Source organism: Methylobacterium pseudosasicola (assembly GCF_900114535.1).
In the GTDB taxonomy this organism is placed as follows: Bacteria; Pseudomonadota; Alphaproteobacteria; order Rhizobiales; family Beijerinckiaceae; genus Methylobacterium; species Methylobacterium pseudosasicola.
Window position 1 is genome coordinate 57672 of sequence record NZ_FOTK01000010.1, and the last position, 55159, is coordinate 112830.

The following is a 55159-nucleotide window of genomic DNA, read 5'->3' on the forward strand; positions in this document are numbered from 1 at the left end:
TGCTCGCCGTGCTGGAGCCGCCGCCGCGGGCGGTCTGAGTTTCTCAGGCGAGGCTCAAGGTCCGGACAGTCGCAAAAATCTCCGCCCGGATCTCCGGCGCCAGCGGCAGGATCGGCCGCGGCGGCTCGGCCCGGCAGAGGCCGAGATGGTCAGCCAGCGCGTACACGACCCGCAGGCTCGAATGCGCCTTGAACAGGATCCAGAGGGGCGCGAGTTCGGCGTTCAGCGCCCGGGCCTGCGCCGCGTCGCCCGCCTGGACGGCACGGGTGATCGCCAGGCAGGTTCTCGGAAACAGGCCGCCCGCGACGCTGAACCAGGCCGCGCCGCCGGCGATCAGCGCCTCGGTCACATTCCAGTCGCCGCTGAACCCCACGGACACATCCGCCGGGACCGCCGCTCGGAGCGTCGCCACTCCGGCCGCGGCGGCTTCGGGCTCCGGCGCCGGGCACTTGGCTGCCACCACGCCGGGCAGGCGGGCGATCCGGCCGATCAGGGCCGGTGAGAAGCGGAAATGCGTGGTCGAGGGGTTGTCGTAGATCACCAGCGGCAGACCGCCCTCGCCGGCCACCGCCTCGAAATGCCGAAATACCTCGTCGTCGGTGAGCGGCGTGTAGGAGACCGGCGCGAGCAGGCCGGCATCGGCGCCGGCCGCCCGGGCGTCCTGGGCCAGCCGGATCGCCTCGTCGGTGCGCAGCGCCCCGATCCCGACGAGGATCGGCACCCGGCCGCCCAAGGTCTCGGCGGCGATGGTCACGGCGCGGCGGCGCTCCTCCCGGGACAGGTAGGCGTAGGTCCCGGTGCTCCCGAGCAGGCCGATCGAATCGACCTCCGCCTCCGCAAGACGCGCCAGCAGTCGGCGCAGGCCTGTCTCATCGACGCTGCCCTCGGCATCGCTCGGAGTGATCGGGAAGGCGGACAGGCCGGAGATTTTGTCGAGCATGGCGGCACGATAGCGCGCGGAGGCCGTCGATACAGGCAAAAAGAAACCCCGGCGGTTTCCCGCCGGGGTTTCCTCAAGTCCGGGTTCGTCCAAAGCCTAGCGGCGGTCGCCAATCAGGCTCAGCAGGAACTGGAACATGTTGATGAAGTCGAGATAGAGGGTCAGGGCGCCGTTCACCGACATCTTGGCCGCCGCCTCACCGTCGAAGCCGCCGTAGAGATACATCTCCTTGAGCTTCTGGGTGTCGTAGGCTGTCAGGCCCGCGAAGATCAGCACGCCGAGCACCGAGATGGCGAACTGCAGGGCCGACGACGCGAAGAAGATGTTCACGAGCGACGCCAGGATGATGCCGATCAGGCCCATCATCAGGAACGAGCCCATGCCCGAGAGGCTACGCTGGGTGGTGTAGCCGTACAGGCTCAGCGAGCCGAAGGCAGCCGCCGTGATGAAGAACACCTGGATCACGCTCGCCCCGGTGAAGACCAGGAGGAGCGAGGACATCGAGGCGCCCATCACCGCCGCGAAGGCCCAGAACATCGTCCGGGCCGACGAGGCCGACATCCGGTCCATCCGCATCGAGAAGACGAAGATGAACGCGAGCGGGGCAAGCATCAGCACCCACTTGAGCGGGCTGTTGTAAAGGGTCTGACCGAAGGGGGTCAGGATCGGGCGCGAGCCCTGGTAGGCCGCGACCGACGCCATGTTCAGACCGAGGGCGACGAGACCGGAGATGCCGAGCCCGACGACCATGTTGTTGTAGACGCCGAGCATGAAAGTGCGCAGGCCCTGATCGACCTGAACCTGGCTGCCGGCGTAACCGGACGGCTGCTGGGCGCCGTACCGGAAGGGTGAGTTCTCGAATGCCATGGGAGTTTCCTTGCGGAGGCTCTCTCAGCGTGGTGTTCGGGCGAGGCCCACGCAGGACCTCTGGCGCCAGGCTGGCGCCTCGGACCGGAATATGTTGCGCCGCCGCCGCCTGCACAAGTCCCCGGCCACGGTTGCGAGGCCGGTTTTACGGGGGACGCGGATGTATTTTTGTCCATGAAGTCAGGGATTAAAATGGATTCCCGCGATCCCGACGGCCGGTTCGACTGACGGTTGCCAGCGTCGCAGCGCTTCGATGTCTCGGGGCGAAGTCTTAACCATCCCTCCAACCGTCGTCAGGCGAGCGAAAACCCGTCCCTAGATCTGCCGGAGATACGGCGCGGGCTTCTGCCCCAGGATCCGCCAGGTCCCAGCCAGCCCGAGCAGGATCGCCAGGGCCACCGCGGCCATGGCCGCGACCAGCGCGCCCGACAGGTCAAGGCGGAAGTCGAGATGCATGACCTTCGCGACGATCACCCAGCCGGCGACGCTGCCGGCGGCGAGGCCGAACAGGGCGGTGGCGAGGCCCAATGCCGCGTACTCGATGGCGTAGGCCGAGAGCAGCCGCGCCCGGCTGGCGCCCAGCACCTTGAGCACCACCGCGTCGTAGAGGCGCGCCCGGTGGCCCGCCGCGATGGCGCCTGCCAGCACGAACAGGCTCGCCAGCACGGCCACGGCGCTCGCCCCGCGGATCGCCAGGACGAGGCGGCCGACGAGGTCGCCGATCGCGTCGAGGGCGTCCTTGACCCGCACGGCGCTCACCGACGGGAAGGTCTTCGCGACGTCGCGCAGGATGCGGTTCTCGGCGCCGGCATCGGTGCCGCCCGGGAGCGACAGGGTGGCGAGGTCCGAGTGCGGTGCGCCGCGGAAGGTGCCGGGTGAGAACACCATCACGAAGTTGATGCCGAGGTTGCGCCATTCCACCCGGCGCAGGTTGAAGATCGTGGCCCTGAGATCGCGCCCGAGTACGTTGACGGTGACGCTGTCGCCGACCTTCAGACCGAGCTGGCGCGCGAGCTCGGCCTCGAACGAGACCAGGGGCTTGGCCCCCTGCTCGGCGCTCCACCACGCGCCCTCCGTGAGGGTCGAGCCCTCCGGCACCGTATCGGCGTAGGTGATGCCCCGGTCGCCGTCGAGGACCCAGGCGGCGTCCTCCGGAGGGCGGATCTTGTTGGCCGGTACGCCGTTCAGGGCGACGATCCGGCCGCGCATCATCGGCACGTCCTCGATCTTGCCGTTGGGCGCCGAGCGCGCCAGGAACGCCCGGAACTCGGCGGCGTCCCGGGACGGGATGTCGAGGAAGAACAGATTCGGCGCCCGCGCCGGCAGTGTCGCGCTGATCGTGCGGCGAACATTGGCGTCGATCAGGCTGAGGGTGACCAGCAGCGTCACCCCGAGGCCCAGGGACAGGACGATGGCGGGCGTCAGCGCCCCCGGCCGGTGGAGATTCGCCAGCGCCATCCGAGGCGCCGGCCAGCGCGGATGCGACAGGCGGCGGGCGAGCGCCATCAGGCCGAGCGCGACCCCGTGCAACAGCGCGAAGGCGATCGCCGCAGCCGCGATGAAGATCAGCGCCACCCGCCGGTCGAAGGCTGTGCCGACCGACAGGCCAACGAGCGCCGCCAGGCTCAGGGCGAGCCAGAACCGATAGCGCCAGCGCGGGCTGACCCGGGCCGGATCGACCGTGTCGCGGAACAGGCCCGAGACCGGCACGTCGTGGGCGCGCCCGAGCGGCGTGATCGCAAACGCGAAGGCGGTGAGCAGCCCGTAGGCGGCAGCGAGCGCCAATTCGCCCGGGGCGAGGGTCGGGTTCAGCGGCAGGGGCAGATCGGCGGAGAACAGCGCGTCCAGCGCGAACGGCAGGCTCGCCCCGATCAAGAGCCCGATCAGCGTCCCGATCCCGGCGATCAGCATCACCTGCGTGAGATAGAGGGCGACCACCTGCGAGCCCGGCGCGCCAACGCTCTTCAGCGTCGCGATCGAGGGGCGCTTGCGCTCCACGAAGGCGTGGACGGCGTTGCCGACGCCGACGCCGCCGACGATCAGCGCGGTCAGGCCCACCAGGGTCAGGAACTGAGTGAAACGCTCGATGCTCTTGGCGAAGCGCGGATCGGCGTTGCTGCGCGACCGGATCTCCCAGCCGGCCTCCGGGGTCGCGGCGCGGATCCGCGCTTGCGCGGCGTCGAGATCGGAATCCCCGGCCGCGTCCTTGGGCAGGACGATGCGGTAGCTCCAGCGGTTGAGGCTGCCGGGCTGGACCAGGCCGGTGGCCCGCAGGGTCGGCTCCGAGATCATCAGCCGCGGGCCGAAGCCGATGCCGCCGGCGATCTTGTCGGGCTCGGAGGTGAGCGTGCCGCGGATCGCGATCGCGTGGCCGGCCAGCGCGATGCGGTCGCCGACTTTCACGTCGAGACGGGTGAGCAGGGCCGGGTCCGCAAGCGCACCCGGCACCCCGTCCCGCGCCACCAGCAAATCGGCGAGCCGGCCCGGCGGCTCGGTGACAAGCTCGCCCGCCGCCGGGTAGGTGGCGGGGTCGACGGCTTTCAGCTCGACCAACGCGGCGTCGCCGCTGCCCGCCACCGCCATGGCCCGCAGGGATGCCACGGCATCGACCTTTCCTTCACGCGACAGGGCCTGCCGCTCGGCCTCGGTCGCCTCGCGGTTGATTAGGTTGTAGGCGAGATCGCCCCCGAGTATGCGCCGCCCCTCCCGGCCGAGGCCGTCGGAGAGCGAGCGCGAGATCGACGCCACCCCGGCGATCGCCGCGACGCCGAGCGCGATGCAGGCGAGGAACACCCCGAAGCCGGACAGGCCGGCGCGCAATTCGCGAACCGCCAGGCGCAGAGTGAGCGGGATACGGCGGGGGGAAGGTTCGGGGCGGGTGACCGTGCCGTGCATCAGGCGCTCACCGCCTCCTCGATCCGGCCCGAGCGCAGGCGCACGGTGCGGTCGCACAGGCGGGCGAGGCCGTTGTCGTGGGTGACCAGCACCAAGGTCGCGCCGCGGTCGCGCTTCAGCCGGAACAGCAGGTCTACGATCTGCCGGCCGGTGGCTTCGTCGAGATTGCCGGTGGGCTCGTCGGCCACCAGGATCGCTGGATCCGGGGCGACCGCCCGGGCGATGGCGACGCGCTGCTGCTCGCCCCCCGAGAGCTGCGCCGGATAATGGTGTAGCCGGTGCCCGAGGCCGACCGCCTCCAGCTCGGCGCGGGCCCGCTCCAGGGCGCCGGGCCGGTCGGCGAGTTCCAGCGGCAGCGCGACGTTTTCCAGCGCCGTCATGGTCGGGACCAGGTGGAAGGCCTGGAACACGATGCCGATGCGCCGGCCCCGGAAGCGGGCGAGCGCGTCCTCGTCGAGGCGTGCGAGGTCGGTATCCTCGATCACGACGCCGCCGGAATCCGGCCGCTCCAGACCGGCCATCACCATTAGCAGGGTCGATTTGCCCGAGCCCGAGGGGCCGACCAGCCCCACCGCCTCGCCACGATCGACGCTGAGCGAAATGCCGCGCAGGACGTGCACCCTTGCGGCGCCGCGGCCGAGGCTGAGATCGATGTCGGACAACGCGATCGCCGGCTCGCGCAGCACCTTGCCGTGGCTCACGAGGCGGCCGATCTGTGGGCGATGACGAGCATGGCGCGCGAGGTCCTGACTTGGCTTCGAACTTGGCTGCACGGGCCGTTAGTGCACCGCGATATGGGGGGCGCATTGGGGCCGCGCCATGACGGCGCCCGCCGCGCCCGGCGGGTCGCCCTGTTTGTCGCAGCGCTAGCGGGTCTGGTGTTCCCTTTCATGACAGTTAGTCACGCGGCGCCCGGCGGGCCGATCAAGCTCGTCGCGCTGGGCGACAGCCTCACGGCGGGCTACCGCCTGCCGTCGGATGCGGCCTTCCCGACCGTGCTGGAGCGCCTGCTCAAGGCCAAGGGCGCGGACGTGACGGTGGCCAATGCCGGGGTTTCCGGCGACACCGCCACGGGCGGGCTCGACCGGGTCGACTGGTCGGTGCCGGATGGGACCGCTGGGGTCATCCTCGAACTCGGCGCCAACGACATGCTGCGCGGCACCGACCCGAAGGTCACCGAAGGGGCGCTCGCGGCGATCATCGAGCGGCTCAAGGCCCGCGGCATCCCGGTGCTGCTCGCCGGCATGCAGGCCGCCCCCAATCTCGGGCCGGACTACAAGGCGCGGTTCGACGCGATCTTCCCGAATCTCGCCAAGCGCTACGACCTGATCCTCTACCCGTTCTTCCTCGACGGGATCATCGGCGACCGGGCCCAGCATCTCGATGACGGGCTGCACCCAAACGCCCGGGGGGTCGAGACCATCGCGACCCAGATCCTCCCCACGGTCGAGACGTTTTTGGGGGGCCTCCGGCAGGGGGCGTCGCGCTGATGCCGCGGCTGTTCACCGGGCTCGCCGTGCCGGCCGAGGTCGCGGACGCGCTGCGGATCTACAGGGGCGGCCTGCCGGGGGCGCGCTGGATCGAGCCCGGCGACTATCACGTCACCCTGCGATTCCTCGGCGATGTCGCGGTGCCGGTCGCGGAGGACGTGCTGGAGGCGATGGCCGAGATGCGCGCGCGCGCCGCCCTCACGGTGACGCTCGACGGGCTCGGCATCTTCGGCGGCGACCGGCCGCGGGCGCTCTACGCCTCGGTGGTGCCGAGCCCGGAGCTGATCGATCTCCAGGCCGAGCAGGAGCGGCTGGTGCGCCGGGCGGGCGTCGAGCCGGAGCGCCGAAAATTCACCCCGCACGTCACTTTGGCCCGCCTCAAGCGCGAGGCCAGCCCGGAGGCGGTGGCGATGTACCTCTCGCAAGGGCCGGCCTTCGCGCCACTTTCTTTCGTGGTCGATCGGGTGACGATGTTCTCGGCGAAGGAGTCCACCGGCGGCGGGCCGTATGTGGCGGAGGCGGAGTTGCCGTTCGTGTGAGGTGTTACAGCCGCCGCAGCGCCACGCTCTCGATCCTGTGGCTCGCGCCTTTGGTGAGGATCAAGCTCGCCCGCTGGCGGGTGGGCAGAATATTCTCGCGCAGGTTCGGCAGGTTGATCGTCGTCCAGAGCCGGTCGGCGATGTCCAGGGCCTCGCGCTCGGGCACCTCGGCGTATTTCCGGAAGTAGGAGCGCGGGTCGCGGAATGCGGTCTGGCGCAGGCGCATGAACCGGGTGACGTACCAGCGGTGCAGGTCGTCCTCGTGGCCGTCGAGATAGATCGAGAAGTCGAAGAAGTCGGAGACGAACGGGATCGCGGTGCCGTCCCGCGGCAGGCGGGCGGGCTGGAGCACGTTCAGGCCCTCGACGATCAGGATGTCGGGGCTCTCCACCACCCGTTCCTCCCCGGGCACCCGGTCGTAGACGAGGTGCGAGTAGAGCGGCGCGGTCACCCGCTTGTGGCCGGCCTTCACGTCGTGGAGGAAGCGCAGCAGCGCGGCGGTGTCGTAGCTCTCCGGAAAACCCTTGCGCTCCATGATGCCGTTGGCGGTCAGCTCGGCATTGGGCAGCAGGAACCCGTCGGTGGTGACGAGGTCGACCTTCGGGGTATTGGGCCAGCGGGCCAGCAGGGCGGCCAGGATCCGGGCGGTGGTCGACTTGCCCACCGCCACCGAGCCGGCCAGCCCGATGATATAGGGGGCCTTGGTCTCGCGCTCGGCCAGCAGGAAGCGCTGCGTCGCCTTGAACAGGCCTTGCGTCGCCGCGACGTAGAGCGACAGCAACCGCGACAGCGGCAGGTAGATCGCCACCACTTCCTCGACCGAGATCGGGTCGTTGATCGATTGCAGCCGCTCGATATCCTCGGCTTTGAGCGTCAGCGGCGTGTCGGCGCGCAGCTGCGCCCATTCCTCGCGGCTGAAGCGGCGATAGGGCGAGAGCCGATCCGATGCGTCGAGGATCGCCTCGACCGAGCCCGGCAGCGCGGCCGCGTTCACGCGTGGCGCCTCGCGGCCTTCTCGGCGATCCCGCTCTGCGCGGTGCGGCGCTCCAGCTCCGCCATGACGGCATCGAGCTCGACGCCTCCGGCCCGGAGCAGCACCACGAGGTGGTAGAGCACGTCCGCGGCCTCGTTGCGCAGGCCGGTCTTGTCGCCCTGCACCGCCGCGATGGCGGCTTCCACGGCCTCCTCGCCGAGCTTCTTTGCCGCTTCGGCGGGGCCTTTGGACAGGAGCTTGGCCGTGTAGGAGGTCTCCGGATCGGTTCCGGCGCGGCTCGCGACGAGCTTGGCGAGGTCGGCGAGCGTGTAGGCGGTCATGAAGCGATCTGCATGTGAGGTCGGCCTTAAGGGTTCGGCCGAGGCCGTATTCGGCAGGAAACTGCGCTACGGCCGCCCCGCGGGCAAGCCGCCGGGATGAAAGCATCCCCGCTTTGTCCGACTTAAGCTTGAATTCAATCGGTTCGGATGGCGGTCTCAGCCGTTCGGCAGGTGCCGGGCCAGCGCTTCGAGCACGGCCATGCGCACGGCCACCCCCATCTCGACCTGCTCGCGGATCAGCGATTGCGCGCCGTCGGCGATCTCGGAAGAAATCTCGACGCCGCGATTCATCGGGCCGGGATGCATCACCAGGGCGTCGGGCTTGGCCAGCGCCAGCTTTTCACCATCGAGGCCGAAATACCGAAAATACTCCTTCACAGAGGGCACGAACGAGCCGTTCATGCGCTCGCGCTGGAGGCGCAGCATCATCACGATATCGCAGCCGTCCAGGCCCTTGCGCATGTCCGTAAAGGTCTCGACGCCGAAGCGCCCGATCCCGGCGGGCAGCAGGGTCGAGGGCGCGATCAGGCGCACCCGCGCGCCCATCGCCTGCAGCAGAATGATGTTCGAGCGTGCCACCCGCGAATGCAGGACGTCGCCGCAGATCGCGACCTGAAGCCCTTCGATCCGGCCTTTGTTGCGGCGGATCGTCAGCGCGTCGAGGAGCGCCTGGGTCGGGTGCTCGTGGGCGCCGTCGCCGGCATTGACCACGGCGCAATCGACCTTGCGAGCCAGCAGATGCACCGCGCCGGCCGATTCGTGGCGCACCACGATGATGTCCGGCCGCATCGCGTTGAGCGTCGCGGCGGTGTCGATCAGGGTCTCGCCCTTTTTCACCGAGGAGGACGCCACCGACATGTTCATCACGTCGGCGCCGAGTCGCTTGCCGGCGAGCTCGAAGGAGGATTGCGTCCGGGTCGAGGGCTCGAAGAACAGGTTGATCTGGGTGCGGCCCCGGAGCGTCGTGCGCTTCTTCTCGACCTGCCGGGAGATGTCGACGGCGGCATCGGCCGCGTCGAGCAGCACCTCGATGTCGGGCCGGGTCAGCCCCTCGATGCCGAGGAGGTGCCGGTGCGGGAAGGCCGGGGGCGCGGGGCTCGTCATGATGAGACCGGGGTGTAGGTCCGGCTCGCCGTCCCGGCAAGGCGCGGGCGCCCCTGCGGCCTTTTTTCATCGGTTGGTAACTTGCGCGGCTGCGCCACGTATCAGCCGGATCCGCACAGCCACGACCCTTGCGAGACGCACGCTTGAGTACCGAAAGCTTGAGAGACGAAGCCTTGGACGCGACCCCCGCGCGCGAAGCGCCCGAGACCGTCGACGCCACGGGGCGCCGCTGGTTCTACCGCCACCCGGCGGTGATCCGGCTGGCCCATTGGATCAACGCCGCGGTGCTGCTGGTGCTGCTGATGAGCGGCCTGCAGATCTTCAACGCTCACCCGGCTCTCTACTGGGGGGCGGTCTCGACCTTCGACGATCCGGCTCTGGCGATCACCAGCGAGCAGGGGCGCGACGGCACCAATCGCGGCGTCGTGACAATCGGGTCGCACAGCTTCGACACCACCGGGGTGCTGGGCCTGTCCCGGGAGGGCAACACCGCCGTGGACCGAGCCTTCCCGTCCTGGGCGACCCTCCCGGCGGATCAGGACCTCACGACGGGGCGGCGCTGGCATTTTCTGTTCGCGTGGTTCCTCGTGCTGAACGGCGCGGTCTATCTCCTCTACGGGCTGTTCAGCGGCCAGCTGCGCCGGCGCCTGATCCCGGACGGGGACCAGATCCGCGACTTCGGCGGCTCCGTGAAGGAGCACCTGCTGCTGCGCTTCCCCGAGGGCGAGGAGGCCAAGCGCTATAACGTCATCCAGAAGCTCACCTATTTCGTGGTGGTGCTGGTCCTGCTGCCAGCGATGGTCCTGGCCGGGCTCGCCATGTCCCCCGGGGTCGATGCGGCCTGGCACTGGCTGCCGGAGCTGTTCGGCGGCCGGCAATCGGCCCGCACCATCCACTTCATCGCCGCCGGGCTGCTGGTGCTGTTCGTGGTCGTCCACGTGGTGCTCGTGCTGGTCTCCGGCTTCGTCAACAACATGCGCGGAATGCTCACCGGCTGGTTCAGCCTCGGCCGTCCCGAGAAGGAGACCGCGCGATGATCCTGCACCGCCGCAAGCTGCTCACCGCCGGCGCCGGCCTCGCCGGAACCGCCCTGCTCGGCGGTTGCGACCGCTTCGCCGGGACGGAGACCGGGCGCCGGACCCTCAAGGTCGGCGAGGACGCGAACCTGTTCGTCCAGCGCCTGCTGATGTCGCCCGCGACCCTGGCCCGGGAATATCCGGCCGCGATGATCTCACCCTGGTTCAAGCCGAACGGCACCATCGACCCGCCGGACCGCGATTTCCGCGCCCTGGCGGCGAAGAAGTTTTCGGAGTTCAAGCTGACGATCGACGGGCTGGTGCAGAAGCCTCTGTCCCTCAGCCTGGCTGATCTGCGGGCTTTGCCCGGTCGCACCCAGGTGACCCGCCACGATTGCGTCGAGGGCTGGAGCTGCATCGGGCAATGGTCCGGCGTCCCGCTCGCCGAGCTCTTGACCCGGGCCGGGCTGAAGCCGCAGGCGCGCTACGCCGTGTTCCACTGCGCCGACACGCTGGAATATGCCGGCGGCGGCCTCGAAGGCGGCGACGGCGCCTCCTTGTGGCGGCCCGAACATCCGGGCTCGGTCCGCGACGGCTATATCCAGCTCGCCGCCGCCGAGGATTGGGGCGGCGCGCCGACCGCCACCGACGCGCCCAAGGACGATTGGGGCCAGGGCGCACCGGAGCCGGAGGCGCCCGAGGATAAGCGCACGCCGATCCGCTATTACGAGAGCATCGACCTGTTCGACGCCTTCAACCCGCAGACGATCCTCGCCTACGACCTCAACGGCAAGCCGCTGCCGGTCTCGAACGGCGCCCCCCTGCGCCTGCGCGTGGAGCGCCAGCTCGGCTACAAGCAGGCCAAATACGTGATGCGGGTCGAACTGGTGGAGTCGCTGTCGGGCTTCGGACAGGGCGGCGGCGGCTACTGGGAAGATCGCGGCTACGAGTGGTACGCGGGGATCTGATCCGGTCCAAAGACACACCACCGTCATTGCGAGCGCAGCGAAGCAACCCAGCGTAGCGCGCGGTTGCAGAACGTAGCGTTTCCCTAGGTTGCTTCGCTGCGCTCGCAATGACGGCTTGGGGCGATCCGCCCAACCGTATGGGCCTGTGCTCAAACGTCCCGCCCGGCCTAGGTTGTGTGGCGGTTGGCCGGAACGCAACCGATCTCTATCGATTGGCTGTCATACGGATTCGCGCGTCGCATCCGAGGAGCCCCGAGCGACCTGGCCGGGACCTCCGCCATTTGACAACCCGCCGCCCGTAACCCACTTGTCCCCGGCGCGCGGCCCCGGCCCGACGGCGGGCACTCGTCCCACGCGAATTTCGAACAGAATTCGTCCGTCGCGCCCAGGCTCCGTCGAGGGGCAGAGGTCTGAATGAAAGTCGTTGTCGTCGAGTCGCCGGCTAAAGCCAAGACGATCAACAAATATCTCGGCCGCGACTATGAGGTGATCGCCTCCTTCGGGCATATCCGCGACCTGCCGGCCAAGGACGGCTCGGTCGATCCCGAGCAGGATTTCCACATGGTCTGGGAGCTCGCGGACCGGGGCGCCAGCCGCGTCAGCGAGATCGCCAAGGCGGTCAAGGGCGCGGACAAGCTGATTCTGGCGACCGACCCGGATCGCGAGGGCGAGGCGATCTCCTGGCACGTTCTGGAGGCGCTGAACGCCCGCAAGGTGCTCAAGGGCATCCCGGTCGAGCGCGTGACCTTCAACGCCATCACCAAGGCCTCGGTCGAGGCGGCGATGCGCAAGCCCCGGGAGATCGACCAGGCCCTGGTCGATGCCTACCTGGCGCGCCGGGCGCTGGACTATCTCGTCGGCTTCAACCTCTCGCCGGTGCTGTGGCGCAAGCTCCCCGGCGCCCGTTCGGCCGGTCGCGTGCAGTCGGTGGCGCTGCGGCTCGTGGTCGAGCGCGAGATGGAGATCGAGAGTTTCAAGCCGCGCGAGTACTGGTCGATCGTCGCGACCCTGACCACCACGGATGGTGCGACCTTCGAGGCCCGCCTCGTCGGCGCCGACGGCAAGCGGATCCAGCGCCTCGATGTCGGCACCGGCGACGAAGCGGCCGCGTTCAAGCGCGACCTCGAACTCGCGACTTTCAAGGTGGCGAGCGTCGAGGCGAAGCCGGCCAAGCGCCACCCGCAGCCGCCCTTCACCACGTCGACCCTCCAGCAGGAGGCCTCGCGAAAACTCGGGATGGCGCCGGCGCAGACCATGCGGGTCGCCCAGCGGCTCTACGAAGGTGTCGATGTCGGCGGCGAGACGGTCGGCATCATCACCTACATGCGGACTGACGGCGTCGACATGGCGCCGGAGGCGATCCAGGACACCCGCAAGGTGATCGGCAAGGAGTTCGGCGACCGCTACGTCCCGGACGTGCCGCGCAAGTACAGCGTCAAGGCCAAGAACGCGCAGGAGGCCCACGAGGCCGTGCGCCCGACCGACATGAGCCGCCTGCCCAAGATGGTGGCGCGTCATCTCGAGCCGGAGCAGGCCAAGCTCTACGACCTGATCTGGACCCGCACCATGGCGAGCCAGATGGAATCGGCCGAGCTTGAGCGGACCACCGTCGACGTCACGGCGAGTGTCGGCCCGCGGCGGATCGACCTGCGTGCCACCGGCCAGGTCGTGAAGTTCGACGGCTTCCTGGCGCTCTATCAGGAGGGCAAGGACGACGAGGAGGACGAGGAGAGCAAGCGCCTGCCGCCCATGAAGGCCGGCGATCCGCTCACCCGTGAGCGCATCACCTCGACCCAGCACTTCACCGAGCCGCCGCCGCGCTATTCCGAGGCGAGCCTGGTCAAGCGCATGGAGGAGCTCGGCATCGGCCGGCCCTCGACCTACGCGGCCGTTCTTCAGACGCTGCGCGACCGTGAATACGTCAAGATCGAGAAAAAGCGGCTTCAGCCGGAGGACAAGGGGCGTCTCGTTACCGGCTTCCTGGAGAGCTTCTTCCGGCGCTACGTCGAGTACGATTTCACCGCCGACCTCGAAGGCCAGCTCGACCGCGTCTCCAATGCCGAGATCGACTGGCGGGCGGTGCTGCGCGATTTCTGGAAGGACTTTTCCGCGGCGATCGGCGAGACCAAGGAGCTGCGCGTCACCGACGTGCTGGAGGCCCTCAACGGCCTGCTCGGCCCGCACATCTTCCCCGACAAGGGCGATGGCTCGAACCCGCGCACCTGCACGGTCTGCGGCACCGGCCAGCTCTCGCTGAAGCTCGGCAAGTTCGGCGCCTTCATCGGCTGCTCGAACTATCCGGAGTGCAAGTACACCCGCCAGCTCTCGGCCTCCGGGGTCGACGGCGACGGTGACGGGTCCTCGGCCGAGGGCGGCCAGCCGGGCGTCCGGGTGCTGGGCAACGATCCGGTGTCCGGGATGCCGGTGACGATCCGCGACGGGCGGTTCGGGCCCTTCGTGCAGCTCGGGGAAGCCTCCACCGAGAAGGACGCGGCGAAGCCGAAGCGCTCATCCCTGCCGAAGGGGCTCTCACCGTCTTCGGTCGATCTGGACAAGGCGCTGGCCCTGCTGTCGCTGCCGCGCGAGGTGGCGCGCCACCCCGAGACCGGGGAGCCGATCCTGGCCAATCTCGGCCGGTTCGGACCCTACGTGCAGCACGGGAAGACCTACGCCAATCTCGGCAAGGACGACGACGTGCTGGAGGTCGGGGCGAACCGCGCCATCGACCTGATCGTGGCCAAGGAGCAGGGCGGCGGGCGCGGCCGGCCGGCGGCCGATCCGGGGCGGCCCCTGGGTAAGGACGAGACGAGCGGGCGCGACCTCGTGGTCAAGGCCGGCAAGTACGGCCCCTATGTCACCGATGGCGAGGTCAACGCGACGCTGCCGAAGACGATGAATGCCGAGGCCCTGACCCTCGACGAGGCGATCGCGCTGGTGAATGCCAAGCGGGCGTCGGGCGGCGGCAAGCCGGTCAAGCGGGGTTCGGCCCGGAAGGCGCCGGCGCGGGCTGCGGCTTCCGATAAGAAGCCGGCAGCCAAGAAGGCGCCTGCGAAGAAACCGGCGGCGAAAAAGGCTCCTTCGAAGAAAACCGGCGCCGGCTGACGGCCGCGCCCTGTCTCTTCGAAGAATTGGCCCGAACTCTTCGCGTTGATCAGGCCGGGTCGTTGATCAGGCGAGGTAGGTGATCGTCGCCGCCAGCGCGGTGGCGGCGGTCGCCAGCGCGACGGTGACGGCGTTCACAAGGAAGCGGGTCGGCCGCACGGTGGCCGGCGCGTCGTCATCACACCCGAAGGCGGTGCCGGCGGCGTGCTCGAAACGGATCAGGGTGAGGCGGCGGGCCTCGATCGCGGCGTTGCTCATCGACGGCGGCTCCCGGACCACGCCCAAGCTCTTTCCCGACCAAACGCGGACGGGGCCGCCCGGTTCCGTTCCGGAACGGCGGCGACGAAGCGTTAACTCACCGTTGTGCAACGTCGTGATGACGGCAGCCGCAGCGAGACGACCGTCGGCCCAGGCTGCGCCCCTCGCTCGCGGCGGCGCAGCATGCGATGGTGGAGCGGTTCGGCGACGCACCGAACGCTCTGGATGTTTATGTTTTGTTCCGCTATGATGCGGGGATGAAGGCGCATGCTGCACGATTCGAGGCCCGTCTGCCCAACACCGAGCCGGCCGATGCGCCGCGCTCGCGGAGGCCGCGCGTGAGCGACCCGGCGCGCGACCTGTTCGGGCCCGGCAGCAAGCCCCCTGCCCCGCGTCCGGCGGAGCCGCGGCGGCGGCTGGCGGAATCTGCCTCGGTCCCGACGATCGCGGCGGCCGAGCCTGAGGCCGGCTACACCGCCTCCGACATCGAGGTGCTGGAGGGGCTGGAGCCGGTCCGGCGCCGGCCCGGCATGTATATCGGCGGCACCGACGAGCGGGCGCTGCACCACCTCTTCGCCGAGGTGATCGACAATTCCATGGACGAGGCGGTGGCCGGCCATGCCAGCTTCATCGAGGTCGAGCTGGAGGAATCCGGCTCCCTGGTGATCACCGACAATGGCCGCGGCATCCCGGTGGACCCGCACCCGAAATTCCCCGGCAAGTCGGCGCTCGAAGTCATCATGACGACGCTGCATGCCGGCGGGAAGTTCGACTCGAAGGTCTACGAGACCTCCGGCGGCCTGCACGGCGTCGGCATCTCGGTGGTCAATGCCCTGTCCGACATCCTCGAGGTCGAGGTCGCTCGCAACCAGACCCTGTATCGACAGACGTTTTCGCGCGGCCACGCGCAGGGGGCGCTGGAGCTGGTCGGCCGGGTGCAGAATCGCCGCGGCACGCGGGTGCGGTTCCATCCCGATGCCGAGATCTTCGGCTCGCTGAAGTTCGACCCGCGCCGCCTGTTCAAGATGGCGCGGTCCAAGGCCTACCTGTTCGGCGGCGTCGAGATCCGCTGGCGCTGCGCCCCTGCCTTGCTCGAAGGCCTGGAGGGCGTGCCGGCCGAGGCGGTGCACCGCTTCCCCGACGGGCTGCGCGACTACCTCGCCCGGGACATCGAGGGCAAGGATCTGGTCACCGAGGCGATGTTCACCGGCAAGGTGACCAGGCCCGGCTCGCACGGCTCGCTCGAATGGGCGGTGGCCTGGATGGTCGCTGAGGACGGCTTCTCGCATTCCTACTGCAACACGATTCCCACCCCCGAGGGCGGCACCCACGAGGCGGGCTTAAGGGTCGCGCTGCTGCGGGCCTTGCGCGAGCATGCCGAGCGCGTGAACCAAGCCAAGCGCATGACCGCGGTGACCACCGACGACGTCATGGCGACCTGCGCGTCCATGCTCTCGGTGTTCATCCGCGAGCCGGAATTCCAGGGCCAGACCAAGGACAAGCTCGCCACCGTGGAGGCCCAGCGCATCGTCGAGACGGCGGTGCGCGACGCCTTCGACCATTGGCTGGCCGCCTCCCCGGCCCAGGCCAACAAGCTGCTCGACTGGGTGATCGACCGGGCCGAGGAGCGGCTGCGCCGGCGCCAGGAGAAAGAGGTCGCCCGCAAGAGCGCGACCCGCAAGCTGCGCCTGCCCGGCAAGCTGGCGGATTGCTCGGCCGCCGGCACGGCGGGCTCCGAGATCTTCATCGTCGAGGGTGATTCCGCCGGCGGCTCGGCCAAGCAGGCCCGCGACCGGACCACCCAGGCGATCCTGCCCCTGCGCGGCAAGATCCTCAACGTCGCCTCGGCCTCCCGAGACAAGCTCGGCGCCAACCAGCTGATCTCGGACCTGACCTTGGCGCTCGGCTGCGGCACCGGCTCGGCCTTCCGCGAGACGGATCTGCGCTACGACAAGGTGATCATCATGACGGACGCCGACGTGGACGGCGCCCACATCGCCTCGCTGCTGATCACGTTCTTCTACCGGCAGATGCCGAAGCTGATCGACCGCGGCCACCTCTACCTGGCGATCCCGCCGCTCTACCGGCTGCAGCAGGGCTCGAAGGTCGCCTATGCCCGGGACGACGCCGACCGGGAGCGGATCACCAAGACGGTGTTCAAGGGCGGCAAGGTCGAGATCGGGCGCTTCAAGGGCCTGGGCGAGATGATGCCGGCCCAGCTCAAGGAGACCACCATGGACCCGAAGAAGCGCACTCTGCTCCGGGTCGCGATCCTCGACGAGGCGCGGGAATCCACCGGCGACACGGTGGAGCGCCTGATGGGCAACAAACCGGAAGCTCGCTTCGCCTTCATCAGCGAGCGCGCCGCCTTCGCCGACGGGGTCGATCTGGACATCTGAGGCGGCAGCGCGCCGACAGGACTGCGTCCCGTCATTGCGGGCGCAGCGAAGCAACCCAGGGCAGCGTAACCTGAAAAAATGTGGCGCCGCACTGGGTTGCTTCGCTGCGCTCGCAATGACGACGAGGGAATCGCAGACGGACGTTGGAGCGGCGCGCCTGGAGCGCAACCGCATCCAGTCTGGTGCCGGTCAGGCTAATCCGCCGCCATCGCCTTGGCCGGATCGAAGGGCTGGGCGGCCGCGACCGTGTCTGTGCTCATGTTGAGCACGGCGGAGAACCGGTCCCCGCCCGGCCGCAGCACCAGGGCGCCGGGCTCCACGGCGATGCGCTTGCTGCCGAGGAGGCCGCCGACATCCAGCACCACCGCTTTCACGGAGCCGCCCTCGGCGATCAGCAGGTCGTCGACCGTGCCGACCTTGTCGCCGGCGGCGTTGCGCACCGCGACGCCGATCATCGTCGAGGCCAGGAAGGCGACGGGCTTGAGGTCTTGCCGTTTGGCCGCAGCCGCGGCGCTTGTCGCCGCCATCAACCGGCCGCCGTCGCTGCCCCCGGTCGTCGTGCCCGGCCCGGTGCCGGGCAGCACCGTCTTGTTGCCGACCACACTGGCATCCTGAGCTCCGGCCGGGGACTCGGCCAGGGCGATGAGGGCCAGCGGCAGAAGAAGCAGTGCGGTTCGCATCGGGATTCGCTCCGGAGCATCCGAGCAATCCGGGCGCCACCATTCCCAATCGCCTGTGGCGACGGCCGTTCCTGTCGTCCCTGTCGCACCGGGTATCCCGAAACGACGAAGGGCCCGACCTTGCGGTCGAGCCCCCGTTGACGACGGCGCCGGTCGAACCGGCGCCGAGGTGCGATCTTAGTACGAGCCGAACTTGTAGTTCAGGCCGGCGCGGACGACGGCGAACTCGGTGTTGGCAGCGGCGCCGTTGAGGTAGGCGGTGCCGTTCGGGGCAAGGATGTTGCTGTAGTACACGCCGCCGGCGGTGTTCTTCTGGCGGTCGAGGTTCACGTACAGACCTTCGACCTTCAGCGTCACGGCCGAGGACTTGAAGAAGTTCAGGAACGAGTCGGTGGGCAGGGCGTACTCGAGACCGCCGCCGACGGCGTAGCCGGAGCGGAAGCTGTCGCGGAAGCGGTTGCCAGCGAAGTTCTGGTCGTCCTGGCCCGAGCCGTAGGCGTAACCGCCGGTGGCGTACACGAGGGTCCGGTCGAAGGCGTAGCCGAGACGGCCGCGCACGGTGCCGAAGTAGTCGAGGCCGTTGCCGCTGGTGGCGACGTAGGCGCGCGAGCCCGAGAACGCAGTACCGGGAGCGCCGGTGAAGGCGTAATTCTGGGTGGCGTTGGCGCGACGGGCGAAGTCGACGTACTGGGCGTCAGCCTCGATACCGACCACGATGCCGGAGCCCGGCGTGAACTGGTAGTTGTAGCCGATCTGCGCGCCGCCGGTGAAGCCGTCGTTGTTGTTGCGGTTGTTGACGCTGACCACGGCGTTCGTGTTGGCCGAGTTGACCAGCGAGCCGGTCGGCAGGGCGTAGTTGGTGGTGTTGCGGCTGCTGGCGTCGAAGCCGTAGCCCGCGTTCACGCCGACGTAGAAACCGGTCCAGGTGAACACCGGCACCGGCGTGAACACCGGCGGCGGCGCAGCGCGACGCGGCAGATCGGCCGCGGAAGCGGCGACGGTCATGCCGGCGAGAACGGTCGATGCAAGAAGAACTTTTTTCATGGTGCCATAGGTCCTGGGGTTGGCTTGAGCCGGCTGCCTTCTAGGCGCTCTCGGTCGGCGGGTCTGTCGCTTTCCTGCAACAAGCTCGACCAGACTAGCCCGATCTCGTCAACGAAAGGTGAAGGTTACACGCACACATTCCCATCATCGGCATGCAGTAGGGTATCAGAAGCTGCATCGGCGCTCTGACAAAACCTGAACACTAGTCAGTAAGCGTCATGGCGACGCGGTAGAATCTAGCTGAGTCGGGACGGGCATTGTTGCGGATCTGCCCAGCGGCGTGCAGCGGCGGCGTTTTATTTCGATACGTTCCGCGGGTCGGTGGCCGGTCTTGCGTAAGGCGGCGATTAACCCTGTTCCGTTAAGAGGTCCGCCATCGCCCGCTGCCGGATCCGCGGTTGCCTGAGAGGAAAGCCCATGCTCGGTCCCGCCGAACGGACGACGAGACCGTTCGGGACGCGCCGGCCCGGCGTCGAGGCGGAGACGGGTGCGCCGTCGAAGCCCGGCGCCAGCGCGCCGGCCCGGCCCGCGGGTTCCCTGGCCTGGGCGTTGCGCATCTCGGCCTTCGTCGGCCTGCTCGCGATCTTCGCGACGCATCAGCTCGCCCGGCTGAGCCAGGCCGATCCGGCCCCGGCCCAGCTCGCCCTGGGCGGCCGGGCGCTCCCGATCGATCCGGAGACGACCGGCTCGGTCACGCCGGCCGGCTCTGCGCGGGCGACCCGCCTCGATCCCTGCCTGCTACCGGCCCTGGACCGTCAGCACCCCTGATCGCCTGTGCGTGAGACTCGGGTTTGCGCATTGCGTGATTGACAAGCCGCGCCAAGCCCCTAACTGACTGCCCCATGCGCCCCGCGGCCACGGGAGCGTCATTGCGCCCTACGAGAGCCATCCCGAGCCGTTGCCGCGACGGTGTCCATCGCGCCGGCCGGGCGCGCAACGGTTCCTGAACGCAGATGCCTTTTTCCGACCTGGGACTGAGCGAGAAAGTCCTGAACGCCGTCGAGACGGCGGGTTACACCGAGCCGACGCCGATCCAGGCCCAGGCCATCCCCCACGTGCTCGCTCGCCGGGACGTCCTCGGCATCGCCCAGACCGGCACCGGCAAGACCGCGGCGTTCACGCTGCCGATGCTGACGCTGCTCGAGAACGGCCGCGCCCGCGCCCGGATGCCGCGCACGCTGATCCTGGAGCCGACCCGCGAACTGGCGGCCCAGGTGGTCGAGAACTTCGATCGCTACGGCACCAACCACAAGCTCAACGTGGCTTTGATCATCGGCGGCGTGTCCTTCGCCGACCAGGATGCCAAGCTCACCCGCGGCACGGACGTGCTGATCGCCACGCCGGGCCGGCTCCTCGACCATTTCGAGCGCGGCAAGCTGCTGCTCACCGGGGTCGAGCTGCTGGTCATCGACGAGGCCGACCGCATGCTCGACATGGGGTTCATCCCCGATATCGAGCGCATCGTGAAGATGGTGCCGTTCACCCGGCAGACCCTGTTCTTCTCGGCCACCATGCCGCCGGAGATCGAGCGGCTGGCCGACATGTTCCTGCACAACCCGCAGCGGATCGAGGTGGCCCGGCCGGCTTCCACCGCCTCGACCATCACGCAGCGGCTGGTCGCGGTCGGCTCCGAAGGCCATGCCAAGCGCGAGCGCCTGCGCAGCCTGATCCGCGGCGAGGCCGAGCTCAACAACGGCATCATCTTCTGCAACCGCAAGCGCGACGTCGCGCTGCTGCAGAAGTCGCTGGTCAGCCACGGCTTCGACGCCGCGGCGCTGCACGGCGACATGGACCAGCGCGCCCGCACCACGGCGCTCGACGCCTTCCGCAACGGCGAGACCGCCCTCTTGGTCGCCAGCGACGTGGCGGCCCGCGGCCTCGACATCCCGGCGGTCAGCCACGTCTTCAACTTCGACATCCCGCACCATCCGGAAGACTACGTCCACCGGATCGGCCGCACCGGCCGGGCGGGCCGCAGCGGCAAAGCCTACACCCTGGTCGCCCCCGGGGACGACCGCTCCCTCGGCGCCATCGAGGCGCTGATCGGACAGCCGATCCCCTGGCTCGACGGCGACCTGTCCACGGTCTCCGGCGACGCCTCCGCCGATACCGGCACGCGCCATCGTGGGCGGTCCGGCGAAGGCCGCGGCGGCCGGCGCTCGGGCAAGTCGGAGGGACGGTCTTCCGAGGGTCGCTCCTCCGAGAAGCGCGCCTCCGAGGGCCGCTCGTCGGAGAAGGTGGCCGAAGGTAAGTCCGAGGCCAGGACTTCTGAAGCTCGGTCCTCCGAGGCTCGGGCCGAGGGCCGGTCCAGCAGTCGCGGTGCCGGTGAGGCCGGTGGCCGTCGGTCCCGCGGCGGTTCCTCCGCCGGGCCGCGAGCCGAGAGCCGTCCGGCTCCCCGCCCCGAGCCCGTCGAGCGGGTGCGCGAGGAGCGCGGGCGCCGTGTCGAGGCCGACGGCGATACGCCGATCGGTCTCGGGTCACATGTTCCGGCCTTCTTGCTTCGACCAGTCTTGGCAAAGAAAGATAAGTAACGCCCGGTGATCCGAGCTTAACGTTCCTGCTACCAACCCGCCCTAGATTGGGATTCGGGCCGTGATATCGCATTTCACCGGCGGCCCCGGACGGCGGGATGCGGATGAGCCAGGAGACCTATTCGGATCGCGACCGCAGCTTCGCACTGGCCAAGCGCGCGCATGATCTGATCCGCGATTACGGCCCCTCGGCGACGCCGCGCGCCTACGCGGTCTGGTACGCCTACGTCTCGGGCGAGCTGCCCCTGCTCGGCGACGCGGTCAAGCGCCTGACCACGCAGAGCGGCAGCCTCACGGACGCCGATATCGACGACCTCCACGAGACCTATCTCGACGGCCGGCAGCTCACGAGCGCCGCCGGCGACATCAGCCGCGGGATGCTCGACGAGATCGCGGCGGTGACCGAGATTTTGGATCTGTCCCTCGGCTCGACGGCGCAATACGGCGAGGCCCTGCGCGGCCTCGCTCAGGACCTGATGCAGGAGGGCATGCCGACCCGGGCGCGGCTCGGCGAGATCGTCTCGACCCTGGTCTCCACCACCCGCGAGGTCGCGGTGAACAACCGGGTCCTGGAAGCGCGGATGCGCGAGACCCGCTGCGAGATCGAGACCCTGCGCGAGAAGCTCGAAGCGAGCCGGCTGGAGAGCCTCACCGACGCGCTCACCGGCCTGTCGAACCGCAAGCATTTCGAGGAGACGCTGAAGGCCACCGTGGAGGCCGCCCGCACCAGCGCCACGCCGATGAGCCTGATCGTCCTCGACATCGACTTCTTCAAGCGCTTCAACGACCTCTACGGCCATCTCACGGGCGATCAGGTGCTGCGGCTGGTGGCGATCGTCATGCGCGAGAATGCCGGCAAGCAGGCGCTGCTCGCCCGGTTCGGCGGCGAGGAATTCGGGATCGTGCTGCCGGGCGCCGACCGGGCCCTGGCCCGGCAGGTGGCCGAGACGGTCCGGGCCAGCGTGATGGGCCGGGAGCTGGTGAAGCGCTCCACCGGCGAATCGCTCGGCAAGGTCACGGTCTCGCTCGGCATCGCGGTGCTGCATGCCAGCGACAGCCCGGCCTCGCTGCTGGAGCGGGCCGACCTGTGCATGTTCGCGGCCAAGCGCGCCGGCCGGAACCGCGTCGTGGACGACGCGGCCGAGTCGCTCTCGCAGGTCGCCTGAGAGCGGTTTTTAGACCCGCGCGGGGATCCGGTCCTCGGAGACCGGCGTGATCGCCACCGATTCGCCGCAGCCGCAGGCCGAGGTCTGGTTCGGGTTGTTGAACACGAACTGCGCGGCGAGCTTGTTGGTGGTGAAGTCCATCTCGGTGCCGAGCAGGAACAGCACCGCCTTCGGATCGACGAACACCCGGACGCCGCGATCCTCGACCACGTCCTCGCCGGGCTTGGCCGCCTCGGCATATTCCATCGTGTAGGACATGCCGGCGCAGCCGCCGTTGCGGACGCCGACCCGCAAGCCGGCGATCGGCCGGTCGGCATCCGCCATGATCGCCTTGATCCGCTCGGCCGCGCGATCGGTCAGCGAAAGAACCTTGAACCCAGAAGACATCGTCACCCTCCCGCCCATCCGGGTTCAAGGCCCGGGAGCGCGCATTCTGACAGGGACAAGATAAGCATTGGTCCCCGCCCGGTCCACCATGGCCGGGCCACAGGGCCGCGGCATTCGGCGCGTCAGCTCGTTGGCCCGACGAGATGCGCGAAGGTGGCGAGGTCGACGTTGCCGCCGCTGATCACGACGCCGACGCGCTTGTCCTTGATATCGACCAGCCCGTGCAGCACCGCCGCCGCCGCGAGGCAGCCGGTGGGCTCGACCAGAAGCTTCATCCGCTCGGCGAAGAACCGCATGGTCGCAACGAGCTGCGCGTCCGAGACGGTGAGGATGTCGGCGACCTCCCGGCGGATGATCGCGAAGGTGAGATCGCCCAGCGCCGTCGATTGCGCCCCGTCCGCGATGGTCCGTGGGACCGGGATGGTCACGATCGCGCCGGAGCGGAACGAACGCTGCCCGTCATTGCCGGCCTCCGGCTCGACGCCGATCACCCGGCAGCCGGGCGAGAGCGCGGCGGCCGCGAGCGCGCAGCCGGCGAGCTGGCCGCCGCCGCCGAGGCAGGCCACCAGCACGTCGAGCGGCCCGGCCTCCTCGATCAGCTCCTGGGCCAGGGTCCCCTGCCCCGCGATCACGTCCGGGTGGTTGAAGGGCGGGATCACGGTCATGCCCCGGGGCTCGGCGAGCTCCCGGCCCAGCGCCTCGCGATCCTGGCTGTAGCGGTCGTACAGCACCACCTCGGCGCCGTAGCCCCGCGTCGCGGCGATCTTGGCCGCGGGCGCGTCGGACGGCATGACGATGGTCGCTGGGATGCCGAGCAATTGGCTCGCCAGGGCGATCGCCTGGGCGTGGTTGCCCGAGGAGAACGACAGCACCCCGCGGGCGCGCACCGCCTCCGGCAGGGCGCTGATCGCGTTGTAGGCCCCGCGGAACTTGAAGGCCCCGCCCCGCTGCAGGTTCTCGGCCTTGAAGAACAGCTTTGCGCCGGTCTGCGCATCGGCTGTGCGCGAGGTCAGCACCGGCGTGCGATGCGCGATTCCGGCGATGCGCTCCGCGGCCCGGGCGACATCCGCGTAGCTCGGCAGGCCGCGCGCGGTTTCCGTCTCAGCTTGCTCCGCCATCGTATCCCCGACCGCTCCCGCCCTGTGCGAAGCCGACTTCATAGGGAGGATTTGGCTCCGGCGCATCCCGTCGGCTCCCAGGCTAGCGCACAGGCCAAGGTTGTTGCCAAGCTTCCTGCCAAGTTACAGGTCAAGCGGAGCCATTCGTTGGCCCAGAGCTTGTATCCCTGGACGAGTTCGGGAGGTGCGTCGCGATGCAGGGCGAATCGAAGGTCGGGACCGTGGCCCCAGCCCAGATGAAGCACGGCCTCGCGGGCGCCCGATGAGCGACAGGACGCGCGATCGACGGGCCGGCGACGAGGCCACGGAGGTCACGTTCCGGGGGGGCGGGCTCGCTTTGCGGTCCGGAGGCCGGCTGATCCTGCTCGTCTGCCCGCTCTGTTCGCAGCGCAATGCCAGCCGGGGCGCCGAGCGGGGCATCTGCGAATGGTGCGCCTACGTGCCCTCCCAGGACCAGGCGGAGCCGGTGGAGCGCGGGTCCGGCTGAGACGCCGCCGCGCCGGTCCGGGCTCCCGCCCGGGCGGTCGCTTGATGGTTTTCGGAAACCGGTTTCCACTGGCGCGTATCGGGCGCCCCGAATCGCCGACGCGATCTGATCCTCGCGTGCGATCAGCCCGCCTCGGTCCGGGATGGGCCTGCTCACCCAGCGGGGCGGCCACCGCGATCGCGTGACGCGCCGAACCTTACAACCTTGTTCGCTGCGTACTATTCACGGTTGCATAATGTGGTTAAAATTTCAATTATGATACGGGGGGCTACCGACCGGGAGGACTCATGCAACCGTCGGAATGCTGCATCTTTCGCATGATCATCGCGTCCGTGATCGGAAGCGCCATCACGCTCGTTCTCGTCCGGGGCTTCGACCCCTGGGCCCTGGTGCTGATCCCCATCGGCGGTAGCGTGGCGACCCTGTTCGTGATCGCCCTGTTCCAGGCCGTGAGCCTCGCCCTGACCGCCCGGTCGCGCCAGAACACCGAGTCTGCGACCTAGCGGCGGGTTGAGCGGGCCTTTTCGGCCGCGACCGCATCCTGAGCGGCCAGTCCCACCCTCACCCTCATCCTGAGGTGCCGCAGCGAAGCGGAGGCCTCGAAGGAGCTCTCCAGCCGGCCGTGCGATCCCTGGAAGGCTCCTTCGAGGCCCAGCGATCGTCGATCGCCGGGCACCTCAGGATGAGGGGAGAGGTTGGGATTTTCGGAGGGCTCGCAGCAGCAATCGTCCTTGAGAGGGGAGTTCAGCGCTCCCGCAGCACGATGTGTCCCTGAGCTGCTTCACGCGTGCCCACAGCGCGGGTCGGACGAGCCGTCCCGCGCCATAGCGGCCTCAGGTGTGGATCACCTTGCCATACGCGTCGAGCACGCTCTCGTGCATCATCTCGCTGAGCGTCGGGTGCGGGAACACCGTGTGCATCAGCTCCTCCTCGGTGCTCTCCAGGTTCATCGCCACCACGTAGCCCTGGATCAGCTCGGTCACCTCGGCGCCGATCATGTGGGCGCCGAGCAGCTGCCCGGTCTTGGCGTCGAACACCGTCTTGATCAGCCCGTCCGGCTCGCCCAGCGCGATCGCCTTGCCGTTGCCCGCGAACGGGAAGCGGCCAACCTTCACGGCAAAACCCAGCTCCTTGGCCTTGGCCTCGGTGAGCCCGACGCTGGCGATCTGCGGCTGGCAATAGGTGCAGCCCGGGATCTTGGCCTTGTCCATCGGGTGGGTGTGCAGGCCCTTGATGGTCTCGACGCAGATGACGCCCTCGTGCTCGGCCTTGTGGGCGAGCATCGGCGGGCCGGCGACGTCGCCGATGGCGTAGAGGCCGGGGACGTTGGTCCGGCCGAGCCCGTCGGTGACGACGATGCCGCGGTCGATCTTCACCCCGAGCTTTTCGAGGCCGATATTCTCGATGTTGCCGACGACGCCCACCGCCGAGATCAGTTTTTCGGCCGTGATGGTTTGTGACTTGCCGTCGCCGCCCTCGATCGTGGCGGTGACGGAGTTCGCGCCCTTCTCGACCTTCGTCACCTTGGCGCCGGTGAGGATCTTGATGCCCTGCTTCTCGAAGCGCTTGCGGGCGAGGCCGGCGATCTCGGCATCCTCCACCGGCAGGATCTGCGGCAGCAGCTCCACCACGGTCACCTCGGCGCCCATGGTCTTGTAGAACGAGGCGAACTCGATCCCGATGGCGCCGGAGCCCATCACCAGCAGGCTCTTGGGCATCGCCTCGGGCACCATGGCCTCGTAATAGGTCCAGATCTGCTTCTTGTCGGGCTCGATCCCGGGGATCGCCCGGGGCCGGGCGCCGGTGGCCACGATGATGTGCTTGGCCTGGTAGGTCCCGGCGCCCTTGGCGCCCTTGGGCGGCTCGGCGCGCTTGGACTCCTTCACGGTGACCTGGCCGGGCTGGTTGCCCTTGGCGACGCTGTCGACCGCGGCCTCGCCCCAGATCACGTCGACCTTGTTCTTCTTCAGCAGCATGCCGACGCCGCCGTTGAGCCGGCCCGAGACGCCCCGCGAGCGCTTCACGATGGCCGCGGTGTCGAACCCGACCTTCTCCGCGGTGAGGCCGTAATCGCCGGCATGCTGGAAATAATGATAGATCTCGGCCGAGCGCAGCAGCGCCTTGGTGGGGATGCAGCCCCAGTTCAGGCAGATGCCGCCCAGGTGCTCCCGATCGACCACCGCGGTCTTGTAGCCGAGCTGCGCCGCCCGGATCGCCGTGACGTAGCCGCCGGGCCCGGCGCCGATGATGAGGATGTCGTAGGTGTCGGACATGGGGGCCTCCTACTCCCCTCCCCCTTGTGGGGAGGGGTTGGGGGTGGGGGTGGTGCAGCCAGGCTGATTGGCCGGGAGAAGGGACCGCGCGTATGCGGCGTGGATCGTGTCGAGGACGGACTCCATCGCACACATCACATCGGCATTGCTGAAGCGGAGGATGCGAAAACCTTGCGCCTCAAGGAAGCAGGTTCGCTTGAGGTCATAGGTGGCCTGCCGATCCAAGCCATGCTGATTGCCATCGACTTCCACGATGAGATGAGCGGCGAGACAGCAGAAATCGGCCACATAGGGTCCAAGCGCGACCTGCCTGCGAAAGTGAGAGCCATCCATCGGCAAGCGATGGCGCAGATGCCACCAGAGACGCCGCTCAGCATCCGTAAGAGCGCGTCGGAGGGCTTTCGCGTTCGTTGCGGCGTTGGGCGACGCAGATTGCGGAGGATGCTGGTTCCAGGCCATGCCGCCGATGGCCTTCTCACGTGAAGGTCGGGCCATCCTCGCCCGATCGAATTGAGGCGTATAGGTCGGTGCGAATGCTGCCGAGCGGTCTCAGACTGCCTCCCACCCAAGCCTCCTTCATCGTGACGATTCAGAGAAACTGACACGGCGCTCCCAAGCACCAGGGGCCGTAGAGGGACGAGCATCTTTCGCTCTTTGGTCAGGAGTAGCTGGGCGGTCGTGGTTCAGGAGGAACCGTCGAGCCTCATCCTGGACCACCCCCACCTCCGGCTCCTCCCCACAAGGGGGAGGAGAGGCCCCTGCGGTATCCCTCACACCAGCATGCCCATCGGGTTCTCGATCAGCCCCTTGAAGGCCGCGATCAGTTCTGCGCCGAGCGCGCCGTCGAGGACGCGGTGGTCGCAGGACAGGGTGGCGGTCATCACCTGGACCACCGCCGGGGCGCCGTCCTTGACGACGACGCGCTTCTCGCCGGCACCCACCGCCAGGATGCTCGATTGCGGCGGGTTGATCACCGCGGTGAAGTGCTTGATCCCGAACATGCCGAGGTTCGACACCGAGGTGACACCGCCCTGGTACTCTTCCGGCTTCAGCTTCTTGGCCCGCGCCCGGGCCGCAAAATCCTTCATCTCGTTGGAGATGGTCGAGAGCGTCTTCTCCTCCGCCCGGCGGATCACCGGGGTGAACAGCCCGCCGTCGATCGCCACAGCGACGCCGACCTCCGCCTGCTTGAAGCGCAGCACCCGGTCCTCGGCCCACACCGCGTTGGCGGCGGGCACGCGGGTGAGCGCCAGGCCCATCGCCTTGATGACGAAGTCGTTCACCGAGAGCTTGAAGGCCGGCTTGCCGTCCTTGTCCTTGCCGGCGGAGCCGTTGAGCGTCTCGCGCAGCTTCATCAGCGCGTCGAGCTCGCAATCCACCGTGAGGTAGAAGTGCGGGGCCACCTGCATCGCCTCGGTGAGGCGCTTGGCGATGGTCTTGCGCATCCCGTCGAGGGGCACCTCCTCGTAGGAGCCCTTGGCGTAGAAGCCCCGGACCTGATCGACCGTGAGGCCGGCCGGCGCCCCACCCGCGGGGGCCGCCTTCGGGGCTGGAGCAGCCGCCTTGGGCGCCTCGGCGGCGGCTTGCGGGGCCGGCGCCTTGGTGCCGCCCGAGGCTTTGGCGGCCTGGACGTCCCGGGCGATGATCCGCCCGTGGGGCCCGCTTCCCTCCACGGCGGCGAGGTCGACGCCCTCCTGCTTGGCGATCCGGCGCGCCAGCGGCGAGGCGAAGACCCGACCGCCTGCCCCCTGGGGCTGCGGGCTGCCGCCGGGCTGGGCGCCCTCCGGCGCCTCGTTCACCCGCTCGTAGGACATGTGCCCGCCGCCGGGCGTGGTGTTCTGGTCGGCCGGCGCCGGCGCAGCGGCGGATTGCGGCTCGGACTTGGGTTCCAGCGCAGCCTTGCCGTTGCCGCCCGCGGCCTGGACGCTCGATGGATCCTCACCCTCCGCGGCGATCACCGCGATCAGGTCGTTGACCGGCACGTCGGCGGTGCCTTCGGGCACGACGATCTTGGCGAGCACGCCCTCGTCGATGGCCTCGACCTCCATGGTCGCCTTGTCGGTCTCGATCTCGGCGAGCACGTCGCCGGATTTCACGGCGTCGCCCTCCTTCTTCAGCCACTTGGCGAGGTTGCCCTTCTCCATGGTCGGCGAGAGGGCGGGCATGAGCACGTTGATCGGCATGGCATCAGGTCTCGGGCAAGGCCGGGGCGGCCGGATCGTCGAAGGAAAACAGGTCGTCCAAGGGGAACGGGACGGCGTCGAAGGGCGGCAGCGCCACGGTCTCGCCGCGCTGGACGGTGTCCAGCAGCAGCCAGCGCCCGTCCGTGAGGGCAAAACCCTCCAGCTCACCCACGGCCGAGTCGAGCAGCCAGAGAAAGTCGACTCCGGCCTCCCCATAGATGCGGCGCTTGCGGCCACGATCGAGGCGGATCGTGGAGGGCGAGAGGATCTCGCACACCCAGTCCGGCGGCGTTTTGATGAAGGCAGCAGTGGGTTCGGTCGGCATCCGCCTGCGACGCCAGCCGGCGAGATCGGGCACCACCATCTGAGGGCCGAAGTGAAGCTCCGGCTTGCTCATGTAGATCCAGGCATCCGGATCGTCGCGTCGGCGCGGCGTGCGCGAACCCAGGGTCGCCGCCAGCGAGAAAGCGGCCGCTCCCTGCAAGGGTGGCAGGGGCCTGTGCGTCTCCAGCACCCCGTCGATGATCTCCGCCACCAGATGGTCCGGGACCGCTTCGAGATCCGCGTAGGTCGCCTGCCGGACAGCCGCCTCAGCCATGGTCGGATGCCGCCATCGCTAGTTGAAGCCGCCGGGGTCGAGCCCCTCGGCCTCCCAGCCGGCGCGGATGCGCTCGAACGCCTCCTCCTCCGACATGTCGGTCTCCAGCGCGTAGGCGCGGGCCGCCTGCCGGCCGAGGTCGATCAGCAGCCGGCCCCAGGTCGCGGGATCGTCGAAGGAGCGGCGCAGGGCCACGCTGACGGCCCCGTCCACCACGGCCGCGCGCAGCACCTCGATGCCGCCCTGCGCGCGGGCGTCCGGCGGGATCGCGAGTTCGACGAAGTCCTGTGTGGGATCCTGGCTCATGGTGCGCCGGCTGGTCTCCGAACCCGGACGGGGCGGGAGGACGGCGCTGCGGTGCCGCCCGCGAGTCCCGTCACTTGTAGCAGACGCTCTTGGCCGCCTCGACGACCTCGGCCACGTTCGGCAGGGCGAGCTTTTCGAGGTTGGCCGCGTAGGGCATCGGCACGTCCTTGCCGGTGATGCGCAGGACCGGGGCGTCGAGATAGTCGAACGCGTCGACCATCAGACGGGCGACGATCTCGGCGCCGACGCCCGATTGCGGGAAGCCTTCCTCCACGGTGATGCAGCGGCCGGTCTTCTTGACCGAGCGCACCACGGTCTCGGTGTCCATCGGCCGGATCGTGCGCAGGTCGATCACCTCGGCCTCGATGCCCTCCTCGGCGAGCGCCTGGGCGGCCTTGAGCGCGTAGGTCATGCCAATCGCGAAGGACACGATGGTCACGTCCTTGCCGGTACGGTGGACCCGCGCCTTGCCGATCGGCAGCACGAAGTCGTCGAGCTGCGGCACCGGGAAGGACTGGCCGTAGAGGATCTCGTTCTCGAGGAAGATGATCGGGTTCGGGTCGCGGATCGCGGCCTTGAGCAGGCCCTTGGCGTCCGAGGCGGTGTAGGGGGCGATCACCTTGAGGCCGGGTACGTTGGAGTACCAGGCGGCGTAATCGTGGCTGTGCTGGGCGCCGACCCGGGCGGCGGCGCCGTTGGGGCCGCGGAACACGATCGGGCAGCCGAGCTGGCCGCCGGACATGTACAGGGTCTTAGCGGCCGAGTTGATGATCTGGTCGATCGCCTGCATGGCGAAGTTGAAGGTCATGAACTCGACGATCGGCTTCAGGCCGGAGAGCGCCGCGCCGACGCCGATGCCGGCGAAGCCGTGCTCGGTGATCGGGGTGTCGACCACCCGCTTGGCGCCGAATTCCTGCAGCAAACCTTGCGTGATCTTGTAGGCGCCCTGGTACTCGGCGACCTCCTCGCCCATGACGAAGACGTCGCCGTCCCGGCGCATCTCCTCGGCCATGGCGTCGCGCAGAGCCTCACGCACCGTGGTGGTGACCATCGGGGTGTTGGCCGGGAATTCTTCCATCACCGGCTCGTCGGCCTTGTTGGTGATGACAGCCGGGGCCGCGGGCGCCTTCTGCGCATCCTCGCCGGACTTCGATGCCGGGGCCGGCTTGTCGGCCATGCCCTCGGCCTGCATGTCGGGGGTCGGAGCCGGGTGGCCGCCGGCACCGTTGGGCTTCGGCTTGCCGCCACTGGCGGCGGCCGCTGCCACATCCTCGCCTTCACCGGCGATGATGGCGATCGGCGTGTTGACCGCGACGCCCTCGGTGCCCTCCTCGATCAGGATCTTGGCGAGCACGCCCTCGTCGATGGCCTCGACCTCCATGGTCGCCTTGTCGGTCTCGATCTCGGCGAGCACGTCGCCGGACTTGATCGGATCGCCCTCTTTCTTCAGCCACTTGGCGAGCTTGCCCTCCTCCATGGTGGGCGAGAGGGCGGGCATCAGGATGTCGGTCGCCATGCTCAGCTCTGCGGTCGTCTTTATCGGTCGGGGCGGCCAGGGTTTCGGGGGCGCGCTAGGCGTGCGCGTCCAGCAGGATGTCGGTCCAGAGCTCGGCGGGATCCGGCTCGGGATCGTTGGTGGCGAACTCGGCCGCCGCGTTCACGGTCTCGCGGACCTTGGCGTCGGTGGCCTTGATCTCCGCCTCCGGCACCCCGTGCAGCTCGAGCAGGCGCTTGCGCACCATCTCGATCGGGTCGTGCTCGTCGCGCATCTTCGAGACCTCGTCCTTGGTCCGGTACTTGGCCGGATCGGACATGGAGTGGCCGCGATAGCGGTAGGTCTGCATCTCGAGGATGTAGGGGCCCTGGCCCGTGCGGGCGTGCTCGACCGCCCGGGTCGCCGCCTCGCGCACCGTGCGGACATCCATGCCGTCGACCTGCTCGCCCGGGATGCCGAAGGAGAGGCCGCGCTTGGAGAAGTCGGTCTGCGCCGAGGCCCGGGCCACGGAGGTGCCCATGGCGTAGCGGTTGTTCTCGATGACGTAGACCACGGGCAGCTTCCAGAGCGCCGCCATGTTGAAGCTCTCGTAGACCTGGCCCTGGTTGGCTGCGCCGTCGCCCATATAGGTGAGGCTGACCTTGCCGTTCTCCCGGTAATGGTCCGCGAAGGCGAGGCCGGTGCCCAGCGAGACCTGGGCGCCGACGATGCCGTGGCCGCCGAAGAACTGCTTCTCGCGGGAAAACATGTGCATGGAGCCGCCCTTGCCGCGGCTGTAGCCGCCCCGGCGGCCGGTCAGTTCGGCCATGACGCCCTTCGGGTCCATGCCGCAGGCCAGCATGTGGCCGTGGTCCCGGTAGCCGGTGATGACCTGGTCGCCCTCGACCGAGGCCATCTGCATGCCGATCACCACGGCTTCCTGGCCGATATAGAGGTGGCAGAAGCCGCCGATGAGGCCCATGCCGTAGAGCTGGCCGGCCTTCTCCTCGAAACGCCGGATCAGCAGCATCTCGTGATAGGCGTGGAGATCTTCCTCGCGGGTGAATTGCGGCATGTTCGGCGCGGGCTTGTGCGCCTCGACAGCCTGGGAGCTTCCTGCCTCCGGGCTCGCGACCTGCGGTTGCGAGGACGAAGCGTCCTTCGCAGGCTCCTTGGCGGCGTCCATCGGCGCTCTCCCCGTGATTCCACGCGACTGGAACGGGGTGTAGGACAGCACCGTTTGGAAAGCGAGGGCGGACGCTCTGACAGGTCGCCGCTCTTGTCAGAGGGGATCTCAAGCATCGTCCCCGAAAGGTGGCCGCCGGCTTTCGGGACGAGACGAGGGTAATCTTAAGTCGCGACGCCGTAACGTCAGGGCGTGATGACGACCACGTCGTTGGCGTGGACGCGTCCAAGCACGATCCGGGCGCGCTCCTCCAGGAGGTCGCGGTCGATCTGGTCGCTCTTCAGCAGCGCGACCCGGTGCTCCCAGGTGGCGCGCTCCGCCCGCACGGCGGCGAGTTCCTGGGTGAGGCCGTAGGCGCGGATCTTGAGCGCTTTCTTGGCTTCCAGGCCGCGGTTGCCGCTCTCGGCCTGCCACACGAAGAAGCCGACGACGAGCGCCGACAGGGTCCAGAGACCCAGGGGCAACACGACCATTCTGACGCGGCGACGGACGACCATGGCGAGACCCTCGCGCGGAAAGGTTAACGGAGCTTTTCGAGGCTGCCGGATCGCGCCCGTCGGGTATGATCCCGGGCGGCGAGATCACGGAGTGAACCCGCGCAGATGGATATGACCGACCTGACGCGCTGGATCGCCGAGCACGCCACCGCGACCGACGACCACGACACGATGCTCGCCCGGGTGTGCGAGGCCCTGTGCGAGGCCGGCGTCCCGCTCTGGCGGGTCAGCGTCATGTCGCCAGCGATCGATCCGATGGTGCGCGGCGTCAGCCTGAACTGGCATCTCGGCCAGGGACTGACCTTCGTTCCCAACCCCCACGGCGCCGAGCAGGAGGCCGATTGGCTCCGCAGCCCGATCTTCGCGATGCTGGAGCGGCAGGAGACTTTTGGGCGCTGGCGCCTCGACGGTCTCGGCTCAGACACCGACTACCCGATCCTGCACGCCCTGCGCGCCGAGGGCGGGACCGAATACGCGGTCCATATCATCGGCTTCGCCCCCGGCACGGCGCTCCGCGGCGTCGCGATCTCGTTCTGCACCCGGGCGCGTTCGGGCTTCTCGGAGGCCGACCTGGCGGCGGTGACGCAAGTCCTGCCTGTGCTCGGGCTGGCGGTGGCCAAACTCGGCCTGGGCCACACCCTGCGCGAGGTCACGGCGACCTATCTCGGGCGCTCCACCGCCGAGCGGATCCTCGACGGACAGATCCAGCGCGGCCAGGGGCGGGCCGTCCCGGCCGCGATCCTGCTGACGGACCTGCGCGGCTTCACGGCCCTGTCCGACCGGGCCGATCCCTACGACATGGTCACCTGGCTCAACGAGCATTTCGACGCCCTGGGCGATCCGGTGGCCCGACACGGCGGGGAGATTCTGAAATTCCTCGGGGACGGCTTCCTGGCGATCTTCCCGGTTCCGGATGCCGGCATCCTCCCCTGCCCGGTCTGCAGCAGCGCCCTTGAGGCTGCCGCGGACGGGCTCGCGGCCAATGCCGCGCTCAATCAGAGACGCCGCGAGGCAGGACTTCCGGAGCTGACGGCCGATTGCGTCGTGCATTTCGGCACGGTGGTCTACGGCAATGTCGGCACCAAGCGCCGCCTCGACTTCACGGTGATCGGGCGGGCGGTGAACGAGGCGAGCCGGATCGAGAGCCAGTGCGAGGCGCTGGGCCACGCGCTGCTCATCTCGGATTCGTTCGCGGAGCGGTGCAGCCGGACGCTGGACCCAGTGGGCATCATCGAGCTGCGGGGCTTGGCACGGCCGCAGAAGGTCTGGACGCTGCCGGCGGGGTGACCCACCGTCATTGCGAGCGATCCTCAGGGAGATCGTTCACCCGTCGCTTTCGGGATCGTCCGGGCCCGAAAGACGAGCTGTTTGTGTCGTCCCTCACCGCACGGTGGCGAGGGACGACGCGGGCGCGGTCAGCCCCGAGCCAGATGCTTGATCGCCGAGGGGCCGGCGTAGAGCGCCTGCGGGCCGAGGCCCTCCTCGATGCGGATCAGCTGGTTGTACTTCGCCAGTCTGTCGGAGCGGGCGAGCGAGCCGGTCTTGATCTGCCCGCAATTGGTGGCGACCGCGAGATCCGCGATGGTCGAGTCCTCGGTCTCGCCGGAGCGGTGCGACATCACCGCGGTGTAGCCGGCGCGCTGGGCCATATCGACCGCCGCCAGGGTCTCGGTGAGCGAGCCAATCTGGTTGACCTTGATCAGGATCGAGTTGGCGGTGTGCTCGGCGATGCCGCGGGATAGGCGCTCGACATTGGTGACGAACAGGTCGTCGCCCACGAGCTGGCAATGCGCACCGATCTTGTCGGTCAGGAGCTTCCAGCCGGCCCAGTCGTCCTCGGACATGCCGTCCTCGATCGACAGGATCGGGTAGTTGGCCACGAGCTGGGCGAGGTAATCGACCTGGGCTTCGATGGTGCGGGTCGTGCCCTCGCCCTCGTAGGCGTAGGCGCCGTCCTTGAAGAACTCGGTGGCGGCGCAATCGAGGGCAAGCGCGATCTCCTGCCCCGGCTTGAAGCCGGCGGCGCTGATCGCGTCCATCACGAAGTCGAGGGCGGCCTCGGCGGAGGGCAGGTTCGGGGCGAAGCCGCCCTCGTCGCCGACATTGGTGTTGTGGCCGGCCTTCTTCAGCTTGCCCTTGAGGGTGTGGAACACCTCGGAGCCCATGCGCACGGCGTCGGCGAGCGAGTCCGCGCCCACCGGCATGATCATGAATTCCTGGAAGTCGATCGGGTTGTCGGCATGCGCCCCGCCGTTGATGATGTTCATCATCGGCACCGGCAGGACCCGGCCCTGCACGCCGCCGACATAGCGGTAGAGCGGCAGGCCCGAGGCCTCGGCCGCCGCCTTGGCGACCGCCAGCGACACGCCCAGGATCGCATTCGCCCCGAGGCGCGCCTTATTGGGGGTGCCGTCGAGCTCGATCATCGCCTCGTCGACGGCGACCTGATCCTCGGCCTCCATGCCGCCGATCGCGTCGAGGATCTCGGTCTGCGCGGCCTCGACCGCCTTCAGCACGCCCTTGCCGAGGAAGCGGCTCTGGTCGCCGTCGCGCAGCTCGACCGCCTCGTGGGCGCCCGTGGAGGCGCCCGACGGAACCGCGGCGCGGCCGAAGGAGCCGTCCTCCAGCAGGACATCGACCTCGACCGTGGGATTGCCGCGGCTGTCGAGGATCTCGCGGGCGCTGATATTGGTGATCGCGGTCATGGAACGTCCTCTCGCGGGGCCGCTTGTCGGCGGCGGCAGCCCCGATCCGGGGTGTCGCGCATCGCGGCGGCTTATCCGTCAAGCCGCGTTCGGCGGCAAGCACCGGCGTAGGTCGTGCCTGTGCACGTGTCGTGACAACCCTGACGTGCCGGCACTCGGAGTCAGGGGATCCCAAAGGGCTCCGCCCTTTGGCGGGGTGTGGGGCGGAGCCCCATGAACCAGGGCTCCGCCCTGGACCCGCAAAAGAGCGCAGCCCTTTTGAATCCCGGACTATACGGATCTATAGGGGCGCCATGACCGCATCTGAGACGCTCCAACTCGGCCAGGCCACGCCGCTACCGGCCTCGCCCACCGAGGCCCGCCTCGACCGGGTGCCGAACCCGCATGCCGACACCGACTACGTGGCGCGCTTCACCGCGCCCGAATTCACCTCGATCTGCCCGGTCACCGGCCAGCCGGATTTCGCGATCCTGGTGATCGATTACGTGCCCGGCGACTGGCTCGTGGAGTCGAAGTCGCTGAAGCTCTACCTCGGCGCCTTCCGCAACCACGGGGCGTTCCACGAGGATTGCACGGTGGCGATCGGCAAGCGGCTGCGCGACCTGCTCGAGCCACGTTACCTGCGCATCGGCGGCTACTGGTATCCGCGCGGCGGCATCCCGATCGACGTGTTCTGGCAGACCGGCGAGCCGCCCAAGACCATCTGGCTGCCCGAGACCGGGGTCGCGCCCTATCGCGGGCGTTGAGCCCATACGAAAAGGGCGACCGGCTCGCGCCGGTCGCCCTCTGATCCGTTCGGATCGCCGCCCTTAGTAGGGCGAGCCGTAATAGCCGTAGGCCGGGGCGCCGTAGCCGTAAGCCGGGGCGCTGTAGGCCGGGGCGTAGCCGTACCCGCCGTAGCCACCGTTGTAGTAGTTGTTGGCCGCGCCGGCGGCGACTGCACCAGCCGCGAGGCCGGCGATGCCGAGGCCGATGGCCGCACCGGTGCCGATGCCGCGACGGCCACCGCGGTAGCCGTAGCCGCCGTAGCCATGGCCGTAACCGCCGTGGAAGCCGTACGGACGGGCCTCAGCGCCGGTCGTGGCAGCGACGCTGCCGAGAGCCAGAGCGGCGGCGGTGGCGATGATACCAATCTTGCGCATAATGTTCCTTCTCGATCCGCGATCGAACATGCCCATTAACGTGGCCGCATGGCGGACGGTTCCAAGTTTTCGCGGGCGATTTCTGGCGATGGTGATGGCCTGAACAACGGTTCATCTCTGCACCCCGGGACGGCATCGCTGTCCCGCGCCTGCGTCTTCAGAAATGTCCGTCGCTGATCTTGCGAATATTTTCCGCATGCGGGCCCCGAGAGGTGTGGCTCCCAGCGGCTCTCGCCTCGGGCCGACGCACCTTGAGGTGTGTTGCCGGCTCCAGCGGGGATGACGCCGGTCCGCGCATCCCGTTCCAACCGGGACTGTGCTTAGGTGCGCGGGCGTCATGATGGGCGCCGATCCGGAGAGCCCTGCGATGGATGCCCTGACGCTAATCCGTGAGGCCTTCGCGCCGCTCCCGGGCAAGCGCCTCCTCGATATCGGCTGCGGCCCCGGGACTCTGGCGAAGCGGCTCACCGAGGACGGCGCGGCGGTCACGGGAATCGATCCGGGCGCGGCGGCGCTGGAGACGGCCCGGGCCGCCGTGCCAGGCGCGCGGTTCGAGGCGGCCTCGGCCGAGGCGCTGCCGTTTCCCGCAGCGACTTTCGACGGGGCCGTGATGCTCAACGCCCTGCACCACGTGCCCGACCCGGCCTCAGCGCTTGCCGAGGCCGCGCGGGTCCTGGCGCCGGGCGGCCTGCTGGTGGTGGTGGAGCCCCTGGCGGAGGGCAGCTTCTTCGACGCCCTGAGGCCGATCGAGGACGAGACCGCGGTTCGGGCCGCCGCGCAGGCAGCCATCGCGGCTGCGCTAGACGGCGGCGCCTTCCTGTGCCGGCAGGTTGTGACGGTGGCCCGGCGCGAGACGTTCGCCGCGCTCGATGATTTCCTGGCGCGGGTCAGCGCGGTCGATCCGGCCCGCGCGGCGACGATCGAAGCGCGGCGGCCGGTGGTGGAGGCGGCGTTCCGCGACGCGGCCGAGCGCGAGGCCGACGGGCGCTACGCCCTGGTCCAGCCCCTGCGCATCCACGTGCTCCAGCCGGCCTGACGCCGGCTCAGGCGTGGCGCTTCTTGGCGAGGCGGTCGAAGGCAATGAGCTCTTCGAGCAGCGCCGGCATGTCGCGTAGCGCGACCATGTTGGGGCCGTCCGAGGGCGCCCGGTCCGGATCGGGATGGGTCTCGATGAACACGCCGGCGACGCCCACTGCCACGGCGGCCCGGGCCAGCACGGCGACGAATTCCCGCTGCCCGCCGGAGCTGGCGCCCTGCCCGCCCGGCTGTTGCACGGAATGGGTGGCGTCGAACACCACCGGCGCCCCGTGGGTCACCTGCGCCATGATCGGCAGGCTGCGCATGTCCGAGACCAGGGTGTTGTAGCCGAACGAGGCGCCGCGCTCAGTGACGATGACGTTCGGATTGCCGGCCTCCGTCACCTTGGCGGCGACGTGCTTCATGTCCCAGGGCGCCAGGAACTGGCCCTTCTTGATGTTGACCGCCCGGCCGGTGGCGGCGGCGGCCAGGAGCAGGTCGGTCTGGCGGCACAGGAAGGCCGGGATCTGGAGCACGTCCACGGCCTCGGCGGCCGGCGCGCATTGCTCTGCGGCGTGCACATCGGTGAGCACCGGCAGGCCCAAGGTCTCGCGGATCTCGGCGAAGACCGGCAGAGCGCCTTCGAGGCCGAGGCCCCGGGCCGCGCTACCGGAGGTGCGGTTGGCCTTGTCGAACGAGGTCTTGAAGACGAGGCCGATCCCGAGGCCCGCCGCCATCTCCTTGAGCGCGGCGGCGATCTCCAGGGCGTGGTTGCGCCCTTCGAGTTGGCACGGGCCGGCGATCAGCGTGAGCGGCAGGTGGTTGGCGAAGCGTGCTTCGCGGACCTGGACGACGGGGCCGGGTGTTTCGCGTGTCGACATGGGCTGCGCTCTACCCCGCGCGGCGGATTCGCGAAACCCCGGCCCGGGGCGCGACCCGGCAGACGGTGAGGTCGTCCCGGAGCCCATCCGCCCGGGGGCCGGTCTCGCACAGCATCAGCGCCCGGGCGGTGCCGCCCCGCTGCGGCGCGTCGGCGAGCAGGCTGTCCTGGTGGAGGTTGAGCGCCAGCACCTCGGCGGCGGGGACATCCGCCCCGGTAAGCGCTTGGGCGGCGAGCCCCACCAGGGCGAAGTAGGCGCGCGGCGGCTCCCGGTCGCGGGAGGCGATCGTGATCCGGGCCGGCGCCCGGCAATCGAGGCTCATCCGCTCGGCATCCTGAGCCCGGAACACCGCGAACGGGCCTTCTCGGCCGGCGAGCGAGGCGCCGGTGATCCGGATCACCTTGGCGGCAAGGGCGTCGCACGCATCCGCGGCCCGGGCCGGCATCGCGGCGAGGACCAGGGCGCCGGTGAGGACGGCCAGGGTGGAGAGGCGCATTGGGGTTCAGCTCCTGCGCACCGCATCGGGGACCGGCGATACGCCCCAGAGATAGCGCGGGCCGGCGCAGCCGCGAAGATGCGCGCCATCGCCGATTGGACAGGACGGCCCCGATGCCCGATCTGAGCGGCCAGCGCGGCCCCCCACGCCGCTGAGGCAGCCAGGCCATCCATGCTCCGATCCACGCGCCGATCCACTTTTGCATCCGCCGTCCTGCTGGCCCTGACGCTCTCCGGCGCCGGCGCCGAGCCGCTGATGGATCCGGCCTACGGGCCCGAACTCGACGAATTCGCGTACCCGTTCCCGGTGGAGCGCTACGCCTTCACGTCGCAGCGCCAGCCCTTGCAGATGGCCTATCTCGACGTCCGGCCGGAAAAACCGAACGGGCGCACCGCCGTGCTGCTCCACGGCAAGAACTTCTGCGCGGCGACCTGGGAGAGCCAGATCCGGGCCCTGACCGGGGCCGGCTACCGGGTGATCGCCCCGGACCAGATCGGCTTCTGCAAGTCGAGCAAGCCGGCGGCCTACCAGTTCACGTTCCGGCAGCTCGCCGAGAACACCCGCGCCCTGCTCGACACGCTCGGGATCGCGCGGCCGATCCTGGTGGGCCATTCCACCGGCGGCATGCTGGCCGCGCATTACGCCCTGCTCTACCCGAAGGAGGTGGCGCAGCTGGTTCTGGTGAACCCGATCGGGCTTGAGGATTGGAGCGCCAAGGGCGTGCCCCCGACCTCGGTGGAGCAATGGTACCAGCGCGAGTTGAAGGTCACGGCGGCGTCGATCCGCGCCTACGAGACCGCGACCTACTATGCCGGCCAGTGGGAGCCCCGCTACGAGCCTTGGGTGACGATGCTGGCTGGGCTCAACGCCGGCCCCGGCAAGGAGGCGGTCGCCTGGGACTCGGCGCTCCTCTACGACATGATCCTGACCCAGCCGGTGGTCTACCGGCTGCCGCAGATCGCGGTGCCGACCCTGCTGATGATCGGCCAGAAGGACAACACGGCGATCGGCAAGGACCTCGCCCCGCCGGAGGTGCGGGCGTCGCTCGGCAATTACCCGGAACTGGGCAAGGCGGCGGCCAAAGCGATCCCGGGGGCCAAGCTCGTGGAATTTCCGGCACTGGGCCACGCGCCGCAAATGTCCGACCCCGAGGGGTTCAACAGGGCGCTGATCGCGGGGATTGCGGCGCCTTGACCGGCATCATCACGGATAAATATCGTAGTCTCTTCCGCGACTAAGAATCTGCGTAGGTGTGGGAACGCCCGCTCTGTCATCCCGGGGCCGCGAAGCGGAGCCCGGGATCCATAAACGCCGACTGACCAAGACCTTGCGCCGTCGGCGGATCTGGATTGCCGCCCTTGGCGGCCCCTTCGGGTCCGGGCTCGCCTGCGGCGCCCCGGAATGACAGGGTGGGTTATCCTGCGGACGGCGTTGGAAGCCGTCACACAGGTGCTAAAGCCCTAAAAATACGACTTCAGCACGCCGCGGCGGCGGACGTCGAGGGTGGCGCAGTGGAACGAGCCGCCGAACGGGCCGTAGCTGAGGAACGGCGCCGGGATCGGATCGAAGCCCCAATCCTTGAGGGCCTTGGTCAGGGTCGGCTGGCTCTGGTCGACGACGATCTTCTTCTCGGTGATCGCCAGGACGTTGATCGAGGTCCAGGGCGAGCACATCGAGATCTTGCTCATGAAGCCCTCGACCGGGTCGGGGCGCGGGGCGATCAGAACGTCCCACTTCTTGAGCACGGCGGGGAGCTTCTCGACGTCGATGTAGTCCGGGTTCACCAGCACCTTGCCGGGAGCCAGCGGCATGAACGACGAGTCGATGTGCATCGGCTGCGGGCAGCGGCTCTCGATCTCGTGGATGCGGAAGCCGGGGCCGAGATGGCGGCGTAGCCACTCGATGCCCATCAGGTTGGTGACGTTGGAGCGGGTCACGAACAGGTCGCGGCCGCAGCGGACGAAGTCGGCGGCGTCGAAGACCGGCTCGAACTCGTTGACCGTGAACTGCATGGGCTCGCCGGCCTTCAGGTTCGGCACCCGGTAATCGTAATTGTAGAGGTCGTCGGTCAGCTGCGGCCGCGGGGCCGAGGTCCAGCGGGCGCCGGCGCGGAAATACTCCTTGAACAGCGACCGGTACGCATCGCCCTCGAAGTAGCGCGAGCGCCAGCACATCGGGCTCTCGATGATCTCGTCGCCGATGACCAGATACGGGTCGCGCGGGCAGGCGACGCAGAAGCCCCGGGAGGTCCAGCGCGGCGCCTTGAATTTGCGGGAAAAGTCCACCGCGTCGGGGCGGCGGATCTTGACGCCCTCGCCGGCCAGGATCTTGATGAAGTTGTCGAGCTCCTGCTGCGCCAGCTTCTTCATGAACTTGGGGTATTTCCAGCCGCTGGCGAAGCGGTAGAACGGCTGGGCCGCCCGCGGCAGGTTGAAGATCACCGTCAGGTGATGGGTCGGGATGGTGGCGCCGTCGAGGGATCCGACGATCACCTCCTCCAGCGGATCCCACTCGTTCCAGGCCATGACCGGGGAGTGAGGCGCCGGGATGCCGGGCTCCATTCCGCCCCGGAGGCCGCCGGCATGCGTGTCGTCGCTCACGGCCTCGACGGCCGTGATCGGTGATTCGCGCTCCATGACGTGTGCCCCTTCTGCGACGTGCCGCGGTCTTCTGCGCGGGCTCCTCGGCCCGGCCACCGCTTTGGCTCCCGGTGTGTCAAACGGGTGATAGACACCGGTAATCCGTGCTGCAACGTGGCAGAAACGTTCTTGGTCGCCCGGACCTATTTCTGCCGCGACCGTGACCGATTTCCCGCATCAAGCCATTTGCGAGCTTGAAAGACCATTATGAAGCGCCTGACGACCTTGGCCTCGATCGCCGGTCTCTGCACGGTCGTCGGCCTGTTCATGTCTTCCGGGCTGGAGGACGTGTCGGCCGCCGTCATGAGCGCCGGCTGGGGTGCCGCCCTGGTGGTGCTGGCCCGCCTGGCGGCCGTCGCCTGGGCGGGGCTTGGCTGGCACGTCGTGTTCCCGGCGGGCGCGGCCGGGCTCGGCGACTGCGTGTCGCTGCGGTTCGTGCGTGAGGGAATCAATACGCTGCTGCCGGTGGCGACGGTTGGCGGCGACTTCGTCGGCGCGCGGCTGATGTCCAAGCGCGGCGTCCCGGGCGCCATGGCCGGCGCCAGCATGTTCGTGGACCTGATGACGCAGGCGCTGACGCAGCTCCTGTTCACGGTGATCGGCCTCGGCCTGCTGGTCCTGATCGCCGGCGACGGGCCGATCGCCCGGACGGTGGCGGGCGGCCTGGCCGTGGCGGTGCCGGCGCTGGGCGCCTTCTACCTGATCCAGCGGCGGGCCGGGCACCGGATCATCCAGGGCCTGATGACCCGCTTCGCCTCGGGCCGCGAATGGCGCGCCTTCGGGGCCATCGACCAGCTCTACGACAGCCTGCGCCGGATGTACGGCAATCACGGCCGCTTCGTCGCGGCCCTGGTGATCCACCTGGCGGGCTGGGTCATCGGAACCCTCGAAGTCTATATTGGCCTGCATTTCATGGGCTACCCGGTCGACTTCGCGCAGGCCCTGGTGATCGAGAGCCTGGCCCAGGCGGTCCGCGGCGCCGCCTTCGCGGTGCCGGGGGCGCTGGGCGCCCAGGAGGGCGGCCTGATCGCCCTGTGCGGCCTGTTCAATATTCCCGCCGAGGCGGCGCTGGCCCTGTCGCTGGTCAAGCGCTTCGCCGATCTCGGGGTCGGCGTGCCGGGCCTGCTGCTCTGGCACCGGATCGAGGCCAAGCTCGCCGCCGAGACCCCCGCCGAGGCCGAGCGCGAGCCGGAGGCCGCCTCCGGCCGCACCGCCAAGCTGGTGCCGCAGCCGGCGACCCTCGGCCCGTTCTACAGCTACGCCCCGCCCCGGATGGGGTCGCGGATCGGCGATGGCGAGGAGTTGAAGAAGTGCGCCTGACCCGTCGGCTCGCGGCCGTCGCCCTGCTGGCCGCCCCTCTCCTCGCTCCGGTCTCCGCCTGGGCCGCGGACGATCCCGCGGTGCAGACCGTGCGCGACCTCTACGCCGCCTTCACCGACGCCCTGAAGGACGGCCCGAGCCCCCTGCCCGCCCGGGTGGCCGCCGTGGGACCGGCCCTGGAGAAGGCGTTCGACTTCCCCGCCATGGCCCGCGTCGCGGTCGGCTCGAAATGGTCGAGCTTCACCCCGGAGCAGCAGGCGGCGGTCACCGACGCGTTCAAGCGCAGCCTGACCGTCACCTACGCCAATCGCCTGGCCCGGGCGGCCGGCGGCAAGTTCGACGTGACCCCGAAGGTCGAGGAGCGCGGCAGCCAGCGCGTGGTGCCGACCCGCGTCACCGCCGCCGACGGCGACGATTCCGCGGTCGATTTCGTGGTCAATGCCGACAACCGCATCCAGGACGTGCTGCTCAACGGCGATGTCAGCGAGATCGCCGCCCAGCGCAACGCCCTGTCGACGCCCCTGAAATCCGGCGGCGCCGACGCGGTGGTGAAATTCCTTCGCCAGCGTGCCGACAGCATGCTCGCCGCAAAACCGACACCGTGACTACAGACGCCGCGAAGACAGCAGCCGTGCCTGCCGCCCGCATCGGGCCGCACGCGGCCATCGCCGCCTGAGGCGGCCGGACGACCGCACGGACCCGACCGGATGGACCTCACCGCCCTGGCGCTCACCGCATCCTCGTGGCTCTCGCTGCTCTGCCTTCTCCTGGCGGCGGCGGGCTGTCTCTATGCGCTGGCCGCCGCCTACCTCGCCGGCCGCTTTGCCGCCCGGCCGGTGCCGGCGCTGGAAGCGGGCGCGCCCCGACCGTCCGTGACGGTGCTCAAGCCGCTCTGCGGCCTGGAGCCCAACCTGTACGAGAATCTCGAGACCGTGCTGCGCCAGGATTACGCCGGCCCGGTCCAAATCGTGTTCGGCGTCCAGAAGGCCTCCGATCCGGCCATCGCCGTGGTCGAGCGGCTGAAGCAGGCCTACCCGGCCGCCCGCATCGACCTCGTGACCGATGGGCGCCAGCACGGCTCGAACCGCAAGGTCTCGAACTTGATCAACATGGCCGAGCGGGTCGCCCACGACATGATCGTGCTGGCCGACAGCGACATGGTGGTCCGGCCCGATTACCTGGAGCGCCTCGTCGCCGAGCTGTCGCAGGAGGGCGTCTCCGGCGTCACCTGCCTGTATCACGGCGTCCCGGCCTTCCGCGGGCTCTACGACCAGCTCTCGGCGCTCGCCATCGACACGCAGTTCCTGCCCAACGTGGTGATGGGCCTGAGCCTCGGCCTGGCCAAGCCGTGCTTCGGCTCGACCATCGCATTCACCCGGGCGAACCTCGACGCGGTGGGCGGCTTCCGCCGCTTCCGCAACGACCTGGCCGACGATTACGCGATCGGCGCGGCCCTGCGCGGCCTCGGCGGGCGGGTGGTGATCCCGAGCTTCACCATCGGCCATACCAGCGTCGACACCGAGCTCCCCGGCCTGTGGCGGCACGAGCTGCGCTGGAACCGCACCATCCGCACCGTCGATCCGGCGGGCTATGCCGGCTCGATCGTCACCCACGCCCTGCCCCTGGCCCTGATCGGCGCGCTCCTGCCCGGCGCCGGCACCGGCGCGCTGGTGGTAGCCGGCCTGGCGCTGGCCGGCCGGATCGTCCTGTGCCGGCAACTGGAACGGGCGTTCGGCCTCGCCCCGCACCCCTACGGACTGTTGCCGATCCGCGACATCCTCTCCTTCCTGAACTTCTCCTGGGCCTTCGTGTCGGGGGCGGTGACATGGAAAGGTCATGATTATCACGTGGTTGCGGACGGTACTCTGATCCCGGACGCCGAACTCGGCCGCGACGCCAGCGCACCCACACGTTGAACGCGACCACCGCCTCCTCACCCCTCCCCCCGGCAACGCCCTGAGGCCTTGAACCCCATGCGCACGCTCTTCCTCCAGGCCCCCACCTTCGACGGTTTCGACGGCGGCGCCGGCTCCCGTTATCAGGCCAAGCGCGAGATCAAGTCGTTCTGGTACCCGACCTGGCTGGCCCAGCCGGCCGCCCTGGTGCCGAACTCGAAGCTGATCGACGCGCCCCCGCACAACATCAAGCTCCCCGAGATCGTGGCCCAGGCCAACGACTTCGACCTCGTCGTGCTCCACACCTCGGTGCCGTCATTCAAGTCCGACGTGAAGACGATCGAGGCCCTCAAGGCCGCCAACCCGAAGCTGATCGCCGGCCTGATCGGCGCCAAGGTCGCGGTCGACGCCGCCGGCGCTATGGCTCAGGCCCCGGTGGTGGATTTCTGCGCGCGCAACGAGTTCGACTTCACCGTCAAGGAAGTCGCCGACGGCGTCCCGATGTCCGAGATCAAGGGTCTGTCCTATCGCGATGCGAACGGCGTCGTGGTCCATAACGAGGACCGCGAGATCATGACGGACATGGACCAGCTGCCCTTCGTCACCAGCGTCTACAAGCGCGATCTGGAGATGGAGAAGTACTTCATCGGCTACCTGAAGCATCCCTACATCTCGTTCTACTCCGGCCGGGGCTGCAAGAGCCGCTGCACCTTCTGCCTCTGGCCGCAGACGGTCGGCGGGCACACCTACCGCACCCGCTCGGTCGCCCACGTGATCGAGGAGATCAAGTACTGCCTGAAGGAGTTCCCGCAGACCAAGGAGTTCTTCTTCGACGACGACACCTTCACGGATAACCTCCCGCGTGCGGAGGAAATCGCCCGGGAGCTGGGCAAGCTCGGCGTCACCTGGTCGTGCAACGCCAAGGCGAACGTGCCCCGCGAGACCCTGAAGGTCCTCAAGGAGAACGGCCTGCGCCTGCTGCTCGTCGGCTACGAGTCCGGCAACCAGCAGATCCTGCACAACATCAAGAAGGGCATGCGGGTCGAGGTCGCGGAGAAGTTCACCCAGGATTGCCACGAGCTCGGCATCGCCATCCACGGCACCTTCATCCTCGGCCTGCCGGGCGAGACCAAGGAGACGATCCAGGAGACGATCGCCTTCGCCAAGCGGATCAACCCGCACACGATCCAGGTCTCCCTGGCGGCTCCCTACCCGGGTACCTTCCTGTACAAGCAGGCGGTGGAGAACGGCTGGCTCGACATCGAGAACGCCGAACTCGTCGACGAGAACGGTGTGCAGGTCGCCCCGCTGCACTACCCGCACCTGTCGCACACCGAGATCTTCACGTCGGTGGAGGAGTTCTACAAGAAGTTCTACTTCCGCGCGCCGAAGATCGCCTCGATCGTCAGCGAGATGGTGCGCTCCCCCGACATGATGAAGCGCCGCCTGCGTGAGGGCGTAGAGTTCTACCGCTTCCTCAAGGAGCGCCAAGGTACCGCCAAGGCGGCGTAAAAGCAGGGGTCCGGGGCCTCCGGCCCCGGCGGGGAGCGCGGGGCGGAGCCCCGCCTCTTTTCCAGGGCTCCGCCCTGGACCCGCGAGAGGGCTCGCCCTCTCGACACCCATGACGAGGTTGTTGTGAAGCGTCTTGTCGTTACGGCCGATGATTTCGGGTTGAGCCTCGAGGTCAACGAGGCCGTCGAGCAGGCTCACCGGGAGGGGATCCTCACCGCGGCGAGCCTGATGGTCTCGGCGCCTGCCGCCGCCGATGCCGTGGCCCGGGCGAAGCGGATGCCGTCCCTGCGGGTCGGCCTCCACCTCGTCCTGGTGGAAGCCTGGCCGACCTTGCCGGCGGCGCAGCTGCCCGACCTGACCGATGCCGTCGGCCTGATGCGCGCCGACATGGCCCGGGTCGGCCTCGACCTCGCCCGCAAGCCTGCGGCCCGGCGCCAGCTCGCCGCCGAGATCGAGGCGCAGTTCGAGGCCTACCGGGCGACCGGCCTGCCCCTCGATCACGTCAACGCCCATAAGCACTTCCACGTCCACCCGCTGATCGCCGGCGCGGTGCTGCGCATCGGGCGCGGCTACGGCATGCGGGCGATCCGCGTCCCCCGGGAGCCGCGGCAGGTGCTTCGCCGGGCCGAAGCGAGCGCCCGACCCCGGCCGGCTCTCGACATCGCCCCGTGGGCGGCCCTGCTCGCCGTGCGCGCCCGCCAGGCCGGCCTGCTGATCCCCGACCGGACCCTCGGCCTCGCCTGGTCCGGCGCGATGACTCCGTCGCGGGTGGCGGCGTTACTGGCTGAGCTTCCGGACGGCCTGACCGAGCTCTACACCCATCCCGCCACCGCCGGCGGGTTCCCCGGCGAGGCGCCCGGCTACCTCTACGCCGACGAGCGCGATGCGCTGATCGCCCCGGCCTCCCGGGCCGCGGCCGACGCACAGGGCGCGGTCAGGGGCGGGTTTTCGGACTTTTCGGGTTAGGGGCGCCCGAGGTTTTCGCCTCGAAGCGAGCCGCTAGAGGATGATCGCGCAAGGCGTGGTCAACCGTAACGAGGCGTCGGCCTTCCACGAGACATTGCGCCAGCAACATCCTGTCGAACGGGTCACGCGTCGGCGGCATCGGTTCGACGGCAGCGACGGCGTGCGAAGCCGTGATCGGTAGCATCCCGATCCCGACAGCCTCGAAGAACTCTGCCAACATCCCGAGCGGCATGCCCGGATCGAGTTTACCGAGACGCGCCTTGATTGCGATCTCCCAGAGGCTCGCGGCGCTGGCCGCGAGATCCAATTCAGGCTGCGCAAGCGCCCGTGCGATCGACGGACTCACCGCATCGAGCTGCTTCAGCGCGATGGCGAGAAGGATGTGGCTGTCGAGAAGCAGTCTCACGAGCCGGACGACGGCTGGATGAGAAAATCCTCGGACAAGGGATCGTCGAAGTCGTCCGCGATGAAGCCTGGACCGCGTGTGATTCCGCGGGCACGCAAGAACGCTTCGCCAGCCTCGACGTCCAGCCCACGTCCCCGGCGATGGGGCACTAGGTCGAGCACCGGCCTGCCGTTCCGCGTCACGACGATGGTCTCGCCGCCTTCGACGCGGGCGGCAAGCTCCACCAGTGCCGTTGCTGCCTTCTCCAATGCGATCGTTGTCATGCAGCGAGGTTAGAGCGCGTTGCGTTCGCTGGGAAGATGCGCGTTTGAACCTGGCCTTGGACGAGGCGGCAGCGCGTCCCGATGCTGCGAACTCGGACCTTCTCCGATTGACCGCTCATAATACCTGACTAAAGTCAGCTATCATGATGCCTGAGTCCATCGCCCGCTTCCGCCGCTTCGCCCGCGCTGTCACCGCGGAGGTCGGCGCCCTCGACAGCTCGTTCCTCGGGCGCGGCCGGCCCCTTGGGGCCGCCCGCGTGGTGAACGCGATCGGCGCGGGGCGGACCGATGTCGCCGAGATCCGAGCCTATCTCGGTCTCGATTCCGGCCTGATGAGCCGCCTGCTCCGGAGCCTCGAAGAGGAGGGTCTGGTCACCACCGAGACGCATCCCGATGATGCCCGCCGCCGGGTCGCGCGCCTTACGGAGGCCGGGCAGCGGGAGTTTTCTGCCTACGAGGAACTGTCCGATGCGCGCGCCTCGGCGCTGCTGGAGCGTGCGCCCCGCGCTCCGGAGTTGCTGCACGCGATGGATCTGGTCGCCCTAAGCCTCGGTCGCGACCGGATCGCGATCGAGGAGGCCGACCCGCGGAGCGAGGCCGCCCGCACCTGCCTGGAGGCGTATTACACCGAGCTCGCGCGCCGGCTGAAGACCGGGTTCGACGTCAAGCTGTCCCGCGATCCCGAGGCGAAGGCGATGGTCCGGCCGCGCGGCGCGTTCCTGCTCGCCATGGCGGACGGGCTGCCGGTGGGATGCGTTGGCCTGAAGGGCAGCGGCGGCCCGGTCGCCGAGGTCAAGCGGCTCTGGATCGACCCCGCGGCCCGGGGTTTCGGCCTCGCCCGCCGCCTGATGGAGGCCGTCGAGGCCGCCGCCCGCGACCTGGCGATTGCGGTGCTGCGCCTCGACACCAACAGCGCCCTGCCGGAAGCCCTGGCGCTCTACCGCAAGGCGGGCTGGGTCGAGATCGATCGCTTCAACGACGACCCCTACCCCGACCACTTCTTCGAAAAAGTTCTCTGACGGGTCGGGGCCGGCCTACTTGGCCGGCACCGGATCCGCCGGGGCGGTGCTCTTCCGCAGCGCGGCCGCGGCGGCCTTCTCACCCTCCGGGCGGTCGTCGTCGGCCTGCGTGGGCGGCTCGCCCAGCGTCGCCGGCACGACGAAGAACGCCGCGATCAGGGTGAAGAACAATGACAGCGCCAGCAGCTTGCCCATGCTGGCCGTGCCCGGGTGGCTCGACAGGACCAGGGAGCCGAAGGCGCTGCCGGTGGTGAGCGCCGAGAAGAAGATCGCCCGGGTCAGGCTGGAGGCGAGCATGTCGGTCACCCCCGCCCGCCACGCGATCACGTAGTAGATGTGGAACGCGACGCCGACCGCGAGCATCAGCGGCAGGGCGATGATGTTGGCGAAGTTCAGCGGCATGTCGATGATGCGCAGGGCCATCAGGGTCCACAGGGTCGCGATGACCAGCGGGCCGAGCGTCATCGCCACGTCCCACGGCTTGCGCAGGGCTACCGACAGGATGACGAAGATCAGCACGAAGGCCGTCACGGCCGCCTGAACGAAGGCGCCCAGGATCGTGTAGGTCGATTGCGTCGTGGCCACCGGCGCGCCGGTGGCGTGGGGCGCGACCTTCAGCACCTCGTCCGAGAAGGTGCGCAGCACCTCGTCGTCGTTCGAATCACCCTTGGGATGGACCTCGATGCGGGCGCGCCCGTCCGCGGCGACCCAATCGGCCTTTAGCTGCGGCGGCAGGTTGTCGAGCGTGATCTTCTCCGGGTGGAGCAGGTCGCGCAGGCGCTGCAGCAGCGGCACGAGGTCCTTGGTCAGGGCGACCGAGGCCGCCTCGCGCAGCGGCACCGGCCCGCCGGCGAGCTTGTCGAGGGTGCCGGCGAGCTGCTTGGCGGTCTGCGCGCCCTTGGCCTCGCCCTTGCCGTCGCCCGCGACGCCGTTCAGGGCCGTGGCGGCGTCCTTGAGCGCCTTCACGTTCTCGGCGTCGGTCGGAGGCGGCGGCTTGCGGCCGGGATTGAGCACCGGGTCGAGGAGCTGGGCCGTGTCGGCGATGGCCGCGAGCTTCTTGTCTTGGTCGCGCGGCACGAAGGTGTCGATGCTGTTGACCGAGGAGGTCACCGGCAGGGCCGCGAGGGTCTTCGACAGGGCCGGGACCGCGTCGACGTTCGGCGCCAGTACGTCGATCAAGTTGGGGCTGGTCTCGGGGTTCTTGATCAGGTCGAGATAGGTGGCGATCGATTCCGTCTTCGTGCTGCGCAGGTGCATCGGGTTGGAATCGAACGGCAGGTGCCAGAGCAGAGGCGCCCCGGCCAGGGTCACCAGGCCGACCGCGATCAGGATCGGCTTGCGCTTGCGGATGATCCACGGATCGACGCCGACTAGCCACTCGGTCTGCACCGCTTCCTTCTCGCCCTTGGGCTTGAACACCGCGATCAGCGCCGGCAGCAGCGTGAGGGCGAACAGGAAGGCCACGATCATGCCGACGCCGGCGATCAGGCCGAGCTCCGAGACGCCCCGGAAGGCGGTTGGCAGGAAGGCGAAGAAGCCGGCCACCAGCGACACGGCGGCGAGCGTCAGCGACCAGCCGACGCCGCGGGCGGCGGCCCGGATCGCGCTCTGGAGGGTCGGCTGCTCGTAGCGATCCGCCCGGTAGCGCACCGAGAACTGGATGCCGAAATCGATGCCGAGTCCGACGAACAGGGCCGCGAAAGCCACCGAGATCGGGTTCAACTCCTTGACCATGATCAGGCCGAGGGCGGCGGTGACGATGAGGCCCGCGAAGGTGGTGATCAGCACCGCGCCGACGAGCTTGCCCGAGCGCAGGGCCAGCCACAGGAACAGCACGATCGCGCCGACGATGATGCTGTTGTTGAGGCCGGCATCTTCCGAGAGGGTCGCGAACTCCTCGTCCGCCACCGCCACCGTGCCGGTCAACCGCATGCGCAGGCCGTGCTCGGAATCGATCTTGAGGTCCTGCGCGACGTTGCGGATCAGCTTGGTCGCCTGGTAGCCGGGCTCGAGCGCGTTGAAGTCCAGCACCGGCTGGATGATCACGAACTTCATCTTGTCCGTGACGCTGCTTTCGCCGTTGGCGAGCAGCTCCTGCCAGGACATCCGCGCGGGCTTGCCGGCCAGCACCTTCTGCAGGGTGGCGTCGATCTGGCCCATGGGCTTGTCGAGGTCTTCGAGCTTGGCGTCGCCGGACTTCACGCCGCGCGCGCCGAGCGAGAGCACCCGCATCACGCCACGCAGGGACGAGTCGGCGGCGAGCGGCCCGAGCAGGCCCTGCTGCTGGGTCAGCTCCTCCAGCGTCTTGTCGAGCTGGGCCTGGGGCATCAGCAGCAGGCCGTTCTTGTCGAAGAACGGGCCGCCATCCGGCCGGTAGACGGTCTCGATCAGGTTCTTGTGGGCGGTGAGCGCCTTGGCGAGGTTGGCGGCGGCCTCCTCGGTCTCCTCCGGCGTCTCGCCGTTGATCACGGCGACGATGGTGTTGCCGCGCTGCGGGAACGCCTTCTCGAAGTTGATCTCGTCCTGGCGCCAGGGCTCCTTCGGGTCGATCAGCCGCTCGACATCGGTGTTGATGCGGAACAGATGCGCCGCGACTCCGAGGCTCGCGACCGTGATGAACGCCATCAGGGCGATCACGATCCACCGATACCGCACCGAGAACGCGACGAGACCTTCGATCACGAGCACCCTACCTGTTCGCCCCGGATGCGCCCCATGCGCGACCGGCTTATCCCAACCGCTCCGCCGTCCGCCCCGACCTAATCGGTGCGGACGGGCTCAGACGCCCGCGTGAAGACCGCCCCACGATCCGCGCGGACAATCTTCGGTGTCGGGGAACGCCGCACCGCCCAATCTGGTCGCACACCGCGCATGCGCAAGCCGGGCTTGCCCAATGCGGGACGCGGCGCAGCCGCCGGCTGCCTGCCACCCCTTGCATCGCGGCCACAGGGCTCAGTAAAGAGCGTGGTCTCAGATTGCAACGCGATGGCCCCCGTGCGGCCTTCGCCTAGGCGGATGTGCGATGGCGCACGGCAATCCTGGGATGGGCGCCAAAATCTTGGGATTTCGGTCGCATTGCGGACGCAATGCACGTGCTGTCCTCAACCGTCAGGCGATCTGTTCCGCCAATCCCGTCGCAGGCAAGCCATGTGGCGCGGTTGCGTCAGGCGCGGAATAAGTCGTTATGGCCTCGCCGAAACGGGGCCGTTTCAGATGAGTTCCAAGCTAGAGCGCTGGAATTCGAAGTTTTTTCGCGGTAAGCACCCCGACGCCCCGGGGCCGACGCAGTAAGGAGCCGCAATCTTGGGTATCCCCCTCCGGTACGTCGCGAAGATCGGCGGCTACATCCTCAAGCAGCACCTCACGGGCCGCAAGCGCTACCCGCTGGTGATGATGATGGAACCCCTGTTCCGCTGCAATCTCGCCTGCGCCGGCTGCGGTAAGATCGATTACCCGGACGAGATCCTCAACAAGCGCCTGCCGGTCGCCGACGCGCTCGAATCGGTGCGCGAGTGCGGCGCTCCCGTGGTGGTGATCGCCGGTGGCGAGCCGCTGCTGCACAAGGACCTGCCGCAGATCGTCGAGGGCATCATCGCCCAGAAGAAGTTCGCGATCGTCTGCACGAACGCGCTGCTGCTCGAGAAGAAGATCAAGGACTACAAGCCCAGCCCGTACTTCACCTGGTCGATCCATCTGGATGGCGACAAGGAGATGCACGACCAGTCGGTGTGCCAGCGCGGCGTCTACGACAAGGCGGTCTCGGCCATCGCCAAGGCCAAGGAGATGGGCTTCCGGGTCACCATCAACTGCACCTTCTTCAACAACTCCTCCCCGGAGAAGATCGCCGACTTCTTCGACAGCGTGACCCGGATGGGCATCGACGGCATCACCGTCTCCCCCGGCTACGCCTACGAGCGCGCCCCCGACCAAAAGCACTTCCTGAACCGCAAGGCGACCAAGGAGCTGTTCCGCGGCGTCTTCCGTCACGGGAAGGAGAAGGGCCGTGAGAAGTGGACCTTCCAGCAGTCGGGCCTGTTCCTCGACTTCCTGGCCGGCAACCAGACCTACCACTGCACCCCCTGGGGCAACCCGACCCGCACCGTGTTCGGCTGGCAGAAGCCCTGCTACCTGCTCGGCGAGGGCTACGCGGCGACCTTCAAGGAGCTGATGGAGGAGACCGACTGGGATTCCTACGGCACCGGCAACTACGAGAAGTGCGCCGACTGCATGGTTCATTCGGGCTACGAGGCCTCCTCGGTGGTCGATTCGGTCCGCAAGCCCTGGAAGCCGCTGGTCCACGCGATCCGCGGCATCAAGACCGACGGTGCCATGGCCCCCGAGGTCAGCCTGGAGAACCAGCGCCCGGCCGAGTTCGTGTTCTCGCGCAACGTCGCCCAGAAACTCTCCGAGATCAAAGCGGCCGGCGTCGACACCAAGCAGGAAGCCCGCAAGCGCACCGCGGCCTGATCGCCCACTGAGAATTGCATTTGAAAGGCCGTCGCGGGCTCCCGCGGCGGCCTTTTCCGTTGGTGACATCTCGGCCGGCGCGGCCGGCCCAAGCAGACATGCAAGTGTCATCTCCGCCTCCTAGCTACGGCCAAGCTTGGGGGCGAGACGATGGCACGGGGAACGCGCGCTGTTCAGGTCGCGACGGCGATCTGGCTGGTCATGGCGGCGACGAATGCGGCCGAAGCCCAGTCACGGGCGGTCTCCCGGCCGAACCTGATCTATGCCGACGGGCCGGTGGCCGTCGATGTCAACGGCTCGACCTTCGTCAATCACGGTCTTCAGGGCGTCGGGCGGATTTCCGCTTCCACGCGCGATTTCCTGGGCGACACGCTGGGCTCGTTCTCATCGCTCGCGATCGACCTGACCTCGTGGCGGCGCAACGGCGCCGGCTATAGCGGCACGCTCTACACATTGCCGGACCGGGGCTACAACGATCCGAGCGGCGGCCTGTTCTCGGATTATGCGGGCCGCCTGAACCGGTTCACCCTGACCTTCGTGCCCGAACCCGGCGCGAATCTCCCGCAAGCGACGGCCTCGCAGCGGCAGATCACCCTGACGCCGAATGGCGGGATCGTCCTGGCCGATGCCAACGGCCAGCGCTTCAGCGGCCTCGACCCGAGCACGGGGACGACGGTGCAACTCGGGCGGGTCCTGCCCTCGGCCGCCACCGGTCCGAGCGCCGGCCGGATCAGCCTCGACGCCGAGGGGCTGGCCCGGCGGCTCGACGGCTCGTTCTACGTCAGCGACGAGTACGGCCCGAACATCTATTATTTCAACGCGCGCGGCCAACTGCAGGGCATGCTCGGCATCCCGGACGCATTCCGGCCGGTCACGAACGGCCAGCTGAACTTCAATTCTCTGACCCCGCCCGACACTGGGCGGCGCAACAACCAGGGATTCGAGGCGCTGTCGCTGACGCCGGACGGCCGCAGCCTCGTGACCATCCTGCAGAGCGCCACGCTCCAGGATTCGGGTCCGGGCCAGCAGCAGCGCGCCAACACCCGTATCCTGGTCTACGACGTCTCGACCAACCCGACGCCGTCGGCGCCGGTGCGGGGCTACGCCCTGCAATTGCCGATCTACCGGGACAACGGCGATGGCGGCGCGCCGAACCGCACGGCGGCGCAGAGCGAGATGCTGGCCCTCAACGACACCCAGTTCCTGGTCCTGTCGCGCGACGCGAACGGCCTCGGCACCGGCAACACCACGCCGATCGTGTTCAAGAGCGTGCTGCTCGTCGATATCGGCGGGGCGACCAACCTGGCCGGTACCGCCTTCGACGGGACGACCCCGATCGCGCCCGGCGGCGTCCTGCGCTCCGACATCCGTCCCGCTCAGTCGACCGAACTGGTGAACCTGCTGAACCCGGTCGAGCTCGGCCGGTTCGGCATGAACCTCAACACCAATCCGGCGACGCGCACGACCCTGTCGGAGAAGGTCGAGGCCATGGGTCTCGTCCCGGTCCTCAGCGAGCTGGCCCCCAACGACTACTTCCTGCTGATCGGCAACGACAACGACTTCCTGACCCGCCAGGGCGTCGTGAACGGCGAGGCCTACGATGCCGGGA

Annotated in this window: 52 protein-coding genes (2 of these 52 only partly in view); 24 read left to right on the forward strand and 28 right to left on the reverse strand. The window is 68.9% G+C overall.

The window, feature by feature from the left end; all coding sequences use genetic code 11:
- On the forward strand, window positions 1-38 hold the end of the coding sequence (locus tag BM228_RS12185; RefSeq protein ID WP_092040469.1) for a DUF2794 domain-containing protein. It extends 337 nt beyond the left edge of the window; the window shows 38 of its 375 coding nt (coding positions 338-375); its start codon lies beyond the left edge, outside the window; the stop codon is at window positions 36-38.
- A gap of 5 nt (window positions 39-43) precedes the next feature.
- Here BM228_RS12185 and BM228_RS12190 read toward each other — a convergent pair whose 3' ends face one another.
- From BM228_RS12190 to BM228_RS12205, 4 genes are all read right to left on the reverse strand, one after another.
- On the reverse strand, window positions 44-940 hold the full coding sequence (locus BM228_RS12190) for a dihydrodipicolinate synthase family protein (protein ID WP_092040472.1): 897 nt from the start codon (window positions 938-940) through the stop codon (window positions 44-46).
- Window positions 941-1036: 96 nt separating this feature from the next.
- Complete coding sequence (locus BM228_RS12195) at window positions 1037-1807, reverse strand: Bax inhibitor-1/YccA family protein (RefSeq protein ID WP_092040474.1); 771 nt, start codon at window positions 1805-1807, stop codon at window positions 1037-1039.
- 315 nt (window positions 1808-2122) lie between these two features.
- Window positions 2123-4702 carry an ABC transporter permease gene (locus BM228_RS12200; protein WP_092040477.1) on the reverse strand — a complete coding sequence of 860 codons (2580 nt, stop codon included), beginning with the start codon at window positions 4700-4702 and terminating at the stop codon, window positions 2123-2125.
- Window positions 4702-5403 (reverse strand): ABC transporter ATP-binding protein, encoded by a 702-nt coding sequence (locus tag BM228_RS12205; RefSeq protein ID WP_409565401.1) that lies wholly within the window; start codon window positions 5401-5403, stop codon window positions 4702-4704. The genes BM228_RS12200 and BM228_RS12205 overlap by 1 nt, the downstream gene beginning before the upstream one ends.
- 189 nt (window positions 5404-5592) lie before the next feature.
- On the opposite strand from BM228_RS12205, the gene BM228_RS12210 reads away from it, so the two are divergent.
- Entirely contained in the window at window positions 5593-6192 is a 600-nt protein-coding gene (locus tag BM228_RS12210) for an arylesterase (RefSeq protein ID WP_092040660.1), read from the forward strand.
- Complete coding sequence (gene thpR / locus BM228_RS12215; RefSeq protein WP_092040479.1) at window positions 6192-6731, forward strand: RNA 2',3'-cyclic phosphodiesterase; 540 nt, start codon at window positions 6192-6194, stop codon at window positions 6729-6731. Before BM228_RS12210 ends, thpR begins: the two co-directional genes overlap by 1 nt.
- Before the next feature lie 4 nt (window positions 6732-6735).
- On the opposite strand, the gene coaA is transcribed toward thpR, so the two are convergent.
- From coaA to BM228_RS12230, 3 genes are all read right to left on the reverse strand, one after another.
- Window positions 6736-7725 (reverse strand): type I pantothenate kinase, encoded by a 990-nt coding sequence (coaA, locus tag BM228_RS12220; RefSeq protein WP_092040482.1) that lies wholly within the window; start codon window positions 7723-7725, stop codon window positions 6736-6738.
- Window positions 7722-8045, reverse strand: coding sequence for a phosphoribosyl-ATP diphosphatase (locus BM228_RS12225; RefSeq protein ID WP_092040485.1), 324 nt, complete (start codon window positions 8043-8045; stop codon window positions 7722-7724). The genes coaA and BM228_RS12225 overlap by 4 nt, the downstream gene beginning before the upstream one ends.
- A gap of 156 nt (window positions 8046-8201) precedes the next feature.
- Window positions 8202-9149 (reverse strand): aspartate carbamoyltransferase catalytic subunit, encoded by a 948-nt coding sequence (locus BM228_RS12230; RefSeq protein WP_092040487.1) that lies wholly within the window; start codon window positions 9147-9149, stop codon window positions 8202-8204.
- 173 nt (window positions 9150-9322) lie between these two features.
- On the opposite strand from BM228_RS12230, the gene BM228_RS12235 reads away from it, so the two are divergent.
- The 3 genes from BM228_RS12235 to topA all read left to right on the forward strand — a co-directional run bounded on the left by BM228_RS12235 (window position 9323) and on the right by topA (window position 14235).
- Window positions 9323-10186 carry a cytochrome b/b6 domain-containing protein gene (locus tag BM228_RS12235; protein WP_092040490.1) on the forward strand — a complete coding sequence of 288 codons (864 nt, stop codon included), beginning with the start codon at window positions 9323-9325 and terminating at the stop codon, window positions 10184-10186.
- The gene (locus tag BM228_RS12240; protein WP_092040492.1) at window positions 10183-11133 is read left to right on the forward strand and encodes a molybdopterin-dependent oxidoreductase; all 951 of its coding nucleotides are present in this window, start codon (window positions 10183-10185) and stop codon (window positions 11131-11133) included. Before BM228_RS12235 ends, BM228_RS12240 begins: the two co-directional genes overlap by 4 nt.
- Before the next feature lie 414 nt (window positions 11134-11547).
- Window positions 11548-14235, forward strand: coding sequence for a type I DNA topoisomerase (topA, locus tag BM228_RS12245; RefSeq protein ID WP_092040495.1), 2688 nt, complete (start codon window positions 11548-11550; stop codon window positions 14233-14235).
- Window positions 14236-14301: 66 nt separating this feature from the next.
- Here topA and BM228_RS12250 read toward each other — a convergent pair whose 3' ends face one another.
- Window positions 14302-14493 carry a hypothetical protein gene (locus BM228_RS12250; RefSeq protein ID WP_092040663.1) on the reverse strand — a complete coding sequence of 64 codons (192 nt, stop codon included), beginning with the start codon at window positions 14491-14493 and terminating at the stop codon, window positions 14302-14304.
- 338 nt (window positions 14494-14831) lie between these two features.
- On the opposite strand from BM228_RS12250, the gene parE reads away from it, so the two are divergent.
- Window positions 14832-16892, forward strand: coding sequence for a DNA topoisomerase IV subunit B (gene parE, locus BM228_RS12255; protein ID WP_092040665.1), 2061 nt, complete (start codon window positions 14832-14834; stop codon window positions 16890-16892).
- A 194-nt stretch (window positions 16893-17086) separates the two neighbouring features.
- On the opposite strand, the gene BM228_RS12260 is transcribed toward parE, so the two are convergent.
- Together BM228_RS12260 and BM228_RS12265 are read right to left on the reverse strand one after the other, a co-directional pair.
- Window positions 17087-17572 (reverse strand): PRC-barrel domain-containing protein, encoded by a 486-nt coding sequence (locus tag BM228_RS12260; RefSeq protein WP_092040498.1) that lies wholly within the window; start codon window positions 17570-17572, stop codon window positions 17087-17089.
- A gap of 177 nt (window positions 17573-17749) precedes the next feature.
- Entirely contained in the window at window positions 17750-18616 is an 867-nt protein-coding gene (locus BM228_RS12265) for an outer membrane protein (RefSeq protein ID WP_092040500.1), read from the reverse strand.
- A 417-nt stretch (window positions 18617-19033) separates the two neighbouring features.
- On the opposite strand from BM228_RS12265, the gene BM228_RS12270 reads away from it, so the two are divergent.
- The 3 genes from BM228_RS12270 to BM228_RS12280 all read left to right on the forward strand — a co-directional run bounded on the left by BM228_RS12270 (window position 19034) and on the right by BM228_RS12280 (window position 22313).
- Complete coding sequence (locus BM228_RS12270) at window positions 19034-19384, forward strand: hypothetical protein (RefSeq protein WP_092040503.1); 351 nt, start codon at window positions 19034-19036, stop codon at window positions 19382-19384.
- Window positions 19385-19569: 185 nt separating this feature from the next.
- Window positions 19570-21147 carry a DEAD/DEAH box helicase gene (locus tag BM228_RS12275; protein ID WP_092040506.1) on the forward strand — a complete coding sequence of 526 codons (1578 nt, stop codon included), beginning with the start codon at window positions 19570-19572 and terminating at the stop codon, window positions 21145-21147.
- Window positions 21148-21251: 104 nt separating this feature from the next.
- Window positions 21252-22313, forward strand: a complete 1062-nt coding sequence (locus BM228_RS12280; protein ID WP_092040668.1) for a GGDEF domain-containing protein — start codon at window positions 21252-21254, stop codon at window positions 22311-22313.
- 9 nt (window positions 22314-22322) lie between these two features.
- Here BM228_RS12280 and BM228_RS12285 read toward each other — a convergent pair whose 3' ends face one another.
- Window positions 22323-22700: a HesB/IscA family protein gene (locus tag BM228_RS12285; protein ID WP_092040508.1), complete on the reverse strand. Its 378-nt coding sequence runs from the start codon at window positions 22698-22700 to the stop codon at window positions 22323-22325.
- Between the two features lie 122 nt (window positions 22701-22822).
- Entirely contained in the window at window positions 22823-23818 is a 996-nt protein-coding gene (locus BM228_RS12290) for a threo-3-hydroxy-L-aspartate ammonia-lyase (RefSeq protein ID WP_092040511.1), read from the reverse strand.
- Between the two features lie 262 nt (window positions 23819-24080).
- Between BM228_RS12290 and BM228_RS12295 the strand changes: the two genes are divergently transcribed.
- Both BM228_RS12295 and BM228_RS12300 read left to right on the forward strand, forming a co-directional pair.
- Entirely contained in the window at window positions 24081-24305 is a 225-nt protein-coding gene (locus BM228_RS12295; protein ID WP_092040513.1) for a hypothetical protein, read from the forward strand.
- A 317-nt stretch (window positions 24306-24622) separates the two neighbouring features.
- Window positions 24623-24808: a hypothetical protein gene (locus BM228_RS12300; RefSeq protein ID WP_244537118.1), complete on the forward strand. Its 186-nt coding sequence runs from the start codon at window positions 24623-24625 to the stop codon at window positions 24806-24808.
- A 330-nt stretch (window positions 24809-25138) separates the two neighbouring features.
- On the opposite strand, the gene lpdA is transcribed toward BM228_RS12300, so the two are convergent.
- The 8 genes from lpdA to BM228_RS12345 form a co-directional block, all read right to left on the reverse strand.
- Window positions 25139-26578, reverse strand: coding sequence for a dihydrolipoyl dehydrogenase (gene lpdA / locus BM228_RS12310; RefSeq protein WP_092040516.1), 1440 nt, complete (start codon window positions 26576-26578; stop codon window positions 25139-25141).
- Window positions 26579-26587: 9 nt separating this feature from the next.
- Entirely contained in the window at window positions 26588-27073 is a 486-nt protein-coding gene (locus BM228_RS36095) for an endonuclease domain-containing protein (protein ID WP_092040519.1), read from the reverse strand.
- Between the two features lie 275 nt (window positions 27074-27348).
- Entirely contained in the window at window positions 27349-28761 is a 1413-nt protein-coding gene (locus BM228_RS12320) for a pyruvate dehydrogenase complex dihydrolipoamide acetyltransferase (protein WP_092040521.1), read from the reverse strand.
- Between the two features lie 4 nt (window positions 28762-28765).
- Complete coding sequence (locus BM228_RS12325) at window positions 28766-29359, reverse strand: Uma2 family endonuclease (RefSeq protein ID WP_092040524.1); 594 nt, start codon at window positions 29357-29359, stop codon at window positions 28766-28768.
- Window positions 29360-29377: 18 nt separating this feature from the next.
- On the reverse strand, window positions 29378-29665 hold the full coding sequence (locus BM228_RS12330) for a DUF5076 domain-containing protein (RefSeq protein WP_058191992.1): 288 nt from the start codon (window positions 29663-29665) through the stop codon (window positions 29378-29380).
- A 70-nt stretch (window positions 29666-29735) separates the two neighbouring features.
- Window positions 29736-31181: a pyruvate dehydrogenase complex E1 component subunit beta gene (locus BM228_RS12335; RefSeq protein ID WP_092040527.1), complete on the reverse strand. Its 1446-nt coding sequence runs from the start codon at window positions 31179-31181 to the stop codon at window positions 29736-29738.
- 55 nt (window positions 31182-31236) lie between these two features.
- Window positions 31237-32325 carry a pyruvate dehydrogenase (acetyl-transferring) E1 component subunit alpha gene (pdhA, locus tag BM228_RS12340; RefSeq protein ID WP_092040529.1) on the reverse strand — a complete coding sequence of 363 codons (1089 nt, stop codon included), beginning with the start codon at window positions 32323-32325 and terminating at the stop codon, window positions 31237-31239.
- A gap of 185 nt (window positions 32326-32510) precedes the next feature.
- Window positions 32511-32822 (reverse strand): FtsB family cell division protein, encoded by a 312-nt coding sequence (locus tag BM228_RS12345; RefSeq protein WP_092040531.1) that lies wholly within the window; start codon window positions 32820-32822, stop codon window positions 32511-32513.
- 105 nt (window positions 32823-32927) lie between these two features.
- Between BM228_RS12345 and BM228_RS12350 the strand changes: the two genes are divergently transcribed.
- On the forward strand, window positions 32928-34109 hold the full coding sequence (locus BM228_RS12350) for an adenylate/guanylate cyclase domain-containing protein (protein ID WP_092040533.1): 1182 nt from the start codon (window positions 32928-32930) through the stop codon (window positions 34107-34109).
- A 128-nt stretch (window positions 34110-34237) separates the two neighbouring features.
- Here the strand turns inward: BM228_RS12350 and eno are convergent, their stop codons facing one another.
- Window positions 34238-35527: a phosphopyruvate hydratase gene (gene eno, locus BM228_RS12355; RefSeq protein WP_092040536.1), complete on the reverse strand. Its 1290-nt coding sequence runs from the start codon at window positions 35525-35527 to the stop codon at window positions 34238-34240.
- A gap of 293 nt (window positions 35528-35820) precedes the next feature.
- On the opposite strand from eno, the gene queF reads away from it, so the two are divergent.
- On the forward strand, window positions 35821-36273 hold the full coding sequence (queF, locus tag BM228_RS12360) for a preQ(1) synthase (RefSeq protein WP_092040538.1): 453 nt from the start codon (window positions 35821-35823) through the stop codon (window positions 36271-36273).
- Between the two features lie 63 nt (window positions 36274-36336).
- Here the strand turns inward: queF and BM228_RS12365 are convergent, their stop codons facing one another.
- The gene (locus BM228_RS12365; protein ID WP_092040541.1) at window positions 36337-36669 is read right to left on the reverse strand and encodes a hypothetical protein; all 333 of its coding nucleotides are present in this window, start codon (window positions 36667-36669) and stop codon (window positions 36337-36339) included.
- 367 nt (window positions 36670-37036) lie between these two features.
- Here BM228_RS12365 and BM228_RS12370 point away from each other — a divergent pair, with 367 nt between their 5' ends.
- The gene (locus BM228_RS12370; protein ID WP_092040543.1) at window positions 37037-37705 is read left to right on the forward strand and encodes a class I SAM-dependent methyltransferase; all 669 of its coding nucleotides are present in this window, start codon (window positions 37037-37039) and stop codon (window positions 37703-37705) included.
- Window positions 37706-37712: 7 nt separating this feature from the next.
- Here the strand turns inward: BM228_RS12370 and kdsA are convergent, their stop codons facing one another.
- A complete protein-coding gene (gene kdsA, locus BM228_RS12375) occupies window positions 37713-38567 on the reverse strand; it encodes a 3-deoxy-8-phosphooctulonate synthase (protein ID WP_092040546.1) in 855 nt (284 codons plus the stop codon).
- Between the two features lie 10 nt (window positions 38568-38577).
- Window positions 38578-39063, reverse strand: a complete 486-nt coding sequence (locus tag BM228_RS12380) for a hypothetical protein (protein WP_092040548.1) — start codon at window positions 39061-39063, stop codon at window positions 38578-38580.
- Window positions 39064-39234: 171 nt separating this feature from the next.
- Here BM228_RS12380 and BM228_RS12385 point away from each other — a divergent pair, with 171 nt between their 5' ends.
- Window positions 39235-40257, forward strand: a complete 1023-nt coding sequence (locus BM228_RS12385; RefSeq protein ID WP_092040551.1) for an alpha/beta fold hydrolase — start codon at window positions 39235-39237, stop codon at window positions 40255-40257.
- A gap of 266 nt (window positions 40258-40523) precedes the next feature.
- On the opposite strand, the gene BM228_RS12390 is transcribed toward BM228_RS12385, so the two are convergent.
- Entirely contained in the window at window positions 40524-41699 is a 1176-nt protein-coding gene (locus BM228_RS12390) for an amidinotransferase (RefSeq protein WP_092040553.1), read from the reverse strand.
- Between the two features lie 210 nt (window positions 41700-41909).
- Between BM228_RS12390 and BM228_RS12395 the strand changes: the two genes are divergently transcribed.
- The 5 genes from BM228_RS12395 to hpnK all read left to right on the forward strand — a co-directional run bounded on the left by BM228_RS12395 (window position 41910) and on the right by hpnK (window position 47395).
- The gene (locus BM228_RS12395) at window positions 41910-43022 is read left to right on the forward strand and encodes a flippase-like domain-containing protein (RefSeq protein ID WP_092040556.1); all 1113 of its coding nucleotides are present in this window, start codon (window positions 41910-41912) and stop codon (window positions 43020-43022) included.
- Window positions 43013-43627, forward strand: coding sequence for an MlaC/ttg2D family ABC transporter substrate-binding protein (locus tag BM228_RS12400; RefSeq protein ID WP_092040559.1), 615 nt, complete (start codon window positions 43013-43015; stop codon window positions 43625-43627). Before BM228_RS12395 ends, BM228_RS12400 begins: the two co-directional genes overlap by 10 nt.
- Before the next feature lie 102 nt (window positions 43628-43729).
- A complete protein-coding gene (gene hpnI / locus BM228_RS12405) occupies window positions 43730-44938 on the forward strand; it encodes a bacteriohopanetetrol glucosamine biosynthesis glycosyltransferase HpnI (RefSeq protein WP_092040562.1) in 1209 nt (402 codons plus the stop codon).
- Between the two features lie 57 nt (window positions 44939-44995).
- Window positions 44996-46429: a hopanoid biosynthesis associated radical SAM protein HpnJ gene (gene hpnJ / locus BM228_RS12410; RefSeq protein WP_092040565.1), complete on the forward strand. Its 1434-nt coding sequence runs from the start codon at window positions 44996-44998 to the stop codon at window positions 46427-46429.
- A gap of 123 nt (window positions 46430-46552) precedes the next feature.
- A complete protein-coding gene (gene hpnK / locus BM228_RS12415) occupies window positions 46553-47395 on the forward strand; it encodes a hopanoid biosynthesis-associated protein HpnK (protein WP_092040566.1) in 843 nt (280 codons plus the stop codon).
- Here hpnK and BM228_RS12420 read toward each other — a convergent pair.
- Entirely contained in the window at window positions 47364-47801 is a 438-nt protein-coding gene (locus BM228_RS12420) for a type II toxin-antitoxin system VapC family toxin (protein ID WP_092040569.1), read from the reverse strand. The two genes, hpnK and BM228_RS12420, sit on opposite strands and share 32 nt — an antisense overlap.
- Window positions 47798-48064, reverse strand: coding sequence for a type II toxin-antitoxin system Phd/YefM family antitoxin (locus tag BM228_RS12425; protein WP_092040570.1), 267 nt, complete (start codon window positions 48062-48064; stop codon window positions 47798-47800). The genes BM228_RS12420 and BM228_RS12425 overlap by 4 nt, the downstream gene beginning before the upstream one ends.
- A gap of 143 nt (window positions 48065-48207) precedes the next feature.
- Between BM228_RS12425 and BM228_RS12430 the strand changes: the two genes are divergently transcribed.
- Entirely contained in the window at window positions 48208-49083 is an 876-nt protein-coding gene (locus BM228_RS12430) for a bifunctional helix-turn-helix transcriptional regulator/GNAT family N-acetyltransferase (protein WP_092040573.1), read from the forward strand.
- Window positions 49084-49098: 15 nt separating this feature from the next.
- Here the strand turns inward: BM228_RS12430 and BM228_RS12435 are convergent, their stop codons facing one another.
- Entirely contained in the window at window positions 49099-51765 is a 2667-nt protein-coding gene (locus BM228_RS12435; protein ID WP_092040670.1) for an MMPL family transporter, read from the reverse strand.
- A gap of 621 nt (window positions 51766-52386) precedes the next feature.
- On the opposite strand from BM228_RS12435, the gene hpnH reads away from it, so the two are divergent.
- Together hpnH and BM228_RS12445 are read left to right on the forward strand one after the other, a co-directional pair.
- Entirely contained in the window at window positions 52387-53550 is a 1164-nt protein-coding gene (gene hpnH / locus BM228_RS12440; protein WP_092040575.1) for an adenosyl-hopene transferase HpnH, read from the forward strand.
- Between the two features lie 150 nt (window positions 53551-53700).
- A protein-coding gene (locus tag BM228_RS12445) for an esterase-like activity of phytase family protein (protein WP_092040578.1) crosses the window boundary here: on the forward strand, window positions 53701-55159 show its 5' portion. The gene runs 1034 nt beyond the window's last position; only the first 1459 of its 2493 coding nucleotides appear in the window; it begins with the start codon at window positions 53701-53703; the stop codon falls past the right edge of the window.

Excerpts from the sequence above, each read along its gene's own strand:
- hpnI (WP_092040562.1), top strand. The coding sequence starts at position 43,730 with ATGGACCTCACCGCCCTGGCGCTCACCGCATCCTCGTGGCTCTCGCTG.
- BM228_RS12200 (WP_092040477.1), bottom strand. The coding sequence starts at position 4,702 with ATGCACGGCACGGTCACCCGCCCCGAACCTTCCCCCCGCCGTATCCCG.
- BM228_RS12390 (WP_092040553.1), bottom strand. The coding sequence starts at position 41,699 with ATGGAGCGCGAATCACCGATCACGGCCGTCGAGGCCGTGAGCGACGAC.
- BM228_RS36095 (WP_092040519.1), bottom strand. The coding sequence starts at position 27,073 with ATGGCCCGACCTTCACGTGAGAAGGCCATCGGCGGCATGGCCTGGAAC.
- BM228_RS12370 (WP_092040543.1), top strand. The coding sequence starts at position 37,037 with ATGGATGCCCTGACGCTAATCCGTGAGGCCTTCGCGCCGCTCCCGGGC.
- BM228_RS12350 (WP_092040533.1), top strand. The coding sequence starts at position 32,928 with ATGGATATGACCGACCTGACGCGCTGGATCGCCGAGCACGCCACCGCG.
- BM228_RS12280 (WP_092040668.1), top strand. The coding sequence starts at position 21,252 with ATGAGCCAGGAGACCTATTCGGATCGCGACCGCAGCTTCGCACTGGCC.
- BM228_RS12365 (WP_092040541.1), bottom strand. The coding sequence starts at position 36,669 with ATGCGCAAGATTGGTATCATCGCCACCGCCGCCGCTCTGGCTCTCGGC.
- BM228_RS12345 (WP_092040531.1), bottom strand. The coding sequence starts at position 32,822 with ATGGTCGTCCGTCGCCGCGTCAGAATGGTCGTGTTGCCCCTGGGTCTC.
- BM228_RS12260 (WP_092040498.1), bottom strand. The coding sequence starts at position 17,572 with ATGCGAACCGCACTGCTTCTTCTGCCGCTGGCCCTCATCGCCCTGGCC.
- BM228_RS12195 (WP_092040474.1), bottom strand. The coding sequence starts at position 1,807 with ATGGCATTCGAGAACTCACCCTTCCGGTACGGCGCCCAGCAGCCGTCC.
- BM228_RS12275 (WP_092040506.1), top strand. The coding sequence starts at position 19,570 with ATGCCTTTTTCCGACCTGGGACTGAGCGAGAAAGTCCTGAACGCCGTC.
- BM228_RS12290 (WP_092040511.1), bottom strand. The coding sequence starts at position 23,818 with ATGGCGGAGCAAGCTGAGACGGAAACCGCGCGCGGCCTGCCGAGCTAC.
- BM228_RS12230 (WP_092040487.1), bottom strand. The coding sequence starts at position 9,149 with ATGACGAGCCCCGCGCCCCCGGCCTTCCCGCACCGGCACCTCCTCGGC.
- BM228_RS12425 (WP_092040570.1), bottom strand. The coding sequence starts at position 48,064 with ATGACAACGATCGCATTGGAGAAGGCAGCAACGGCACTGGTGGAGCTT.
- BM228_RS12335 (WP_092040527.1), bottom strand. The coding sequence starts at position 31,181 with ATGGCGACCGACATCCTGATGCCCGCCCTCTCGCCCACCATGGAGGAG.
- BM228_RS12320 (WP_092040521.1), bottom strand. The coding sequence starts at position 28,761 with ATGCCGATCAACGTGCTCATGCCCGCCCTCTCGCCGACCATGGAGAAG.
- BM228_RS12270 (WP_092040503.1), top strand. The coding sequence starts at position 19,034 with ATGCTCGGTCCCGCCGAACGGACGACGAGACCGTTCGGGACGCGCCGG.
- BM228_RS12325 (WP_092040524.1), bottom strand. The coding sequence starts at position 29,359 with ATGGCTGAGGCGGCTGTCCGGCAGGCGACCTACGCGGATCTCGAAGCG.
- BM228_RS12265 (WP_092040500.1), bottom strand. The coding sequence starts at position 18,616 with ATGAAAAAAGTTCTTCTTGCATCGACCGTTCTCGCCGGCATGACCGTC.
- thpR (WP_092040479.1), top strand. The coding sequence starts at position 6,192 with ATGCCGCGGCTGTTCACCGGGCTCGCCGTGCCGGCCGAGGTCGCGGAC.
- BM228_RS12295 (WP_092040513.1), top strand. The coding sequence starts at position 24,081 with ATGAGCGACAGGACGCGCGATCGACGGGCCGGCGACGAGGCCACGGAG.
- BM228_RS12225 (WP_092040485.1), bottom strand. The coding sequence starts at position 8,045 with ATGACCGCCTACACGCTCGCCGACCTCGCCAAGCTCGTCGCGAGCCGC.
- BM228_RS12430 (WP_092040573.1), top strand. The coding sequence starts at position 48,208 with ATGATGCCTGAGTCCATCGCCCGCTTCCGCCGCTTCGCCCGCGCTGTC.
- eno (WP_092040536.1), bottom strand. The coding sequence starts at position 35,527 with ATGACCGCGATCACCAATATCAGCGCCCGCGAGATCCTCGACAGCCGC.
- BM228_RS12385 (WP_092040551.1), top strand. The coding sequence starts at position 39,235 with ATGCTCCGATCCACGCGCCGATCCACTTTTGCATCCGCCGTCCTGCTG.
- BM228_RS12190 (WP_092040472.1), bottom strand. The coding sequence starts at position 940 with ATGCTCGACAAAATCTCCGGCCTGTCCGCCTTCCCGATCACTCCGAGC.
- BM228_RS12240 (WP_092040492.1), top strand. The coding sequence starts at position 10,183 with ATGATCCTGCACCGCCGCAAGCTGCTCACCGCCGGCGCCGGCCTCGCC.
- kdsA (WP_092040546.1), bottom strand. The coding sequence starts at position 38,567 with ATGTCGACACGCGAAACACCCGGCCCCGTCGTCCAGGTCCGCGAAGCA.
- lpdA (WP_092040516.1), bottom strand. The coding sequence starts at position 26,578 with ATGTCCGACACCTACGACATCCTCATCATCGGCGCCGGGCCCGGCGGC.
- BM228_RS12330 (WP_058191992.1), bottom strand. The coding sequence starts at position 29,665 with ATGAGCCAGGATCCCACACAGGACTTCGTCGAACTCGCGATCCCGCCG.
- pdhA (WP_092040529.1), bottom strand. The coding sequence starts at position 32,325 with ATGGACGCCGCCAAGGAGCCTGCGAAGGACGCTTCGTCCTCGCAACCG.
- topA (WP_092040495.1), top strand. The coding sequence starts at position 11,548 with ATGAAAGTCGTTGTCGTCGAGTCGCCGGCTAAAGCCAAGACGATCAAC.
- BM228_RS12210 (WP_092040660.1), top strand. The coding sequence starts at position 5,593 with ATGACAGTTAGTCACGCGGCGCCCGGCGGGCCGATCAAGCTCGTCGCG.
- BM228_RS12250 (WP_092040663.1), bottom strand. The coding sequence starts at position 14,493 with ATGAGCAACGCCGCGATCGAGGCCCGCCGCCTCACCCTGATCCGTTTC.
- BM228_RS12395 (WP_092040556.1), top strand. The coding sequence starts at position 41,910 with ATGAAGCGCCTGACGACCTTGGCCTCGATCGCCGGTCTCTGCACGGTC.
- BM228_RS12300 (WP_244537118.1), top strand. The coding sequence starts at position 24,623 with ATGATCATCGCGTCCGTGATCGGAAGCGCCATCACGCTCGTTCTCGTC.
- BM228_RS12285 (WP_092040508.1), bottom strand. The coding sequence starts at position 22,700 with ATGTCTTCTGGGTTCAAGGTTCTTTCGCTGACCGATCGCGCGGCCGAG.
- hpnJ (WP_092040565.1), top strand. The coding sequence starts at position 44,996 with ATGCGCACGCTCTTCCTCCAGGCCCCCACCTTCGACGGTTTCGACGGC.
- queF (WP_092040538.1), top strand. The coding sequence starts at position 35,821 with ATGACCGCATCTGAGACGCTCCAACTCGGCCAGGCCACGCCGCTACCG.
- BM228_RS12380 (WP_092040548.1), bottom strand. The coding sequence starts at position 39,063 with ATGCGCCTCTCCACCCTGGCCGTCCTCACCGGCGCCCTGGTCCTCGCC.